We start from the raw sequence: 57,671 nt of genomic DNA on the forward strand, positions 1-57,671 counted from the left end.
GGGTAGCGCGCCTGATGGCGGAGTCCGTGGGCATCAAAATGGATCAGATCGCCGTTTAGTGGCGCGAGCGGGGCTGCAATGTTGAGCGACTCGGCAAGCGCTTGATGAGCCTGCTGATGTCGCGCCTCGCCATGCACTGGCAGCAGGTGACGCGGTTTTACCCAGCGGTAGAGGGTTGTCAGTTCTTCCTGTGCCGGATGACCTGTTGCATGGAGTTCCGGGTGGTTGAATTCATCAAACAGGGTAATACCCATCTGGGTAAAACGTTTTTTCAGCCGTTCAATAGGGCGTTCGTTGCCCGGAATCGCCTTGGCTGAAAAGATGATGTTGTCGCCTGGCTCCAGATCAACAAAGGGATGACGACGCTGAGCAAGACGCTGCAGCGCTGCGCGTGGTTCACCCTGGCTGCCCGTGGCAATGATGATGACTTCATCAGCGGGCAGATAGCCCAGATCATGAGAAGGCACCAGCGGCGGCAATTCGTCAAGATAACCAAGTCCTCTGGCCACCGTCACCATTCGCTCCATGGAGCGACCCATCAGGCTGATTCGCCGCCCACACTGCTGAGCGGCTCGGGCAATGGCCACTATTCGTGCCACATTGCTGGCAAAGCAGGAAATGACGACCCGTCCCTTGCAGTTGGCAATGGTTCTGGCCAGTGCCCGGGCGACATCACCCTCGCTGCCTGAATGTCCCGGCATTGGCGCATTGGTTGAATCACCCACTACCAGGTCAAGTGGTGCCAGGGCGCGAAACTGTCCAGCGTCAGCTGGCTTGCCGACCAATGGCTGAGCATCCAGCTTCCAGTCGCCGGTATGCAGAACGCGATAGTCACCCACTAGCATCATCAGTGCGCAGCTTTCCGGAATGGAGTGCGGTAACGGTAAGTGGCGAACGGTGAAAGGCCCGGATGAAAGGGCTTCGCCAGGCTCCACCACAATGATCTTATCCGGACTCAAGCCATGTTCGGCAAACTTGAGTCGCAAAAGACCTGCGGCCAGGGGGGTGGCGTAGATCGGGCACTGCCAATTGGGCCATAGCCAGACGACCGCACCAATATGATCTTCATGGCCATGAGTGATAAACAGCGCTGCGGGTGTAACGCCAAGAGAGCTCAAGGTATCCAGATTGGGAACCTGAAGAGGGGTGCCAGGCATGTCCTGACGGATCATCATGCCACAATCAACCGCTACCCAGTGGTCTTCATAGCCGTACAGGGTGAAGTTCATTCCCACTTCGCCGCACCCTCCAAGCGGCAGTAACTGCAGCGGGGGGCGACGACGGGGACGAATATGTACGCGGGGTGGATGCATCGTGGGTGAAAAGCCTAAAAAAAGTAAGGACATTACTATACGGGATTGAGGGGGGCGGCCACAATCACTGCGGTGCTGGCGGTCAATTTGCAACCGTGATCAGCGTGCCTGCATCCGGTACACTGTAACTGTCGTTTGTCCTTCTGCAGAGGCAAGCAACCCAGGATGGCGAAATAGATTTATGGTCGTCGCCAGTTTCAGGCCAGTGCTATCACAGAGTCTTTTTATGTCCCGATATTATCGTTTGGTGGTTTCCTGCCCGGATCAGGTAGGGATAGTGGCACGAGTGGCCAATTTCATTGCTCAGCAAGGTGGCTCAATTACCGAGGCGAGCCAGCATTCAGACCTGGAAACCGGGCGCTTTTTCATGCGCTATGAAATTCTGGCTGATTCCTTGGCGATCGGTCCTGATGCTTTCAGTCAGGCGTTTCGGCCCGTGGCCGAAGATTTTCAGATGGAGTGGGCCTTGACCGACACGGCCAAGCGGCCAAAAGTGGTCATCATGGTGTCCAAGGAATCTCACTGTCTGGTGGACCTGCTTTATCGCTGGCAGGCAGGGGAGCTTGCCTGTGATATCGTCGGCGTACTTTCCAACCATGATGATATGCGTTCACTGACAGAGTGGTATGGGATTCCATACCAGCATATTCCGGTAGACCCTGACGACAAACAGCCGGCATTCGATGCCGTTGAAGCACAGATAGAAGCGCTTGAGGCGGACTGTGTCATTCTTGCCAGATATATGCAGATATTGCCGCCCGCATTGTGCCTGCGTTTAAGCGGCCGGGTCATCAATATTCATCATAGTTTTCTACCTTCTTTCGCGGGCGCCAAGCCTTATCATCAGGCCTATCAAAGGGGGGTTAAACTGATAGGTGCTACCTGTCACTATGTGACTGAAGAACTCGATGCAGGTCCGATTATTGAGCAGGATATCCATCGGGTTACTCATTGCCATACGCCAAAGGATCTGGTGCGTTTTGGGCGCGACGTTGAAAAATCAGTGCTCGCACGTGGTGTTCGCTGGCACCTTGAAGACAGAGTCATTATTCACGGCAACAAGACGGTTGTGTTCAATTAGGGTCTGGAATATTCGCTGGGAAATCCCGCTTTTGACCGCTTGAGGTGGTATCTATATGTCTTTTTCCGAAAGTGTCCTGGCGCCTTGGGCGCTACTGCTTTCCGGGCTGCTTTCCCTTGCAGTGCTGGTCTGGGTGTTGATGCTGAAGCCCTGGCAGGCGCTTCTGGACGATACCGCTTTGCAACATCGTTGGCTGGCGGCGACACTCGCCGTTGTGCTTATGTGGCAACTGCGCGCGCAAGCAGTGGACTGGCTGACCCTGCACCTGGTATTTACCGTCTTGATGACGCTGGTGTTCAAGGCGCCGCTGGCATTGCTGAGTAACGTTATGATCAACCTTGCCATGGTACTGATCGGTCGCAACGAGTGGCCGTTGCTGGGGGCAAATGTTCTGGTGACCGGGATAGTGCCAGCCTTGACGACAGGCCTTATCTGGCGATTTGTCGATCGCAAGATGCCTGATAACCTGATGGTCTTCATGTTTGCCTGCGGTTTTTTCGGGACCGCACTGGCAACGCTGGCAGGTGGGTTGACAGCGGTGGGGCTGATTGTACTGGCGGGCACAGATCCCGAGGCGGTCTATCTTGCCCGGGAATACGCGCGTTTTCTGCCACTTTTGATGCCATCAGAAGCATTTATTACCGGTATGCTGCTAAGTGTCCTGCTGGTCTACCACCCACAGTGGGTGGCCACCTTTAATGACCACCGCTACATTGATATGCAGTAAGTAATGCCGCCTGAAGCGGGCAGGCCCGTTATCCCAGTGCCTGTCCGCTGCCTCCACGAATAACACCCACCCCTACGCCTTCTATTTCCAGTGATTGGGAACGCAAGTCAACGTTAATCGGCAGGAAATCCTCGTTTTCAGCCAGCAGTTGAACCCGATGGCCCTCGCGTTTGAACCGCTTCACAGTCACTTCGTCATCCAGACGGGCAACCACAATCTGGCCGTCGCGTACGTGTTCGGTACGGTGGACGGCCAACAGATCGCCTTCCAGAATCCCGACATCCTTCATCGAAAGCCCGCGCACCCGCAGCAGGTAATCTGCCCTGGGTGTAAAGTATTCCGCGGGTAACGGACAATAACGATCAATGTGTTCTGTGGCCAGTATCGGGCTGCCTGCAGCAACCTCGCCGATAATCGGTAACCCGCCGTTGTTGCTGCTGACAGGTACGCTTTCGACTACCTGGGTTTCAGGCACTGGTGGCGTCACTTCAACGCTTTCCTGTGCCGGCAGACGGATACCACGCGAGGTGTTGCGGATAATGCGAATCACTTTCTTGCGTTCCAATGCCCGGAGATGCTCCTCTGCTGCATTCGGGGAACGAAAGCCTAGTGCCTTGGCGATCTCGGCACGCGTGGGTGGGTAACCCAATTCACCCATGGTTTTGACAATAAAGTCATAAACATTCTGTTGGCGCGCAGTCAAAGGACGAGACATGGAGCTCTCCCACCTGAAGGTGTCGGTAATGAATAAGTAACAACGCGTCGTTACCTATTGATGGGCTGATTATTTAGTCGATTTCAAAAACTGGCGTAATGAACCATGTGATTAAGTATACAGTATGTGCCTCTGTCCAGTATAGGTTGAGTATTGAATTTTGTGTAGCTATACCAGAGGCTTGCGTGAGATAGCTGTGTTATTGATCTTCCGTCGGCAACTGTTTCAAGGCTTGAGGGTCAGTTTTGATTCAACAGGCGTTGAGCGACTGCAAGTCATGACGTAATATCGGTTCATGTTTTAAACACCTGTTTTCTGGAGCACTCTCATGGCTCAGCTCGACACAGTGACCCGTATCCTTGACACTGCTGAGGTCCTTTTTGCTGAACGCGGCTTTGCTGAAACATCATTGCGCAACATTACCAGCAAAGCCAAGGTCAACCTGGCCGCGGTCAATTACCATTTCGGCTCCAAAAAAGCCCTGATTCAGTCGGTATTTTCGCGCTATCTGGACCCTTTCAGTGTGCGTTTTCATAGCGCATTGGACGAGCTGGAGGAACGCTATCAGGGAAGCATCATTCCACTGGAAGTGCTGTTGGAAACAATGGCAACAACAGTGCTGTCGGTGCCTGCTGAGCGTAACAGCCTGAAGGTGTTCATGCGCTTACTGGGGTTAGCCTATAGCCAGGCACAGGGGCACCTTCGGCGTTTTATCCAGGAGCAATATGGTGATGTATTCACACGTTTTACCGAGCTTGTGCGCCAGGCCACACCTGAGCTGCCTGATGCTGAGCGTTTCTGGCGCTTGCATTTCATGCTGGGGACAGTGATTTTTACCTTTTCTGGGCTGGATGCGCTTAAAGATATTGCCCAGAAAGACTATCAGGAGCATGTGTCCGTGCGCGATCTGGTTCGTCGCTTGCGCCCCGTGGTGGTCGCGGCAATGAATGCACCATTGCCAACTCCGGTCGCGTCGGAACGCAAGGCGCTCGAGGGCAAGGAGCATAGCAATGCGTACACCCTTGCTGATTGAACTGCCTCCTGACACCGGCAAGTGGATCGATGTCGATATTACTCGGCAGTTGTTAACGTTGTGGCAGGGACGTGTGGAACGGATTTCTATGCAGGTTTCCACTGGCAAGGCGGGGGCCGGCCAGCAAAATGGCAGTGGCCAGACCCCATTGGGTTGGCACTATGTGCGTGCTGCTATTGGCGAGAGTGCGCCGCCTGACGCCGTATTCCAGGGCCGCCGATGGACGGGGGAAGTCTACTCACCAGCCTTGCATGAGCAGTTTCCCGAAAGAGACTGGATCCTGACTCGGATCCTTTGGCTGTGTGGCCTGGAAACAGGGTTTAACCGCGGTGGACAGGTGGATTCACAGCGTCGTTATATCTATATACACGGTACGCCTGCCACTGAACCGATGGGGCAGCCCCTGTCTCATGGTTGTATCCGGCTTGAACGCCAGGACCTGCTGGATGTATTCGCGTTCGCCGTACCCGGAACGCCGGTCTGGATCCACCTCTAGGCGGGCCGTATCAGATGATAGAGAGAGCCATTCAGACGTTTCAGGCTGCTTGATCAGTTGCATGTAGGCAATGATCGACTAGAATTGCCGTTTTTTTCAGGATGCTTGTGTCATGACGCACTCAGTTGGGCCGGTCATGCTTGACCTCGAAGGAATCTCGTTAACGTCGGATGAACGACAGCTGTTGCAGAACGATGCCCTGGGTGGCGTCATCCTGTTTGCACGTAACATTCAAAGTGCTGCTCAGGTGCGAGCCTTGTGCGACACGATTCGTCAGCATCGTCCCGATCTTCTGATTGCGATTGATCAGGAGGGCGGCCGGGTGCAGCGCATCCAGCAGGGAGTTACCCGATTGCCGCCAATGGCATTGCTTGGTCAACACTATCAACAGGACATGGCTGAAGGCCTGGTGCTGGCGCGTGATGCCGGCTGGTTATTGGGTATGGAAATGGCTGCTTGCGGGCTGGATATTACCTTTGCCCCCGTGTTGGACGTTGATGGTGGCGCCTCAAGTGTGATTGGCGATCGTAGCTTTGGCCAGAATCCGCAACAAGTAACCGCGCTTGGCCAGGCGTTGATACAGGGCTTGCATGAGGCCGGGATGGCGGCTGTCGGGAAGCATTTTCCTGGCCATGGTAGCGTGGCAGAGGACTCACATATTGCCCTGCCGATTGACGGGCGCCCATTGAGTGTTATCAGGCAGCATGATCTGGTGCCCTTCACGCAGCTGGCAAGTGTGCTGGATGGTGTCATGCCTGCTCATGTTATCTTCCAAACCTTTGATGAACGGCCTGCCGGCTTCTCACCGGCCTGGTTGGGTATGTTACGTGAATCGCTCAAGTTCAAGGGCTGCATTTTCTCTGATGACCTGAGTATGGTTGGTGCCCAAGTGGCCGGTTCGCCTGCAGAGCGCGCCAATGCCGCCCTAAGGGCAGGTTGCGATATGCTACTGGTCTGTAATGATCGCGCTGCAGCACTTGAAGTACTTGATGCCTGCATCGGGAAAGTAACAAGACGGTCTATGAAATTACGCTATGCCCGAGCACGACCCACGCTTGAATCGCTGAGCGCATTAGGCCGCTGGCGTCGCACCCATGCCAGACTGGAAGCGCTGGCTGGTTCCACCAGGTAAGCGAGAAGTCTAAAAACGCATTCTTACGAGAAGGCCTTTAGCCCATCAGGGCCCATTCAAGTAAACGCCAGAGGAAACATGATGGCTAAGTTAGATAATGAAACACTGGCGTCGCGCGATTCCATGCGCGAGCTGATGAATGATGCCGACTGCCTGATTACCCAGCAGCAGGTAGAGCAAGCCCTGGACCGCATGGCTGAAGAAATTACCCGGGATCTTGGTGACAAGTTGCCGGTTTTCTACTGTGTGATGAACGGTGGCCTGATTACCACCGGCCACTTGTTGACGCGTCTTGGGTTTCCTCTCGAAGTAGACTACATCCATGCCACCCGCTATCGCAGCGAACTCCGCGGTGGGGACCTGTTCTGGCGTGTTTCCCCTGAAGTCCCGATGGCAGGGCGCCATGTGGTGATTATTGACGATATACTTGATGAAGGGGCCACCCTGGCGGCTATCCTTGAATATTGCAAAGACGCCCAGGCGGCAAGTATCACCACGGCGGTGCTGGTTGATAAACAGCATGACCGTAAAGCAGCGCCTGGACTGAAAGCCGATTACTGTGGCCTGGAAGTGGCGGATCGTTTTGTCTTCGGTTTCGGTATGGATTATAAGGGCTACTGGCGTAACGCCCCCGGGATCTTTGCACCCAAAGGTCTTTAACCCCGTCTCCTTCAGGCTATCGCGGTGAGAAGCGTCTCGACAGGCCAGTGTCAGCAATCATGCGGGTGGAAATCTCCTCAACTGAAAAGCGCGTTGTATCGATATAGGGAATATGCATGCTGCGATACAACGACTCGGCCTGTTCAACTTCCTGCATACATTGATCCATGGAGCTATAGCGACTGTTGGGGCGTCGTTCGTTGCGAATGGCCGCGAGGCGACGCGCATCAATGGTCAGCCCGAACAGCTTGTGCCGATGAGGAGCCAGAGATCTGGGTAACTTGAGCACACCGTCTTCATCGTGGTCATCCTCGGTCAGCGGGTAGTTGGCGGCGCGAATACCGAATTGCAGCGCCAGGTATAACGAAGTGGGTGTTTTACCGCAGCGTGATACGCCTACCAGAATAACATCCGCCTTGTCATATTGATGGGTCCGTGCGCCGTCATCGTTATCCAACGCAAAGTGTACCGAGTGAATGCGGTCCATGTAGACGTCATCGCTACCAATGGAATGCGTCCTGCCTACGCTGTACGAGGAATGGGTATTCAGTTCCTGTTCCAACGGTTTCAGGAAGGTCGAGAAGATATCAACCTTGAACCCCGTGGCTTGACGAATGACATCGCGAATGTCCTGGTCAACGATCGTATCGATAATGATAGGTTGCTCGCCGTCATTGACAGCCGTAGCGTCAATAACGGCAACGAGTGCTTGTGCTTTGGCCAGGGTATCTATATATGGCTTGGTCAGCATCTGGATTTCGACATTTTCAAACTGCGCCAGCAGGCTACGGCCCAGACTTTCAGCAGTGATGCCGGTGCCATCGGAAATAAAAAAAGCGGTGCGTGTCATCAGATGGTTGCTCATTCAATACAGGGTTATGGCTTGATTAGCGCTATTGTCACGACTTGGCAGTCATAAAACAATCTTGGCAGGCGCTTATCTGGCTGAGGCAATGGGAGGGGTTCGCGTAGCCACTACAGAAAATGCCCGAATGTCATCGATGTTGTAATTATCCTCCATCCCCTTCGATGTTAGACCAATGGCGAATAGGAGGGGGTGATGCTAGGGTAGCCACGTCTACTTTGGGCGGCCCGCTGGCCGTGCTGATGCTAAATGCGAGGGGGTTGCGTGGAAGAGTACATTCTGTGGTTTGATCACTTGGGCATGAATGATGTTGAGCGGGTAGGTGGTAAGAATGCCTCTCTGGGTGAAATGATCTCGAATCTTGCCGGTGCTGGCGTGACGGTGCCTGGCGGTTTCGCGACCACTGCCCATGCTTACCGGGAATTTCTCTCCCATGAAAATCTTAACGAGCGCATCAATGCTACTCTGGATCGTCTTGACGTTGACGACGTCAAAGCGCTTGCTGAAGCCGGCCGTGATATTCGTCAATGGGTGATTGATACCCCCTTGCCACCCCACTTTGAAGCCGCTTTGCGTGATGCCTACGAGCAGCTGCAACAGCAACACCCCAACCTCAAGGTAGCCGTGCGCAGCTCAGCCACTGCCGAAGATCTGCCAGATGCCTCCTTTGCCGGTCAGCAGGAAACATTTCTCAATATTGAAGGTTTCGACAATATCAAGCGCGCTGTGCATGAAGTGTTTGCTTCCCTGTTCAATGACAGGGCGATTTCCTATCGTGTACACCGCGGCTATGCCCATGAAAACGTGGCGCTTTCCGCCGGTATTCAGAAAATGGTGCGCTCGGAAACCGGCGCTGCCGGCGTCATGTTTACCCTGGATACTGAGTCCGGCTACCGCGATGCGGTATTTGTAACGGCCTCCTGGGGCCTGGGTGAAACGGTTGTACAGGGGGCGGTTAACCCGGATGAGTTCTATGTACACAAGCCAACGCTGGCGGCAGGACGCCCAGCGGTGCTGCGTCGCAATCTGGGCTCCAAGCTGATCAAGATGGTCTATACCGACGATGCCAGTGCGGGTAAATCCGTCGAAACCATCGATGTAGCGCTTAAGGAGCGGGGACGTTTCTGTCTGGACGACACCCAGGTGATGGCGCTGGCCGAACAGGCCGTGACGATTGAAAAGCACTATCAGCGTCCGATGGATATTGAATGGGCACTGGATGGTGATGACGGCAAGCTGTATATCGTGCAGGCCCGCCCTGAAACGGTGGTGTCCCAACAGGAAGGCGGCAAACTTGAACGTTTCCATCTGAAGGAAAAGGGCCGCACCTTGGTGACTGGCCGTGCGATTGGTCAGCGTATTGGCCGCGGGGCGGTAAAAATTGTGTTGAGCCCTGATGATATGGACAAGGTTCACGACGGCGATATTCTGGTCACCGACATGACCGACCCGGACTGGGAGCCGATCATGAAACGGGCGTCGGCGATTGTAACCAATCGCGGCGGTCGTACCTGTCATGCGGCCATTATTGCGCGGGAACTGGGTATCCCGGCGGTCGTTGGTTGCGGTGATGCGACTCAATTACTTCACGAAGGTAGCGATGTCACGGTTTCCTGTGCCGAAGGAGATGCAGGTCATGTCTATGAAGGGCTTCTGGAGTTCGACTATAAGGTGTCAAGTGTCGATGCCATGCCGGAGATTCCTTTCAAGATCATGATGAACGTTGGCAATCCGGATCGTGCCTTCAGTTTCTCAGGACTGCCCAATGCCGGCGTAGGCCTTGCCCGTCTGGAGTTCATCATTAACCGGATGATTGGCGTTCACCCCAAGGCACTTCTTGAATATGCGACGCTGCCCTCGGATCTACAGCAGACAATTGATCTGAGAACGGCAGGCTATGATGATCCGGTCAGTTTTTACGTGGATAAGCTTGTTGAGGGAATATCCACCCTGGCGGCTGCTTTCTATCCGCAGCGGGTGATCGTACGGCTGTCGGATTTCAAATCCAACGAGTATGAGAACCTGATTGGCGGCAAGCTCTATGAGCCGGGCGAAGAAAACCCCATGCTGGGTTTCCGGGGTGCATCACGCTATATCTCCGATGCCTTCCGGCCCTGCTTTGAACTGGAATGCCGGGCGCTGAAACGGGTGCGCGAAGTCATGGGGCTGGATAACGTCGAAATCATGGTGCCTTTTGTACGTACACCCGAGGAAGCCCGCGAGGTGGTAGAGCTGATGGCTGCCAACGGTCTCAGGCGCGGCGAGAACGGCCTCAAGGTCATCATGATGTGTGAGCTGCCTGCTAATGCGCTATTGGCGGATGAGTTTCTGGAACACTTTGATGGTTTCTCGATTGGTTCCAACGACCTGACCCAGCTGACTCTGGGGCTAGACCGTGACTCGGGGATCGTCGCTCACCTGTTTGATGAGCGTAATGCGGCGGTCAAAAAGCTGCTGGCCATGGCGATCCAGGCCTGTAAGGCGCAAGGCAAGTATGTTGGCATCTGCGGCCAAGGCCCATCGGATCATCCGGATCTGGCCAAGTGGTTGATGGAGCAGGGCATAGACTCTGTCTCACTGAATCCGGACGCGGTGCTTGAAACCTGGTTCATGCTGGCGGGTGAAACCCTCAACTAAGCGATGTCCTGGCGTTATGCAACCCCCAAAAGCCCGGCGGTCCGCCGGGCTTTTTATTGGCTGGTATTTGCTGACAAACACATTTGCATGGCGGGATTGCCACAGCGGATTTCGCCAAATGTTCTGGCGTTATTAATTGCGTATAGTACTTTGTAAGGATAGTGCTTTGTAAGGATAGTGCTTTGTAAGGATAGTGCTTTGTTATAACAGGGTGGTTGTCAGGACCACTCATCAAGAGGATGCTCCATGCGCCATTGGAAATACGCTCTACCATTGAGCCTTATGCTGTTGCCGCTGCATGCGAGCGGGTTCAGTTATGAAAGCCCGGCTATATCACCGGAAACCGAAACAGGCTTTGCAGAAAAAACAGGCTGGGAAAATCAGGACTTTGCGGTGGCAGCCGCTAACCCGCTGGCAACCGATGCCGGTTATCAGGTAATTAAAGCCGGAGGAAACGCCATTGACGCAGCGGTGGCCGTGCAGATGGTGCTGACTCTTGTCGAACCCCAGTCCAGTGGTATCGGTGGGGGTGGTTTTTTGATGCATTATGATGGTCAGCATGTGCAGACATTCGACGGTCGTGAAAAGGCACCATCAGACGTTGATGAAAACCTGTTTATAGGTGAAGACGGTGAACCGCTGAGCTTTGCGGATGCGGTTAACAGTGGCCTGTCCGTTGGGGTGCCGGGGCTTGTCAGGATGCTTGAAACTGCACACGCAGAGCATGGCCAACTACCCTGGGAAAGCCTGTTTGCTCCGGCGATCACGCTGGCCGAGGAAGGCTTCACCGTTAGCCAGCGCCTTTATACCAGCCTGGCGGATGATGCCACCCTGCGCGATAACGAACTTGCCAGAGCCTTCTATTATACTGACGCGGGCGATCCTGTCGCGGTGGGTGAAACACTGCGTAATCCGGCGCTGGCTGATATTCTGCGCGAGTTAGCGGGTAACGGCAGTCAGGCGCTTTACACCGGACCGATTGCCGAAGATATTGTCAATCGCGTGGCGGCGCATCCACAGCGCCCGGGCAATATGCGCATGGAAGACCTGGCTAACTACGAGGCTCCAGAGCGGGAAGCGCTGTGTACGCCCTGGCAGCAGTGGGAGGTGTGTGGGTTTCCGCCGCCGTCTTCAGGTCATCTCACCATCATGCAGATACTCGGTATGATGGATCATCAACCCATGGTGGAAGCGCCGCTTGATGACGGGCTGCCATCCAGCCGTTGGCTTCATCAGTTTCTGGAAGCCTCTCGGCTGGCATTCGCTGATCGTGGTCTGTATATCGCTGACCCTGATTTTGTTCAGGCGCCGGGTGGTGACTGGCACACTATGCTTAACAGTGATTATCTGGCAGAGCGGGCCAGCCTGATAGAGGCAGATGCCAGCATGGGGAGCGGCGCTGCTCAGCCGGGTGTACCGGGGAGCATGCAGGTAAGTTTCGCCTCTGCCCCTGCGCAGCCAGAATACGGCACCAGCCATATCAGTATCATTGATCAGGATGGCAACGCGGTGGCCATGACCACTTCGATTGAACAGGCGTTTGGTTCGCGGATTCTGGCGGATGGTGGCACAGGGCTTTCTGGCGGCTATCTGCTGAATAACCAGCTGACCGATTTCTCCTTTGTGCCGGAAGTGGACGGCCAGCCGGTTGCCAACCGGGTTGAGGCGGATAAGAGACCACGTTCCAGCATGAGTCCGACGCTGGTGTTCGACCGTGAGAGTGGTGACTTGCTGGCGAGCCTGGGCTCGCCCGGCGGTGCTGCGATCATTCACTACAACGCCCGGACTCTGGTGGCGCTGCGCGATTGGGGACTTGACGCCCAGGAAGCATTGAATCTGCCTCATGCCGTGACATTGGGGGGTGCGGTCTATCTGGAAGCCGAGGGCTATCCGCAAGAGACCCTGTCGGCTCTGGAAGCGCTTGGCCACGATATCAGTGAGCGGGATCTGACCAGCGGGTTACAGGCGATTATGCGACAGCCGGATGGGAGTCTGTTCGGGGGCGCTGATCCGCGTCGCGAAGGCATTGTAATGGGTGAATAAGCGCTTATTCGCGTAACCAGTTGCGCAGTTTAACCAGCATCAGGCTACCGTCGCTGAGTTCGCGGCGGTCAGTCAGCAATTGGTTAAGCTGCGCCGGGTAGTCGGTAATAATGCCATCTACGCCCATGTCAATAAGCGTCGACATGCGTGCCTGGCTGTTAACCGTCCAGGCATGCACCTCATAGCCGTACGCCCTGGCCAGACGGATCTCATTGCGGGTAATCCGGTTATGGCGCAACCCGAGCGCATCAAATCCGCGACGGTTAAGGGTGCCGGGCATGATCAGCTGGGCCAGCAGAGTGGTGCGCAACTGCGGTGCAGCGGCTGTGATATAGCGCAGCAGTGAAGGAGACATCGCGGCAATGCGCATTTCAGCCAATACATCGGGAAAGCCACAGTCAACATAAGCCTGGATACCATCAGTGGCTTGTGACCAGCAGGTCAGCCGCTGCTGGTTTTCTTCAGCAAGTACCTGCAGGACCCTGTCGGCAAGCTGGCGCTCCTGACCAAACTGCGGTTTGAGCTCGATCATCAGGCTCGCACTGCCTCGCACCATTTCGAGTGTCTCATCAAGACCAGGAATGCGCTCTCCCTGGAAACGCTCATCAAACCAGCGGCCAACGTCAAATTCGCCGAGTTCCGCGCGCGTCAATTCTGTCAGCTTCCGCCTATCCCCCGTCAGCCGCTGCAAGCTGCGGTCATGGTAAAGCACAACTTCCTGGTCAGAAGAGAGCTGCACATCAATTTCTATACTGTTGGCGCCGTCAACCAGGGCCTGACTGACAGCGGAAAGGGTGTTTTCAGGTGCCACCATGGAACTACCACGATGGGCAATGATGTCGACATTGTCGTCCAGCTCAAAACTGGTCAGAATCCACCAGGCCTGTAAAGCGGCAAATACCACCACCCCAAGCTCAACCGCCCAGGCCAAGCGCCCAGGGTGAGAAGCAGGGGGCAGGTCTTCCTGAGGGTCAGGGTGGGCCAGTTGGCCGTAAAGATTGGCGGATAACAAAGCATTGACGGCAATGCCCAGAAAGGTAATTCCCAGAGTCAGCAACACATAGCCGGTCAAGTACGCCAGGGTGGCAGGAATCAGCAAGGCATTATGTTCGGGTAGCCACCAGAGTAGCGGTGTGAACAGGTGATCAAACACCCAGGTGACAAGAACAGGAAGGATAATAATGGCGGCAAGAACGGCCAATACTGCAAAACCGATTGAACGTCGCCAACCATGGGTAAGACGAACGCTTTGCCTGAGTGCCTGCAGCGGGGGCATGCTTTCCAGTGACACCAGAGGCAAGGCCAGCACCCAGCGCAGATAAAGCCAGCTGGCGAGCCATACCCAGATACCCACAACGGGTAAGACCGAGGCAACGAAATACCAAAATACCGGTGGGCGCACCACTTGAAGATAATAGATATCCAGACCCCCCAGCCAGATATCATAAAGCCAGGTTATCGCAAGCATGAAGGGCGCCAGCAGCAGAAGGTGGGCGCCGACCTGAATTGTTGCCAAACCAATCAGCGCCGGTAGACGACGCGTACTCAGCCATAACGCCACCAGGGCAAGCCGATAGTGATTAGCGCGTGGGCGTATGGCGACCTGCAACATGCCGGCCTGCTGCCAGTAAAGCACAATGAAAACGCTTGCCAGTACAGGCAGGGCGACCAGTAAACCGATGGGGCTGAACAGCAGATCAATTAAGGCATTCGTGGTGATTACGCTGTTGTCCAGCTGGGCAAATATCCATTGTAAAACCCAGGCCACGCCAGGCAGGAGCAGTAAGGAAGCCAGTAAGGTAAAAAACAGGTGGAAGGCAATCAGCGGGCGCAAGTGTTCCCGCAGGGTTCTTAGCAATAAACGACCAAGGAGGTTAAGTGGCTGCATGACACCAAGACGGTAGTGTAAAAATTGCCAGCGTGGCATCCATGTTCCGCGCTGGCAAGCAGATCCCGGCTAGCCAGGCAGTTCGAGCTGATGATCAGCCATCAGTATGCCGTTGTTGTCGGCATAGAGCCATTGGCCGGGTGTCATTATGACCCCACCAACGTTGACGCTGATATCGCGTTGTCCTTCACCGCGTTTTTCGCTCTTGCGCGGATGGCTGCCTAGCGCCTGAATACCCAGGTTCAGGCTTGCCAGCACATCCACATCCCTGACGCAGCCATGCATCACGATACCTGCCCAGCCATTGGCAACCGCCTGCTCCGCCAGCATGTCGCCGAGCATGGCACAACGGTATGAGCCGCCGGCATCGACAACCAGTACGGCGCCGTCTCCCGGCTCGGCAACGGCCTGCTTGACCATGGAGTTATCTTCGAAGCACTTGACGGTGCGGATAGGGCCTGCAAAGGCATCAAGGCCACCAAAGTTGGCGAAGATTGGGTCAACAACGGCCACTTCAGGGTAGGCATCGCAGATATCCGGTGTAACAACAGATGAGGGGGACATGGTGAGACTCCTTTTCAGGGATTAGCGACAATGATCAAAAGACAGCGCGCTGGAAGGAATAAAAAACGCCCCGCCTGGAGGTCCAGTGCGAGGCGTTGGGTCATCGACTCAGGTACAGGGCTCTATCCTGAAGACGTGCACCTGCGATGTTGCGAGCATCGGCGATAACGTTGCTGATTGAGCCTTTCTTATAATGCGTGGCTCAAGCTTCCTGCGCAACCGGTATCACGTTCGAGGCAATCTTTTGATATTCCTCGATCTCGTGGAAGTTCATGTAGCGGTAGATTTCGCCGGCCATGGCATCAAACTCGCTCATGTAGCGTTGGTACTCTTCAACCGATGGCAGACGACCCTCCACCGCGGCAACCGCGGCAAGCTCAGCGGACGCCAGGTAGACATTGGCGCCATCGCCAAGACGGTTGGGGAAGTTACGGGTCGAGGTGGAAACGACCGTGCTCTTGGCCGCAACGCGTGCCTGATTGCCCATACATAGTGAACATCCCGGCATTTCCATACGTGCGCCAGCGCGGCCATAGATCCCGTAATAGCCTTCCTCGGTGAGCTGGTGCTGGTCCATCTTGGTCGGCGGTGCCAGCCAAAGGCGTGTCTTCAGGCTGCCGGCAGGCTGCTTTTCAAGCAGTTTGCCTGCCGCACGGAAGTGGCCAATGTTGGTCATGCATGAACCGATGAAGACTTCGTCGATCTGTTCGCCGGTGACATCGGAAAGCAGGCGGGCATCGTCCGGGTCATTTGGCGCGCAGAGAACCGGCTCCTTGATCTCATCAAGATCAATCTCGATCACTTCAGCGTATTCGGCGTCTTGATCGCCACGCATCAGGCTCGGGTTAGCCAGCCATTCCTGCATGCCCTCGATGCGACGGCTGATGGTACGCTCATCGCCATAACCATTGGCCATCATCCACTTGAGCAGGGTGATGTTGGAATTCAGATACTCTGTCACGCTCTCCTCGGACAGGGTAATAGTGCAACCCGCCGCCGAGCGCTCTGCAGAGGCGTCGGAAAGCTCGAACGCCTGCTCAACGGTCAGATCTTCAAGGCCTTCAATTTCCAGTACGCGGCCCGAGAAGGCATTCTTCTTGCCAGACTTCTCTACCGTTAGCAGGCCCTGCTTGATGGCATAGAGCGGAATGGCATGCACGAGGTCACGCAGGGTAACGCCGGGCTGGCGCTTGCCTTTGAAGCGAACCAGAACGGATTCCGGCATGTCCAGTGGCATGACACCGGTAGCAGCCGCAAAGGCTACCAGGCCCGAACCAGCAGGAAAGGAAATGCCCAGCGGGAAACGGGTGTGTGAATCACCACCGGTACCTACGGTATCAGGTAGCAGCATGCGGTTCAGCCAGCTATGAATGATACCGTCACCTGGACGCAGGGAAACGCCGCCACGGTTCATGATGAAATCAGGCAGGGTATGGTGGGTATCAACGTCTACCGGCTTGGGGTAGGCCGCTGTGTGACAGAATGACTGCATGACCAGGTCAGCCTGGAAACCCAGACAGGCCAGATCTTTAAGCTCGTCACGGGTCATCGGGCCAGTAGTGTCCTGTGAGCCGACAGTGGTCATTTTGGGTTCGCAGTACATGCCGGGACGAACGCCCTCCAGACCGCATGCCTTACCCACCATTTTCTGCGCCAGGGTAAACCCTTTGCCAGTATCGGCAGGCTGTTCCGGCAGGCGGAAGACGTCAGACGCTTCCAGACCGAGAGATTCGCGCGCCTTGCCCGTCAGGCCACGACCGATGATCAATGGAATACGACCGCCCGCGCGAACTTCATCAAGAATCAGCTGGGTCTTGAGTTCAAAGGTGGTCAGCACCTCGTCGGTGCCGTGCTTGCAGACCTTGCCTTCATAGGGGTAGACGTCGATCACATCACCCATATTGAGCTTGGAAACATCCATTTCGACCGGAAGGGCGCCGGAATCTTCCATGGTGTTGAAGAAGATGGGGGCAATCTTGCCGCCGAAACAGAAGCCGCCTGCGCGTTTGTTGGGCACATTGGGAATGTCATCACCAAAGAACCACAGCACCGAGTTGGTGGCTGATTTTCGCGAGGAACCCGTGCCCACAACGTCACCCACGTAGGCCACCGGGAAGCCTTTGGCCATGACGTCTTCAATTTGCTGGAGAGGGCCGACCTGACCTTGTTCCTGGGGCTCAATACCGTCACGCTCGTTTTTGAGCATGGCACGGGCGTGCAAGGGTATATCCGGGCGCGACCATGCATCCGGTGCTGGAGAAAGGTCATCGGTATTGGTTTCACCCGGTACCTTGAAGACGGTGAGGGTGATTTTTTCTTCCAGAGCAGGTTTGGACAGGAACCATTCGGCCTCAGCCCAGGACTGAATGACATCCTTGGCGACGGCATTGCCGTTTTTGGCGCGCTCTTCTACATCGTGGAAGGCATCAAACATGAGGAGGGTATGCTTGAGCTGCTCGCCCACTTCTTTTGCCAGCTCTGCGTTATCGAGAAGCTCAACCAACGAAACGATGTTGTAGCCGCCTTGCATGGTGCCGAGCAGCTTGACCGCGTGAATTTTGTCAATCAGGGGAGATGTTGCTTCCCCCTTGGCGATGGCAGTCAGGAAGCCCGCCTTGACGTAAGCGGCTTCATCAACTCCCGGGGGGACGCGATTGGTAATAAGTTCAAGGATGAACTCTTCTTCACCGGCAGGTGGGTTTTTCAACAGTTCAATAAGTGCAGCAACCTGTTCTGCATTCAGCGGCTTGGGTGGGACGCCCTCTGCAGCGCGTTCTTCGACATGTTGGCGGTAAGCTTCAAGCACGTTGGGGCCCTCTCATCTACTTAATGTTAGCTGCCGATCCGGTTATTCAAAGACATGGACCAACTCGACAGCATCACTTATACGCTTGACAAACAGCGTCTGGTTGGATGTGTCATATTCTACTGTAAACTGTCGACAATGTTAAGATGATGCCGTTTAAGCCCTCTAGAACTTTGGCAGTTAGAACTTTGGCAGCTAGTACTTTGGCAGCAGCCTCAAAAAAGCCCGCTTTGGCCTTAGTCAAGGATGTCAGCGAGTGTGATTCCACAGACGGCGCGTTACCATATGGCTTGATAGTATTGCCAGTTATTGAGAGTTCATAGGTAACAGCGAATAATTGTTGTACAATATTTATAAAAGGTTTGAGCACAAACGCTATGTCGAATCCTCCTGCTGCACTCAAGAAAGCGTCCCATCACTTGCAAGCTGATGATCTCCTTCCGGAGAGTCTTCTGGACTTTCTGGGTTGCCCGACACCGCTTGGCTGGCTGGAATGGGCGTACGCCAATCCGGATATCCTGCTGGTTGATCATGCTCAGTGTGAAAAGAAGGCGGCATCGACAGCCATGAGCCTGCTTTATCGTTACGTTGAACAGCCCCTTTTGCTCAGCAAGATGTCGCAACTTGCCCGTGAGGAACTTCTGCACTTTGAACAGGTGGTAACACTGATGCAGCGCCGTGGAGTTGGTTACCGCCACCTGACAGCTTCCCGTTATGCTGATGGACTGCGTCAGCTCATGCGCAGCAGCGATCCGGAGCGCCTGATAGATCTGCTGATAATCGGCGCCTTGATTGAAGCACGTAGCTGTGAGCGTTTTGCGCGTTTGATACCTTATCTCGATGAAGAACTGGCAAAATTTTACCGTACACTGGTAAAGTCGGAAGGCCGTCACTTCGAAGATTATCTTCTGTTGGCGCGCCAGCAGACAGAAGCCCCCATTGACGATCGCATTGCCCTGTTTGTTGCGCGTGAACAGGCGCTTATCACATCGCCTGATACGGCGTTTCGTTTCCACAGCGGTGTTCCAAGCTGAACCGCTGGCTGCCCACCAGGATGTGTACCATGCTCAATGCTCATGAAACTGATCAACTGGTGCTTTTGGGGCATTTCTCGCTAACCCAGGGCGATGATGTCATCACCCATTTCAGTTACGACAAGGTAAAAGCACTACTGGTCTATCTTCTGCTTCATCCTCAACCGATTAACCGAGCTGCGCTGGCAGAACTGTTATGGCCTGATCAAGGCTTGTCTTCAGGGCGCACCAACCTGCGTCATGCCTTGCACTGTCTGCGTCAGTCGCTGGGTGAGAATGCAGATAAGGTGTTGACTGTTTCAAGGCAGACTATTGCCTTTCAATTACCTTCCCATTGGGGAGTTGATCTGCACGAATTGCAGCGCTTGCTGGAAGGGTCGCAGGATCTTGACACCCTGGAAGAAGTGATGAACTGCTATCAGGGTGATCTGGTTGAAGAGCTGCAGCTGTCAAATTGCGGCGAATTTCAACGTTGGTTGGTACAGGTACGAAACGAGTGGCGTCAGCGGGTTATCCGTTTTGCCGAGCAGGTGTTGGAAAGCCCTTCCAGCGTGCCTGATGAACTGCTGGAGGCATTGGTCAGCCGGTTTTCAGGCTATGGGCCTTTTCATGAGCGCCTGGTCAAGCAGTTAGCGGAAAAGGATCAGATGGCTGCCGCACATGAACATTACAACAGCTACTTGCAGCTGCTGGCCTTGTCTGGACAGCAGCCTGAACCCAGCTTTTTACAGCTTGCCAGCTACTGGTCCGATGTTCCTCAGGACCCGCGCAGTCTTTCACCCCAGGGCGCCTACAGCCGCGTGCTTGCTGCTGATAGCAAACCACTCAAGGAAGATGAGATTGAACTGCGTCAGTTGTCTGTAATGGCAATTCGCCTGCGCCTGCAGGGTGACTGGCAGGACAGGGAAGCGACGCGGAGCTGCTTGTCGTTGCAGCTTGAGCTGCTTCGCTGGTTGGAACGTCAATGCCATCATCTGGGCGGTTTCTGGCTGCCTGGCGCAACCGGGGGGCTGGGGCTTGCCTGTTTCGGCACCCACGGCCCGGCACATCAGTTGGCTGAACTTGTTGCCCTCTATGAGCATTGCCGGCAGGCACTGCCGCTGGAATGTCAGCGGCACTGGTGTGGGCAGGGAGATCCCCCTTGCTTTGAACTGGCCGCCGGCCTGCACAGTGGGCGTGTGGTTTACTTGCCAGAACGTCAGCTGGCGGATCCGTTAGGGCAGGTCACCCAGACGTCGCTTGAATTGATGAGTGCATCGGAAGGCAGTGAATTGGTGATCTCCCAGGAAGCCAGTCAACATATGCCGCCAGCGTTGGATCTGCAGCCTCGTCTGGTATCGCGCCTTGTGGCAAGTGACGGTCGCGTACGGCTTCGTGCCCTGGTGCTAGGACGCAATGAAGGTGGCAGGGACGCCATGCCGCCAAGCCTGGTGGGGCGTGAAACATCGCTCAAAACCTTGCGGGATGCGTTGGCAAGGGCAGGCATCGGCCTGCGCCAGAGTGTGCTGGTACGTGGTCCGTCAGGCATGGGCAAGTCAGCCCTGATGGTTGGTTTTCGCCAGCTAGAACTCAGCCGTGATGCGGCAATTTGCTGGCAACCCACCACGCGACTATCGGTACTGGAACCCTACGGCGTGGCACGTCATCTGGTCGCCTGGTATCTGGAGTCATCCCCGGATATGGAGGCCCTGGCACAGTTACAGGCGCGTCTGGGCATGAAGGCCCTGACCGATAGCCAGCAAACGTTACTTGAAGAAGCCTTGGGTGTTCGCGATGTCCAGGAAGTTTCGCAGTTGATCCACAATGGCGAAGCACTTGAGCTGGTCGTCAACCTGCTGCATGCCGTTATTGAGTATCAGGCCGCTGAACGCACCCTGATAGTGATGCTGGATGATCTGCAATGGCTGGATGAACCGTCGTTCAAAGTGCTTTCCGGCCTGCAAGCGCGTTTGCCGATCAATACAGCGTTCATGCTGGTTGCCAGCCATCATGGTCGAGAAACCCTGCCTGTCAAACTCCATTGGGATCAACAGATTACGCTCGGCCGGCTGGATCAGCAGCAGTCCTCGCGCTTGCTCTCACAGCTCTCACGGCGGTATCGCATCCACCTGAGCCCGCGCTTGCGTGCCCAGATCCTTGAACGGTGCGACGGTGTGCCTTTATATATGCAGGAAATCTGTAGACGACTGGATATGGATCGTCGTGAAGGGCGCTCGGTGCAATTTGATGATTTGCCAAAGGGCCTGCTGGGTCTACTGGCCAGTCGGATTGATCAACTGGAGCAGGATCGCCATGTCGCCCACATTGCGGCGGTGCTGGGTAAGCGTTTCCGGCTGGATTTCCTGGCTGAATGCTGTGAGCTTGATCAGGCCGACTTGCAGCTGGCACTGTCGCACATGCGTCAACTGGAAATTATCGAGCCGGTGGAACATGAGGGCCAGGAATATGAATACCAGTTCAGTCACCAGCTACTTCAGGAGGCGGCCTACCTTTCCTGCCCACGGGATGTGCGTGTCAAACTACACCAGCACGTAGTAAGCCTGATTGAAGAACGCTTCCCTATGTGGATAAGCCGTCACCCCGGCGATTTTGCCACGCATCTTCGGCGTAGCGGTCATTACGCCAGAGGGGCACGTTACTTTGAGCTGGCGGCTCGTGAGGCGCTCAAGGTCAGTGCTAACCGAACGGCGTTGCGCATGGCCGATTTCGGCTTGGCTAGCCTGCGTCATGTCAATCATCAGGCTGAGCGCGAAATAAGCCTGCTGACGGTAAGAGGACAGGCTGCCTTTGCGCTGGAAGGGCATGGTTCACCGACTGCGCATGAAAGCTTTCTTCGGGCTCGTGAACTGTTAATAAGTGAAGAAGGCGAGGCGTCTGATGAGCCTGAAGATCTTGAACAGATTTTTCTGGTGAAATGGGGTCTCTGGGTGGGGCGCAGTCAGCGCTACGCTCATGCTGATGCGTTTGCACTGGCTTCAACACTGGCCGACCTGGCCGCCAGGTTAGACGACCCCCGCTATCAACGTCTGGCGGACTATGCCCGTGCCCACTGTGAATATTGGGCGGGTAAGATTCAACAGGCCTACGATCACCTGGATGAAATTGACCCACTAAATTCTCCAATGATGATAGAGTGGCTGCCGTTCTCTGACCATCCGCAGGTGACAGCAGCCTGTTTTCAGGGGTGGGCGCTATGTCTACGCGGTGATTATCAGCGCGCAGAGCGACAAGTGTCGGCTGCCATTCGTCTGGCTGAGCAGATTGGTCACCCCGGAACACTGGCCATGGCTCTGTTGTTCGCGGCTGCCCTGTATCGTCAATTGGGGCACGTACATCTGGCGGCGCGCCATGCGGAACGTGCTGAGGCCATGACGGGGACGCCGGATCTACAGCTGTGGCAAATCTCTGCGCAAGGTGTGCTCGGTTGGCAGCAGGCACTGTCAGGCGACACGGAAGGTGTCCTCAGGCTGCGGGATAGTCTTGACCAGATGACTGAACTCAACGGTCGTGACCATTACCAGCGTCCTGTATTATGGTATTCAGATGCATGTATTGCGGTGGGTGAGTTGGCGGCCGCTGAAGACTATCTTGATCAGTGTCTGGTGATTGCGCGTGAACGCAACACCCTGTTTTTGCCTGAATTAGCGGTTCAGCTTGCACGGGTACGCGACATGATGGGGTATTCCCGGAATGACGTCCGGCAGTTGCTGGAGCTGGCGATAGAGCAGGCGCAGGAGCATGGTAACCGGCATCAGGAATTGGCCGCCTGGGCACTATGGTTAACGCGCATTGAACCAGGGGACACAGCAGCAAGGGAAGCGTTTCGTTGCCTGCTGGCAGCAGTGAACCATACGGATGCACCGGTGTTGGTGCGCTGGGTCAGTCTGCTGGATCATCGGATGGCGCCGGAAAGCCTGGAAGGTTGAAAGTGAGCGACGTCATTACCTCTGCAAGGTACTGAGTGTCTGGCCCTCCAGCCACGCCAGGTTTTCCAGTGCCTGTTGGCGGTTGGTGCCACACAAAGTTCGCTCAAACGTAAACTGATAACAAACTTCCGGTCTCCGGCTGTCGCCAAACAGCCGACACAGGTTATCCTGGTCAAGTTGCTCACAGCGGACGCCCGCGGGCTTACCCTGCGGCATCCCGGGTATCGGGCTGCTGATGGATGGCGCAATGCAACAAGCACCGCAGCCGGGGCGGCAGTTGTCATTATCCTCGCCACAGAGAGCGTGGGTATCCTTCACATCCGTTTGGTCAGTCATAATAAGCGTGGCGGTTCGGGCGTTGGTTTTATCAGCGCCAGCCTTACTGAGATCTTTGCTACCAGGATTCGCTTCAAGCGGTAATATCATGGGTTCCAGTCGCCGATCAGGTCACTATTAACGTTGAGTTTTAAGAAGTGAGTTTTGTTGATGAATGCTCCGGAATTGCTGTCTCCAGCAGGTACTTTCAAGAACATGCGTTACGCCTTTGCCTATGGTGCTGATGCGGTTTACGCGGGGCAGCCACGTTACTCCTTGAGAGTGCGCAATAATGATTTCAAGATTGATAACCTGCATAAGGGCATTGCCTATGCCCATGAGCGCGGTAGACAGTTTTATGTAGCGTCCAATATAGCGCCCCATAACAGCAAGCTGAAAACCTATTTGCGGGACATGCAGCCGGTGATAGAAGCGGGCCCGGATGCGTTGATCATGTCAGACCCGGGTTTGATCATGATGATTCGTGAGCAATGGCCTGAACAGGTCATTCATCTATCGGTACAGTCTAACGTGGTTAACTGGGCGGCGGCCAGGTTCTGGCAGCAACAGGGCATCAGCCGCATTATACTGTCACGTGAGTTGTCATTGGCCGAAATCGGCGAGATCCGCGCTGAATGTCCTGACCTGGAAATTGAAACGTTCGTGCACGGTGCCCTGTGCATAGCCTATTCAGGGCGTTGTCTCCTGTCAGGGTATTTTAATCATCGTGATCCCAATCAGGGTACCTGTACCAACGCCTGCCGTTGGAAATATAACACGGTGGCAGCGGCTCAGGATGACACTGGCGATCTGGTGCCGGCCAATTCTGCGCGCGCCCATTCGGCGGGGGTGTGGTCGCCCGAGGATAACGCTCTTATTGCGGCCGCCAGTGGCAGTGCTGATTCCACGGCGACGTCAGGCGGCGTTGAGGGACAGGACGAGCTTTCGGCGCTGATTGAAGATCGTACTCGTCCTGGGGAATTGATGCCGATATTTGAAGATGAACATGGCACCTATATCATGAATTCCAAGGATCTACGTGCAGTGCAGCATGTGCCTGAGCTGGCGCGCATGGGAGTGGCATCATTAAAGATTGAAGGCCGTACCAAGTCACACTATTACGTGGCACGAACGGCACAGGTCTACCGGCGCGCCATTGACGATGCGGTGGCCGGTCGTCCTTTTGATATGCGTTTGATGGATGAACTGGATAATCTGGCCAATCGCGGCTATACCGAAGGTTTTTATCGCCGCCACGTGCATGATGAATATCAGAATTACCAGCAGGGTCACTCAATCGGTGTGCACCAGCAGTTTGTAGGCGAAGTAACGGCATATTACCCCGAGCGGGGCGTGGTTGAGATTGAGGTCAAGAACCGTTTCGAGATCGGTGACGGAATGGAATTAATGCTACCAGGTGGCAACCGACGCTTCACACTTGAACATATTGAAAACAGACGCGGCGCATCTGTTGACGCGGCACCCGGGTCAGGCCATGTGGTTCGTATTCCGATCCCCGGCGATGCCATTGCGCCAGAACGTATTGAGTTTGCCTTGCTGATGAGGGATCTACCCGGGCAGTGAACCGAAATGTAACGCTCATTCTTCTCCTTTGATCAACACGGACACTTTCCATGGCTACTATCCGACATAGCGAAATCATAGCCGCTCCTCCTGAAAAGGTCTTCAGCGTGTTGTGCCAGGTAGAAGATTTCGCTGATTATTCTGATCTTATCAAGCGCATTGAACCCTTGGGCGGTGAGCGTTACCGTTGGCATGTCAGGGCTTTGAAAATGGACTGGACGTTTGATGTTGAAGTGACTGAATCCCGCGCGCCGGAAGTATTGGCCTGGGAATCGGTGGATGGGGTCAAAAATTATGGACGCTATCATTTACGTGCTGTACCACAAGGGACTGAAGTGTCGCTGACCCTGACCTATGAAATCCGCAACCGCTTGATGGAAAGAGCGGTCAACAAAGCGGCGACGCCTCTCGTGAATAAGGTAAGTCGCCAGATACTCGACCGGGTTGAAGCCAAGTTGAATGAGTAAACGTATTCGGCTGCCCTACCTCTGGTGGCTTTTTATTGCTGGGGGCGTTTTATTAGCTTACGCGTGGTTATGGTACTCGCCTGATCTGATAGCGTTCAAGGACTGGGCCATGCAGATGTCCCATCATCCTGTGGTAATCATAGCGGTGATCGTCATCATGGCAGTCACTCTGTCTATTGGTTTGCCAGGCAGCATTGGTGTCTGGATGATTGCTCCCTTTTACGCACCAGCGGTTGCTACCCTTCTTTTGACGGTAGGGAGTGTCGCAGGGGCTTATGGCGCCTACCGATTATCTGCCAGCATTGGCGAGCGATGGAAACCCGGGCCACTCACATTGAAAGTCATGGGTACGTTTGAAAAGCGCGGTGATCTGATGACCCAGTGTGCTTTACGCTTACTGCCCGGTTTTCCTCATTCTGTTATTAACTTTGCTGCCGGGCTGAGCCGGTTGCCCATAAAAACCTATCTGATAGCCGCTACCCTGGGGCTATCAGCCAAATGGTTGGTATATAGCAGCGCCATTTACGGAGCGCTTGAAGCCATTGAAGAAGAAAATCCACTACAGTTAGACGTCATCATGCCGCTGATCATTCTGGCTGTCTTGTTATTAATGGGCGCCTGGTTTCGGCGCCGCTACGACACAACAAGAAAGTGTTGATGCTGTCAGTATACGTTGCCACTGACATTTGATTGATCAGCTTTTTTTGTGCATTGAAGCATCAAGATGATCAACAACTTCCGCCCAGTCGGCATCCTCGTCGACGGCTTCACGAAGAAATTCTGCCTGTCCTTCGTTCCAGCAAGGCGCATCAGCAAGTGGCATTTCATCAGCCAGGGGAGAGTGACGTTCGATAAAGCGTTCGATTGACGCAGCATCGTTAGCCAGACCGAGTTGTTCAAACAGTTCACTGAAATGATGCACTGGTTTTTCCATGGCGGCTCTCCAAATCTGTTGGCAGGTTGTGTTGTCAAAGGTCAATATTCGCCCGTTGCTTTGTTAATCTATCCGTTTGCAGGGACAGCAATCAAGGCTTTTTAATCGCATAGCATCACAGGTCGCGCTGCAGCGCGGTTAGCAATGCAACGTCAACAGCCCCTAGCGTTCGCCAACCAGAGAGGTCACAAAAAGGGTTCGGCGCTGCTCGTTGGAAATGGGTTGCCCCAAGAGGTGAACCAGTTTGGTATACGCCGCCTCTGATGTCATATCAGCGCCAGACAGTACGCCCGCTTCAAATACGCCGTGACCAGCGGCATAGGCGCCAAGATGAATACTACCTGCTGGGCACTGGCTGGTAGCTGCCAATAATTTCCCTTGTCCACTGGCGCTGGCCAGTACCTCCAGTATGGCGGGGTTTTCCCCCAGGTTGCCGGATCCCCAAAGCTGTAATAGTGCACCTTTTACACGGGCATCGCCCAACCAGCTTTCAAGTTGCCAGGCTGCCATGCCGGGCCAGCAGGTAATGCGGACAACGTCTCCATTGGCCAGTGGGGCGTAATCAGGCAATTCAAAGCGGGGTGCGCCTTGTTGTTGATAGGCTAGCCCACGCGTTGTGTAATAAACAAAGTCATCGCCTACCCGTGAGCCGAGAAGCGGATAGTTGGGCGTGATAAACGCATCATCGGCTTCTGTGTGTCGTTTGGTACTGCGCACACCGCGTAGCAAGCGGCCAGCAAAGAAGATGGCGACTTCCTGCAGATCTGCCTGGAGCGCGAAGCGTAAAGACCCAACGATATTTCCCTGTCCGTCGCTGTTGGCAACGTCCAGGGGTTGCATGGCGCCTGTCAGAATAACCGGTCGATCCAGCCCTTGCAGTTGATAGGCAAGACTTGAAGCCGTCCAGCTCAGGGTGTCCGTGCCATGCAGAACGACAAAACCTGCATAGCGGTTGAGATTGTTATGAATATCGGCTGCAAGCTGTTGCCAATTCATTGGCGTGGCGGCACTTGAATCAATCGGCGTGGAGTAGCTGAGCACATCATACGCCGGCAATTGCTGGCGTTCCTTGATGGGTAATGTAGCAAGCGCCTTTTCAACTTTTTCATCGATGCCACCACTTCTGGCCAGGCCCGTGGATGAGGCTTGCATACCGATGGTTCCACCCGTATAGATGATCAGCACCCGTTCCAGATCGGGAGCGTTGGCAGTCAGTGAAAGCGTACTCATGGTGTCACTCCAGTGCTGTTCGCAAGGCAAGGATAATTCAGAGGGCTGCTCTGTAACCAGGAGGCTTCAGTAACGATGAACCACTAATTGCCCGCCGTCATCACTCAGGCGCCGGTTGCGCCCGGCAAACAGGGCAAAGCAGGAGCACAGGGCGATCACCGCTATCAGAAACCAGCCGATAAAGGTCGTACTGGCACCTGATTGTAACTGCCAGCCAACGATAAAAGGTCCCAGGGATGCCAGGGTGTAGCCACCCCCTTGCACTAGACCGGATAGCTGCCCCGCCAGGCGCGAGTTGGCGGTTCTCAAGACCAGCAGGCTCAGGGCAAGGCTGAAACTGCCACCCTGTCCAATGCCGAGAAGTGCTGCGCCTGGCCATTTCCAGTTGAGCGGGCCAATCAACAGGATCCACAACCCGCTAGCGGTGACCACCTGGACAATGATCAGGGCAGGTCGTTGATCACGTCCGAGTCGAGCTAACCAAGGCGCTGAAAGCGCAGCAAAGAGCTGGCACATGATCGAAATCGCCATTGTCCATCCGGCCGCTGCTTCACTATAGCCACGATCGACAAGCAGGGAAGGAAGCCAGCCAAACACCACATAGGCCATTGATGATTGCAATCCCATGAACAGCATGATCTGCCAGGTAAGCCCCTTATTGAGCATTTTCGACAAACCGCTGGCGTGAAGTGGTGTGACGTCAGTGGTCTTTGGATGGGGAAAGGCAAAATGCCAGATAAGGAGGGCGAAAACAGCCAGCAGCGACCAGCTCATCAAGCTGGCTTGCCAGCTGCCTAGCCAGGTGGTCAAGGGGACGCTCAAGCCAGCGCCAATGGCACCCCCCATGCACAACGCCATCGTATACAGGCCGGTGACCAGGTCAGCGCTGCCAGGTAATTCGCGTTTGACCAGGGCGGGCAGCAAGGTGCCGCCAAGGCCAATTGCTGATCCTGCCATTGCCGATCCTATAAACAGCGCCCCGCCAAAGGGCAGGCCCCGCCAGATGAGCCCAATAGTGAGAACGAGCAGCGCAATACTCAAGGCACGTTCGCTGCCCACTGCCCTGGCAAGCAAGGGTGCCAAGGGAGCTGACAGCCCGAGAAACAGCACGGGGAGCGTTGTGAGTAAACCAGCAGCCGTCGGCGAAAGTCCCGCCGTCTCCTGTAACCGGGTTAATAATGGCGCTACCGATGAGAGTGCCGGGCGTAGATTAAGTCCCACGACAACCATCAGAATGAGAAAAATAACGGGGTGCCTTTGCGTCATTGATAGGCTTATGTCATGTGGGGGCGTAAATCGCCGCGGACGGCATCCAGCAGTGTGAGGAACTGAGTGTCCTGGGACGACTCAAGGGCGTCAACTCTGGCGGAGGTATGCATTCCCTTGTTGATATCCAGATAGTCGTAGATTTCCAGGGTGATTTTTCTAGCAGGTTTATCACCCACGGGTATGATGCCATCTTCAAGTGTAAAGGTTTCCAGCAGGGTAGCGCGGATGCGTGTCTGCTGTCCTTCACTCAGCATTCGGCGAACAAATAGCCAGCCTTCGCACACCAGTGACGGCTGTTCTGGCGTGGTGCGTAAAAACAAGGTTCGGTAGCAGGCACCTTCCTTGGCGGCTTTTTCTGCCATGCTGCGGTAGGCCTTAACAACCTGAGAGGCTGATACTCGGGCGTCTTCAAGGCGTTGCACGATTCCTAGATGTTCACGACTCAGCTGTTCCTGGCGTTGAAAGGTCAGCCAGCGGCGGTATTCTTCCATTAATTGCGATGACGCCATCGAGCGACTCCTGAATGAATTGAATGGCTTGTAAATAGAAAATGGCAATGTCCTCATCTTTCCATGCGGCGACACGGATGAGACAGTGCCCAGCGAATTGTGACAGTTAAGTTGACCGCCGGCTAACGGGCATAGCCCTTGTTCTGCAGTGTCTGGGCGATTTCGTCGGCTACATCATTCCAGGCCTGGCCCAGAGCTCTGACGAGTGCCGGGTAACCGTCATCAACCAAGGCAGCGCTTTGCGTAAAACTGCCTAGGTGCAGCAGTTGGTTATCGGCATTGCGCAACTGCCATTGGCCACTGGCAACAGCATAACCGTCATAGCGGCCCTGGAATTCATCAATGTCCAGGCTTAGCGTCAAGACTTCCCTGGAGGGGTTGCTGGCACGTGTTATGCGTGTAGCGGGTAAGGACAGCGCCAGTGCGCTCCTGAGGTTCCGCGCCAGCTGGCGATCCAGCGTGTCTCCCCATTGATGGTCACGGGCTTCGCGCATTTCTATATCATCCAGCTGGAGTACTATGCCATCGACGTCCAGAAAATGGGCCAGCTGAGGCACGTCTACCTGAATATCAACGACCGGTGTTGCCGGTATGCCGGCCGCAGGCACGGATGGGAGTAGGTAGCGTGCAGCAGGTGTAACGCTACTGGCACAGGCCGTAAGCAAAGGAGCCAACAGTAGCATCACCATGAACAAATCAAGTCGCCTTGCCATATCAAGTCTCTCTGTTTATTGGGGTGCCCGTGGAACAGGATCAGTGGCGTCCAGGTTGTCAAACAGCAGGGCGCGAGGGTTTTCATTCAGCGTACGCGTCAACGGTTGCAGGTCTCGCACCAGCCGATCAATTCGCTGGGTGGTAGAGATCAAGTCTTCATAGGCAGGTGATGATGGCGAGATACCTTGCAGCGTGTTACGCAGTTCTTCCAGCGTGGCATTGATATTGCTGCCCATCGCCAGTGTTTCTGGGTCATTCAGCACTTGTTCTATGGCGTTGGATACGTCACGGGTTTCACTGATCAATAGCTGCGTCTCATTCAACACCGCTTCTGATGCCTGCAGGTTGCGATCCAGTCCGGCCAGCAATGGCTCCACTTCAAGCCCGTTCAGTTTGTCGAGTAATGCCGTTATCTGTGCCTGGATCTGGGCAAACTCGCCAGCCACGCTGGGAAACACGCGGCGCTCGGAAAATGTTTCCTGAGTATAGCTACCTGCCAGATCGCGCTGGAAGTTCAAGTCAACAAAAAGGGCGCCAGTGAGGAGGTTGCCGCTTTTCAGTGAAGCGCGCAAACCCATCGAGAACATTCGTTCGAAACGTTCTCCCCACTCGTCAAGGTCGATGTTGCTTCCTTCAATGCCCAACCGTTGAGGCTCGATTCTGATCAATACCGGGATAGCAAAGCTGGTGCGTGTCTCTGGCTGCGATGCCGTAAAATTCCAGGGAACGGCGGTGACGGTCCCCACCCTGACTCCGCGGAATTCAACAGGCGCCGATTTTTTTAGACCGCGAACGGTATCATCAATCAGGAGCACATATTCCAGGTAATGGCGAAAAGTCCCTTGGCGAGCACTGTCTTCATCGGCAAAAAGATTAAACCGGGCATCAGAATCAACTTCTTGACCCATGGGCATATCTTCTGGCACACCAAAGGTCACACCGCCGCCGAGCAAGGCTTCCAGTGATTCCAGATTCAGTCGTACACCGTCAGCATCCAGCTGAAAATCGACACCGCTTGACGTCCAGAAACGGGTTCCCGTTGTTACCAGACTGGAATAAGGGTCTTCGATAAAAATGGTGTGATGCATGGTCCGCTCTTCCGGGTTGAACGCTACTTCATCAACACGACCGACCGTATACCCTTGATAGGAGACCGGGTCACCGGGTCGCAGTGAGTTGCCCAATTGGCTGACCAGCTTAAGCGACAGGCCTGAAATGCCGGCAGGCGCGACGGGGGGGACATCGCTGACACTGAATTCATCCTTAAACTCGCTTGAGTTACCAGGCTCCAGCTGGATGTAGGCACCTGACAGCACGGTACCCAGGCCGCTGATACCCTCTCTGCCTATACGCGGTTTTACAACCCAGAAACGGCTTCCTTCGTTGAGCATTTCCTGGGCTTCCTGATTGATTCGGGCAGAGATGACCGCATGTGATAAGTCCTCCGATAACTGGACACTTTCGACACGACCTACCTCAACGCTTCGGCTTCTGATCAGGGTGCTGCCTGCTTCAATACCGTCGGCGTTGTCCATGGCCAGCGTGACCAGGGTGCCGCGGCTGCTGTAGTTGTCATAGACCAGCCAGATCCCGATTGCAATGGCGATCAGGGGAATAATCCATATAGGGGAAAGCCTTGCCTGGGGAGAAGCTTTGGCATGATGTAACGCTTCTTCCTCGTGTGGTTCTTTGCGTGTTTCATTATCCATCAACAGGTTCCTGGTTGACGTAAGTGCGGTGACGCCTGCGTGGTAAAGGAGTATCCCAGATCAGGCGCGGGTCGAACATCATGGCGGCCAGCATTGTCAGAACGACGACACTACCGAAGGCCAGTGCGGCCGGGCCTGGCGTGATTGACATCAATGAACCCGCGCGAATCAATGCGACCAGTATGGCAACGACAAAGACGTCTATCATTGACCAGCGGCCAATAAACTCGGTTATACGATAAATGACGGCGCGATTGTGGGCATTCAGCTCACTACTATGGCTGGCCACCAGACACAACCAGACCAGGGCAACCAGTTTGCCAACAGGGACGATCACGCTCGCAATAAAAATCACCAGCGCAATTGGCCATGAACCCATCTGAATCAGCTCAACGACCCCTCCGATGATAGTTGAAGGAGACTCATTGCCCAGACTGGTGGTCGTCATGATGGGATAAAGGTTAGCAGGAATATACATGACCATGGCCGCTGCAAGAAGTGCCCAGGTGCGCTGCAAGCTATGCGGATAGCGAGAATGCAGACGTTCATGACAGCGCTTGCAACGAGGCTTATCGACCTTTTTATCCGGACGGTTAATCAATCCGCAGGTGGCGCATCCTATCACGCCCTGACCAGCCGCCGTTCTACCGGTCTGCGTGCCTTTGGGTGCAGGAGGCTCACCATCTTCAAGGGAATACCACATCCAATCAGCATCAACGGACTGGATGGTAAACAGTAGCAGTACGGCAAATGCACAGAATGCCCAGAAAGAAGCGCCAAGGGATATCTGGGCAATGCCGGCAATCTTTATCAGACTGACCAGTGCACCGACGATAAAAACGTCTGCCATTAGCCAGGGCGTCAGATGCGTCAAGGATCTTGCCACGTCTTTGCTGAAGGGTAAATGACGACCAATCAGCAGACTGATCTGCAGCCATATCAATCCGGAAAGATAGAGCGCCGGCAGAATGACAATGCTCATGATAACGGCAATAGCGACAATAGGCTGGTGAAACCCGATCAGGCTGGTGGCTGTCTGGGTAAGTTCAATTTCATTGCCGATACCACTGACGCTAAAGCGTACAAACGGGAATGACACGGCAAGAACAAGGGCTACAAGCGCCGAAATGGCCAGAGCCATACTGCGTTGTGCCGGGTAACGATGGCGTTTGACCAGCGTATGTTTACAACGTGGGCAACAGGCTTTTTCACCTGACTCCAGGGGGGGGAGGGCAGATACCCAATCGCACTCATGGCACGCTCTTAACCGCCTGCGTTGTGTTCTGGTTTCAGGCGGTGAGAGGTCGGCATAGGACGCCGAGGCGGCAAGCTTTCGAAAACGTGCCTTGGCCAGTTCAGGGCGCGTCATCATTGAACGTTGCTGTATTTTCATATACCGGCCTTGTCAATAAGCTGATAGTGAGCCTTGATGTCCCGATATAAGCGCAGGCGACGAATTACTTGACTATTTTAAAGGTCTACCCAAGGCTGCTGTCGTTATTGTGCATATCGGGAATGAATAAAGGAAATGTAATGTTAATGCCTGTGCTTGCCGTACTCCTCGGACTTGTCCTTCTCATCTGGAGCGCGGAAAAATTTATTGATGGTGCTGCTGCTACGTCGCGCTGGTTGGGCCTTTCACCGCTGTTGATCGGGATGTTGGTGATCGGTTTTGGAACATCAGCACCTGAAATGATGGTGTCAGTGTTGGCCGCTATCCAAGGTAGTCCGGGTCTGGCAGTCGGTAATGCGTATGGATCCAATATAGCCAACATCGGGCTGGTACTGGGTGCTGTTGCTTTGTTGGCGCCTTTGGCCGTTGATTCTGGTGTGGTACGTCGAGAAATGCCGGTATTGCTTGCGGTGACCCTCTTGACGGGGTGGATGCTGCTGGATGGATGGGTATCCCGTTGGGAAGCGGTGCTATTGCTCGCCGTTCTGGTGTTGCTGATAACCATCAGTATCATTTACTCCCGTAGCAGCCAGGATGATGCGTTTGTTGACGAAGTCTCGGCGACATTGGAAAACCAGCCCATGTCTCGCGGTAACGCACTGATGTGGACGCTGGTTGGTCTGACCCTGTTGATTATCAGTTCACGTCTGTTGGTATGGGGGGCCGTTGATATTGCCGTGGCGTTTGGGGTCAGCGAGCTGATTATTGGACTGACGGTTGTTGCAATCGGCACCTCGCTTCCTGAGCTGGCTTCTTCAATCAGCGCGTTACGTCGCAAAGAGCATGAAATGGTGCTGGGTAATGTGGTGGGATCGAACCTGTTCAATACGCTGGGCGTCGTGGGCCTCGCGGGTATTATCGTGCCGATTGAGACGGGCAGCGAGGTCCTGACCCGTGATTGGTTGGTCATGTTGGTAATGACAGTGATGATGATGCTATTTGCTTTTTCCTGGCGAGGGCGCACGCGTCTTATCAATCGTTGGGAAGGCGGCTTTCTGCTTCTGGTATTTGTTGCTTACACCTTGTATATGATTTCAGTGGTTGTCGCTAGCTGACCCTGATCGAAAAACTGCTAGCGGCGAACCACTAGCAGTCTCATAACGCGTCATTTCAGGTCGTGATATCAGGGAAGTGCCGGAATCTCGAACTCTGGCATCTCACCTGTGAGGGTGTGCAAGAAGGCAGTGATATCGTCAACAGTCTCTTGTTCGAACTCACGACCCAGCATCTCCTCGCCCATGATAGCAACAGCTTCTTCAAGCGTTTCGGTCGCGCCGTTGTTCATGTAGGGATAGGTAACCGCGACATTGCGTAAAGTGGGAGTCCTGAAGCGGTATTTGTCGCTCTCTTCACCTGTTACCAGATAGCGTCCCAAGTCCTCAGAGCCAGGCACCTGAATGGCGTGGAACTGACTGTCTGTCAGAGCAGGACCGCGGTGGCATGCGACGCAGCCATTGTCTACAAAGGCAACCATGCCATCTTTGGCCTGTTGGCTGATGGCGTTTTCATCACCACTGAGATAAAGGTCAAACGGAGAGTTTGGTGTGTTCAGCGTACGTTCGAAAGCTGCCATGGAATACGCCAGGTTCTCGCCACTGATCGGATCATCATCGTCAGGAAAGGCTTCGGCAAACTTTTCACGATAAATTTCAAATTCAGTCAGCCGTTCCAGAGCGACATCCAGGTCCATGGCCATTTCAACATCCGCTTCTATCGGGCCTAGCGCCTGTCCTTCAAGATCTGGTTCCCGCCCATCCCAGAATTGAGAACCCAAAAAAGCGCTATTGAGAACAGTAGGTGTATTGCGTTCGCCCACCTGTCCGTCATGCCCAGTTGCTCTCGGAATCCTGTCAGCCCATCCCAGAGCCGGGTTATGGCAGGTGGCACAGCTGATAACACCGCTGGATGAAATGCGCGGTTCAAAAAACAGCATGTTGCCCAGCTCAATCTTCGCCGGCGTCATTGAATTATCTGCCGGTATGGGTGGCAGATGGGGTAAGGGTTCAAAGCGGTCCTTATAGCTTTGCAGATCTTCGGCCATTACCATGCCACCAGGAATCATGGCGGCCGCCGCAATCATTACTGGTAGTGTCTTTTTCATGTGATTTCCCCCTTGCATCAATCACTCTCAGGTGAGAGCTCTATAACTGGCTAAGCCCAAGCCAGCGTTACTTATAGTAAGTCTTAGTTGTGATTGAAATTCAACCTAGCAAAACACTCAGAAAATCCAAATATTGAGCTAGGTCAGTATTTGCCTGTATTTTTATAGTAGATTCAGTAAGAGAGTGAATATTCTTTTATTAGTAATATTTTATTTATTGTTAAATCCTTCGACGGATTCTCATGACCCTAGGGCTCTTATGAAACGTTATCGCTACCCGGCCGTCGCGGCATCTGAAATTACCCCTCAACATGTTTTTGAAAATCGTCGGCGTTTTCTTCGTCAAGGCGCGACCTTCGGGGCGGCTTTGAGCCTTGCACCCGGTATGCTGCTATCTGCACGGGCTAGTGCGTGGCAGCAAACGTTTGCTGATAAGATTCAGCAAGGTGTCAATGAAAAGGACTTCGCTGCAGGCGAGTCCATCACTTCAGTAAAGGATGCAACCACGTATAACAATTTCTACGAGTTCGGTGTGCGTAAGAGTGATCCTGAAGTGTATGCCCACAAGCTGAAAACAGACCCATGGCGCGTCAGTATAGAAGGTCAGTTTGAAAATACGGCCGAAGTGAATTTTGAAGATATACTAAGCCGCTATACGCTTGAAGAGCGAATTTATCGCCTGCGTTGTGTTGAAGCATGGTCAATGGTCATCCCCTGGGTGGGCTTTCCTTTAGCTGATCTGCTCAAGCATCACGGCTTGACATCACGTGCAAAGTATATTGAGTTTGAGTCTATTCTTGACCCCGAGAACCTACGCGGACAGCGTAGTTCAATTATCGAGTGGCCCTACCGAGAGGCGTTGAGAATCGATGAAGCTATGCATCCCTTGACCATATTAGCGGTAGGTATGTACGGAGAAAGAATGCCCAATCAGAACGGTGCTCCTATGCGACTGGTAGTGCCGTGGAAGTACGGCTTCAAGAGCATCAAGTCAGTAGTGGCCATCCGCGCTCTGGAGGATAAACCCACAACGTCCTGGGTAGCTCAGAATCCAGAAGAGTACGGCTTCTACGCTAATGTGAATCCTGACGTCGACCATCCCCGTTGGTCACAAGCCCGCGAAAGGCGAATCGGAGAAGGGGGGCGGAGAGAAACCTTGATGTTTAATGGTTACGCGGATGAAGTAGCTCAGCTTTACGCCGATATGGATCTCCAAAAAGATTACTGAGGCCGTCCTCATACAAACGGGGTTACTTTTTTTGATGATGACTGCTGCATTCAGGGTTCTACTATTTCGTTGTTTTGTTCTGTGTACGGGTGTGACGCCGGGTCTAATTCTGATCTGGCTATGGCTTCAAGGCAGCCTGGGTGCCAACCCCGCAGAGGCAGTCTTGCATTTCACCGGTAGAACAGGATTGATTTTATTACTCATCACCATAGCGTTCAGCCCTGCTTTCAGGCTGACCGGTTGGCGCGGAATAATGATTGCGCGACGGCAGATGGGTTTATGGGCTTTTTTCTGGCTGCTAGCCCATATGCTGACCTGGTTCGGCTGGGATCAATACTGGGATTGGCAATGGATCTGGCATGATATCTGGGCGCTTCACTATGTTCGCTACGGTGTGATGGCGTTACTGTTGCTGGTGCCTTTGGCTTTGACGTCACCCCAATGGGTGCCGCAAAAAATGGGGTGGTCAGCGTGGCATTGGTTGCATCGTCTCATTTATGTGTCTGCAGGATTGGGGGTCTATCATGTGTGGGAGCTGACCCGTGCTGATTATACGATGCCTCTGATCTTTGCTTTGGTGCTGGCCGGGCTGGTTGTTTTTAGGTCGATTGACGCCTTGGTTCATCGTCAGTAGTCACCAAGGATATATGGATCAAAGTGTCTGTTTGGCCTTTGTTCCCAAAACGTCTGTAAAAAGGTTGACCGAGGGAAAAACATTGGTATGATACGCATCCATTGAAGGCCACGTAGCGGCATTCAAGCTCTTTAAAAATTTGATCAGGTAATTCATGTGGGCGCTTGCCGATGAGGGTGATAAATCACCAACTATCAAGGCAAGCGGTCATGGCAATGTAAATTGAAATGAATTCGTTTGACCCTTGAGCCAAGTTTGATGCGCTTCTGTTGCCCCAGGGTGACAGGTAAGCATCACAATGATTTTAAACTGAAGAGTTTGATCATGGCTCAGATTGAACGCTGGCGGCAGGCCTAACACATGCAAGTCGAGCGGTAACAGATCCAGCTTGCTGGATGCTGACGAGCGGCGGACGGGTGAGTAACGCATAGGAATTTACCCGATAGTGGGGGATAACCTGGGGAAACTCAGGCTAATACCGCATACGTCCTACGGGAGAAAGGGGGCCTTGGCTCCCGCTATCGGATGAGCCTATGCCGGATTAGCTGGTTGGTGAGGTAATGGCTCACCAAGGCGACGATCCGTAGCTGGTCTGAGAGGATGATCAGCCACATCGGGACTGAGACACGGCCCGAACTCCTACGGGAGGCAGCAGTGGGGAATATTGGACAATGGGGGCAACCCTGATCCAGCCATGCCGCGTGTGTGAAGAAGGCCCTCGGGTTGTAAAGCACTTTCAGCGAGGAAGAACGCCTGGCGGTTAATACCCGCCAGGAAAGACATCACTCGCAGAAGAAGCACCGGCTAACTCCGTGCCAGCAGCCGCGGTAATACGGAGGGTGCAAGCGTTAATCGGAATTACTGGGCGTAAAGCGCGCGTAGGTGGCTTGATAAGCCGGTTGTGAAAGCCCCGGGCTCAACCTGGGAACGGCATCCGGAACTGTCAGGCTAGAGTGCAGGAGAGGAAGGTAGAATTCCCGGTGTAGCGGTGAAATGCGTAGAGATCGGGAGGAATACCAGTGGCGAAGGCGGCCTTCTGGACTGACACTGACACTGAGGTGCGAAAGCGTGGGTAGCAAACAGGATTAGATACCCTGGTAGTCCACGCCGTAAACGATGTCGACCAGCCGTTGGGTGCCTAGCGCACTTTGTGGCGAAGTTAACGCGATAAGTCGACCGCCTGGGGAGTACGGCCGCAAGGTTAAAACTCAAATGAATTGACGGGGGCCCGCACAAGCGGTGGAGCATGTGGTTTAATTCGATGCAACGCGAAGAACCTTACCTACTCTTGACATCCTGCGAACTTGGTAGAGATACCTTGGTGCCTTCGGGAGCGCAGAGACAGGTGCTGCATGGCTGTCGTCAGCTCGTGTTGTGAAATGTTGGGTTAAGTCCCGTAACGAGCGCAACCCTTGTCCTTATTTGCCAGCACGTAATGGTGGGAACTCTAAGGAGACTGCCGGTGACAAACCGGAGGAAGGTGGGGACGACGTCAAGTCATCATGGCCCTTACGAGTAGGGCTACACACGTGCTACAATGGCCGGTACAAAGGGTTGCGAACTCGCGAGAGTCAGCGAATCCCTTAAAGCCGGTCTCAGTCCGGATCGGAGTCTGCAACTCGACTCCGTGAAGTCGGAATCGCTAGTAATCGTGCATCAGAATGGCACGGTGAATACGTTCCCGGGCCTTGTACACACCGCCCGTCACACCATGGGAGTGGACTGCACCAGAAGTGGTTAGCCTAACGCAAGAGGGCGATCACCACGGTGTGGTTCATGACTGGGGTGAAGTCGTAACAAGGTAGCCGTAGGGGAACCTGCGGCTGGATCACCTCCTTAAACGATGCATCATCCTCGCGGTAAGCGCTCACAATGAATTACCTGATCAGATAATAGAGCAAACGGTAGAAGCTTGACCCCCTCTTGGGTCTGTAGCTCAGTTGGTTAGAGCGCACCCCTGATAAGGGTGAGGTCGGCAGTTCAAGTCTGCCCAGACCCACCAAATTCCTGCGATACTGCGTTAAAATGCTCCTCGTATAGCAGGCTATACGTCGTCGCATTTTGCCTTGTCTCACAGAAATTTATGGCAAGAGGAGGGCTTAGCAAAAGCTTAGCAAAAACATTGGGGCCATAGCTCAGCTGGGAGAGCGCCTGCCTTGCACGCAGGAGGTCAGCGGTTCGATCCCGCTTGGCTCCACCATTACGTCCGATGCTGGGCTGACCATGTTGGGTCAGCGGTTCGAGCGAAACGTCGCACCGCCCGCTTGGCTCCACCATTACGTCCGATGCTGGATTGACCATGTTGGGTCAGCGGTTCGAGCGAAACGTCGCACCGCCCGCTTGGTTCCACCATTACCTGCCATGCTAGCAACCGTTTGTTGTTGTTTTGTGACCATTGATAAGTCAGTTCGCCCGCGGGCGTTGCCTTATCACTGTTCATCGAACAGTCGCTCTTTAACAAGATATAGCAATGCTGATAATCCTTCTGAAGGTCAGCGATTCACAACGCACCGCGTGGTGAGTCCCTGCCCGACGAAGGTGTACGTAATAGTGTTATGTGATACGTCTCAAGCGTATCCGGCACTCGTTATCATTGTGCGACCAGACTCCTTCGGGTTATAGGGTCAAGCAATGAAGCGCACACGGTGGATGCCTAGGCAGCCAGAGGCGATGAAAGACGTGGAAGCCTGCGATAAGGCTCGGCGAGGTGGCAAACAACCTGTGACCCGGGCATTTCTGAATGGGGAAACCCACTCACCAACAGGTGAGTATCTTGCGCTGAACACATAGGCGCAAGAGGCGAACCAGGGGAACTGAAACATCTAAGTACCCTGAGGAAAAGAAATCAACCGAGATTCCCCCAGTAGCGGCGAGCGAACGGGGAGCAGCCCTTAAGCATGTGACTGATTAGACGAAGGCGCTGGGAAGCGCGGCCATAGCGGGTGATAGCCCCATAGTCGAAAATCTGATCATGTGAAATCGAGTAGGTCGGGGCACGAGAAACCTTGACTGAAGACGGGGGGACCATCCTCCAAGGCTAAATACTCCTGGCTGACCGATAGTGAACCAGTACCGTGAGGGAAAGGCGAAAAGAACCCCGGAGAGGGGAGTGAAATAGACCCTGAAACCGTGTGCGTACAAGCAGTCGGAGCGGACATGTTCCGTGACGGCGTACCTTTTGTATAATGGGTCAGCGACTTATATTCCGTGGCAAGGTTAACCGATTAGGGGAGCCGTAGCGAAAGCGAGTCTTAACTGGGCGAAGCAGTCGCGGGATATAGACCCGAAACCGAGCGATCTATCCATGAGCAGGGTGAAGATTGAGTAACATCAATTGGAGGCCCGAACCAGGATCTGTTGAAAAAGATTTGGATGACTTGTGGATCGGAGTGAAAGGCTAATCAAGCTCGGAGATAGCTGGTTCTCCTCGAAAGCTATTTAGGTAGCGCCTCAGGCAGCACCACCGGGGGTAGAGCACTGTTTCGGCTAGGGGGTCATCCCGACTTACCAACCCGAGGCAAACTCCGAATACCGGTGAGTGACGCGTGGGAGACACACAGCGGGTGCTAACGTCCGTTGTGAAAAGGGAAACAACCCAGACCGTCAGCTAAGGTCCCGAAATCCTGATTAAGTGGGAAACGATGTGGGAAGGCTCAGACAGCTAGGAGGTTGGCTTAGAAGCAGCCATCCTTTAAAGAAAGCGTAATAGCTCACTAGTCGAGTCGGCCTGCGCGGAAGATGTAACGGGGCTAAATCAGGTACCGAAGCTACGGGTTCACACTTAGGTGTGAGCGGTAGAGGAGCGTCGTGTACGCCAATGAAGGTGAGTTGAGAAGCTTGCTGGAGGTATCACGAGTGCGAATGCTGACATGAGTAACGATAAAGGGTGTGAAAAACACCCTCGCCGGAAGACCAAGGGTTTCTGTTCGACGCTAATCGGAGCAGAGTGAGTCGGCCCCTAAGGCGAGGCCGAAAGGCGTAGTCGATGGGAAACGGGTCAATATTCCCGTACCGGACATGATTGCGATGGGGGGACGGAGAAGGCTAGGTGAGCCAGGCGTTGGTTGTCCTGGTGAAAGCATGTAGGCCGAGCGCTCAGGTAAATCCGGGTGCTCAACGCCGAGATGCGAAACGAACTGACCACGGTCAGGAAGTCATCGATGCCACGCTTCCAGGAAAAGCCTCTAAGCTTCAGATCATGTGCGACCGTACCCCAAACCGACACAGGTGGTCAGGGTGAGAATCCCCAGGCGCTTGAGAGAACTCGGGTGAAGGAACTAGGCAAAATGGTGCCGTAACTTCGGGAGAAGGCACGCCGGCCTAGGGTGACAGGACTTGCTCCTCGAGCCCGAACCGGTCGAAGATACCAGGTGGCTGCAACTGTTTAGTAAAAACACAGCACTCTGCCAAGTCGCAAGACGACGTATAGGGTGTGACGCCTGCCCGGTGCCGGAAGGTTAAGTGATGGTGTTATCCTCGGAGAAGCTCCTGATCGAAGCCCCGGTAAACGGCGGCCGTAACTATAACGGTCCTAAGGTAGCGAAATTCCTTGTCGGGTAAGTTCCGACCTGCACGAATGGCGTAATGATGGCCACGCTGTCTCCACCCGAGACTCAGTGAAATTGAAATCGCCGTGAAGATGCGGTGTACCCGCGGCTAGACGGAAAGACCCCGTGAACCTTTACTATAGCTTCACACTGGACGCTGATGTTGCCTGTGTAGGATAGCTGGGAGGCTTGGAACCCCGGACGCCAGTTCGGGGGGAGCCAACCTTGAAATACCAGCCTGGCATCATGGGCGTTCTCACTCAGGTCCGTTATCCGGATCGAGGACAGTGTGTGGTGGGTAGTTTGACTGGGGCGGTCTCCTCCCAAAGCGTAACGGAGGAGCACGAAGGTACCCTCAGCACGGTCGGACATCGTGCAATGAGTGCAAGAGCATAAGGGTGCTTGACTGCGAGACAGACACGTCGAGCAGGTGCGAAAGCAGGTTCTAGTGATCCGGTGGTTCTGTATGGAAGGGCCATCGCTCAACGGATAAAAGGTACTCCGGGGATAACAGGCTGATACCGCCCAAGAGTTCACATCGACGGCGGTGTTTGGCACCTCGATGTCGGCTCATCACATCCTGGGGCTGAAGTCGGTCCCAAGGGTATGGCTGTTCGCCATTTAAAGTGGTACGCGAGCTGGGTTTAGAACGTCGTGAGACAGTTCGGTCCCTATCTGCCGTGGGCGTAGGATGTTTGAGAAGGGCTGCTCCTAGTACGAGAGGACCGGAGTGGACGCACCTCTGGTGTTCCGGTTGTCACGCCAGTGGCATTGCCGGGTAGCTAAGTGCGGACGGGATAACCGCTGAAAGCATCTAAGCGGGAAGCCCCCTTCAAGATGAGACATCCCTGAGGCCTAGAGCCTCCTGAAGGGCCCAGCGAGACCAGCTGGTTGATAGGCACGGTGTGGAAGCGCTGCAAGGCGTTGAGCTAACGTGTACTAATGGCCCGTGAGGCTTGACCCTATAACACCCAAGGGGTCTGGTCGCAGTGATAACGACGCGCGAAAGCGCAGAGCTTGCAACAGCAGAACTTGCAACAGCAAGAAAGCGAAACGCAAGAAAGCCGGATACGAAGAGACGATCACAGACATTACGCAGTGGCCCAGAACGCCGCTGAATCAGCCTGCTATATCACCTGTTACGCCTGACGACCATAGCGAGTGGGAACCACCTGATCCCTTGCCGAACTCAGCAGTGAAACCGCTTAGCGCCGATGGTAGTGTGGGGCCTCCCCATGCGAGAGTAGGTCATCGTCAGGCACTTATCAAGAAACGCCCCGTGCACACTGTGCACGGGGCGTTTTGCTGTGTACTCTTCAAAAAACCTTGCCCTTCGGCAGGCGACGTTGCTTTGCTGCTCACGATTCACGATTCACGATTCACGATTCACGATTCACGATTCACGATTCACGATTCACGATTCACGATTCACGATTCACGATTCACGATTCACGATTCACGATTCGCTAAAACAGTCCATTTTCCAGGCCTGCCGCCATGTAGGTACCCAGTTCTTCAACCTGACCACAAAACGTATGGTCCCATTGGCCACGAAGAATCAGTGGTGGCTGCACCCAACGCCAGCGCAGCCCGGTTACGATGGACTCGATGCCTCGCTGAGTCCCTGTGCCGTCGAGTCCTGCACGCACGTACAGCGCACAAGGTAATCCTTGCTTTTGTTCAAGCACCTCGTAATAACATCGATCAAAGAGATCCTTGGTCAATCCAGCCATGTAACCCAGGTTTTCGGTCGTGCCAATGATAATACCATCGGCATTCAGGATATCGTTCGGCACTTTCTCGAGAGGAGGTTGACATACACAGTCAATACCCTCGATATCATGGTGCCGGGCGCCGGCTTCCAAAGCGTCTGACAAGCGCTGAGTATTGGGTGAAGGAGCATGTACAACCGCCAGCAATGTTTTCACGATAATGGCTCCGTAGGTTGGGTCGGGTATAACCGTTGACATTGCCACTGGTTTCTACAAACCTAAAAACAAGGCAACGACTCTGGTATGTTTTATTTTTCATACAGGTCGTCGTTGCAGTTACCTTTATAGACTGTCAACCCTCAAAAATCAGTCCGCTCAGGAGGACTGATCTTGCCCAGTAATAGTAGACACCTCAAGAATGTTATACGCTACGATGAGGTGAACTATGGCAAGATCGACGACATCAATGAAGAAAAAATCTTATACCCGTTATTCAGATGCCTATCGGCAAGAAGCGTTAGCGCTTGCTGATCGCATAGGCGTCGCTGCAGCGGCTCGTGAACTGGGCATACATGCGAGTCAGCTTTATCAGTGGCGTTCTAAAGTTCAGCAACAACAAGATACGTCGGAGCGAGAGCGGTCACTGGCAGAAGAAAACGCTCGCCTGAAGCGACAGTTAGCCGAAGCCAATGAGGAGCTGGCCATCACAAAAAAGGCCGCGGTGTACTTTGCGAAGAGCCTGAAGTGAAGTACGCCTTTATCCATCGTCATCGTCAGGCTTTCAGCGTTCAACGTATGTGCCATGTTGTTGGGATCGCTCGAAGCGGCTACTACGCTTGGCGGCAGCGCGAGGGGGCCTCTTCTCCAAAACGCAGCCAGCAAGCCATTATCGATCAGCGCGTGGCCAAGGCTTATCACCAACGTAAGGGACGCTCAGGCGCGCCGAGATTAACGCTAGACCTGCGAGATGATGGAATGCCAATCAATCGTAAGACGGTGGCTGCCAGCTTACAGCGCCAAGGCTTACGGGCTAAAGCAGCCCGCAAGTTCAAGGCCACCACGAACTCTCGGCATTCGCTGCCAGTGGCGCCAAATCTACTAGAGCAAAACTTCATGGCATCAGCTCCCAATCAAAAGTGGGTGGGTGACATCACATATTTAGCGACGGGCGAGGGCTGGCTTTACCTGGCCGTGCTCATTGATCTTTACTCTCGTAAAGTGGTTGGTTGGGCAATGAGCGAACGTATGACGGCCGACCTCGTTTGTGATGCCCTGCAGATGGCGTTATGGAAACGCAAAATGCCCAAAGGCGTGATTGTCCACTCTGATCGAGGCAGTCAGTACTGTTCCATGCTTTATCAATCACTGCTGATGCGGCATGAGCTCAAGTGCAGCATGAGCGCTAAAGGCAACTGTTATGATAATGCTTGTGCAGAAAGCTTCTTCCACAGTCTTAAGGTGGAAGCAATTCACGGAGAGCAGTTTAAAACACGAGACGTGATGAGAAGACAGGTGTTTGAATACATCGAACTGGACTACAACAAGCAACGGCGGCACAGTGCTATTGGGATGATCAGCCCAGAGGCATTTGAAGCCCGAATGATCGCTTAAACCAGTGTCCACTTTTGCTGGGTAAGATCAGACAGTATGGCATTTGCACTTTCGGATTTGCAGCTCAGCAGTGCTGCATTTAGCTATCATGGAGATATTCCTCCGAAACATTCAGGAGAGGCTGATGATGTGTCTCCCCAACTTGAATGGCAAGGTGTACCTGAAGGCACACAAAGTTTTGCAGTAATATGCCATGATCCTGATGCGCCCCTTGTTCAGCACGGCCAATATGGATTTGTGCATTGGGTGCTCTATAACCTGCCAGCAAGCGTGACGTCATTGGAAGAAAATACCCGGCAGGGAACCAGGGGAAAAAATGACTTTGGTAACTTGGGGTATGGTGGCCCCATGCCACCGGAAAAGCATGGTAAGCACCACTATTATTTCTGGGTACTGGCCCTGGATTGTCAGACTTCATTGCCGGAAGGTTTGGCATTGCCAGAATTACTCGAAGCCATTGAGCCTAACCTGTTGGGAATGAATCGATTGATTGGTACCTATCAACGCGGCTGATCAACGCGACTGAGAACTACTTAAAGGCCTGATAAAGGATACTCATCTGCCTTGTCAGCAATGTAGATATAAAACGGCGTAAAGCATTTGATATATAAAAACTATTGATTGTCAGTGTCATTCCCTGACTGACTGCCCGCTGCATCTATGTATGTTAGCGGGTTTTTGTTATTTAAAGCGCTTAATCAAGGATATTAAGAACAATATTCCACTAGAAAGAAGATTTAAGAAATGGGATTAAATGATAATGATTACAATTTGCGTAAGTTAATGCGTCACAATACTGTACAAACCATAGCGTAATTGTTGAGTAATTTAGTCAGGGGCTTCACAAATTATTTATACAGGACTAAAATGGTACCCAATTAAACCGCCAGGCAGTCTGCAAATACCAATCGGGCAATGTGCCTGGTGATGGCAGATAGCAAGGAGACAAGATGCTCAAGCTTTCACGGCTAACTGACTATGCAGCGGTAGTGATGGCGCAGATCGCCAGGCAACCCAGCAAACCGCATGCAGCAGCAGAGCTTGCAGAGGCAGTGCAGTTGCCGCATCCAACGGTCAGCAAGACATTAAAGATGTTGGTCAAAGGCGGTTTGCTTGTCTCACAGCGCGGCGCCCAGGGTGGCTATCAGCTGGCCCGTTCAGCCTCTTCAATAACTGCTGCAGATATCATTACGGCAATGGAAGGTCCGGTTGCAGTCACAACTTGCAGTGAGGCAGAAGGTGAATGTGAACTGGCGAGCACCTGCGGCGTAGCTGATAACTGGCAACGCGTTTCCATGGCAATCCGTACCTTGTTGGAAAGCGTAACCTTGGCACATCTGGCCGCCACCACCCCGATCAAACTGCCTGTGCAACTGCCAATTCAAAGTATCAGCGTTGAAGCGGTTTCAGCTTGACGTAAGATGTATCCCAAATGATGACGGCGAGCTGATCTCGCCATCCAACTGCCCCGGAGGGTAACACCATGGCAACTGAAGAAATGGAACAGTTGGTAACTCGCGAATACAAAGAAGGCTTTGTAACCGACATTGAAAGCGACACGCTACCACCTGGTCTGAATGAAGACACCATTGCCTTTATTTCGAAGAAGAAGGGTGAGCCTGAGTGGATGCTTGAGTGGCGTCTTGACGCCTACCGGCAATGGCTCAAGATGAAAGAGCCTTCCTGGGCGCACCTGAATTATCCGCCGATTGACTACCAGGCTATCTCCTACTTCAGCGCCCCCAAGCGCCCTGAAGACATGTTGCAGAGCATGGATGAAGTCGATCCTAAACTCCTGGAAACCTACGAGAAGCTCGGCATTCCGCTGCACGAGCGTGCCGCTCTTGCCGGAGTCGCGGTAGACGCCGTGTTTGACTCCGTGTCAGTGACCACCACCTTCAAGGAAACGCTGCTTGAAGCGGGTGTTATCTTCTGTTCAATTTCAGAGGCGATTCACGACTACCCGGAACTCATCAAGCAATATCTGGGCACTGTCATTCCCAAGAATGACAACTATTTTGCGGCACTTAACTCAGCTGTCTTTACCGATGGCTCTTTTGTGTTCGTGCCCAAGGGCGTCAAGTGCCCGATGGAGCTCTCAACCTATTTCCGCATCAATGAAGCCAACACCGGCCAGTTCGAGCGGACCCTGATTATCTGCGAAGACCAGGCAGAGGTCTCCTATCTCGAGGGTTGCACCGCTCCGATGCGTGATGAGAACCAGCTGCACGCCGCAGTGGTTGAACTGGTGGCCCTTGATGACGCCTATATCAAGTATTCCACCGTGCAGAACTGGTATCCCGGCGACGAAAACGGTGTGGGTGGTATCTACAACTTTGTCACCAAGCGCGGTGATTGCCGAGGTGACCGGTCTCGCATCAGCTGGACCCAGGTAGAGACCGGCTCAGCGATTACCTGGAAGTACCCTTCCTGCATGCTGCGTGGTAAGGACAGCGTAGGTGAGTTTTACTCCGTGGCTGTCACCAATGGTCGCCAGCAGGCAGATACCGGTACCAAGATGGTCCATATCGGTGAAGGTTCACGCTCCTACATTGTGGCCAAGGGCATTTCTGCCGGTCGCAGTGATCAGTCCTATCGTGGTCTGGTGAAAATTGGTCCGAGAGCCAAAGGGGCGCGCAACTTTACCCAGTGTGATTCACTGTTGATTGGTGATACCTGTGGCGCACACACCTTCCCGTATCAGGAAATCAACAACAGCACAGCGACAATCGAGCATGAGGCAACCACGTCCAAGATTGGTGAAGATCAGCTCTTTTATTGCCAGAGCCGTGGTATTTCCGAAGAGGACGCGGTCAGTATGATTGTCAATGGCTTCTGTAAGGATGTCTTCCAGGAACTGCCAATGGAGTTCGCAGTAGAAGCCGAAGCGCTGCTGGGCGTAACGCTTGAGGGCGCAGTTGGTTAATTCGGCTGCAGCCGTATTTTTAAGGTTACTTTATTAAGCGCGACGATCTGTGAGCGCCATCACCATTTATCTGAAAAGGTTTTACCATGCTTGAAGTCAATGATTTGCACGTCACCGTAGAAGGCAATGAAATCCTCAAAGGCTTGACCCTTACGATCAAAAAAGGCGAAGTCCACGCCATCATGGGCCCCAATGGTGCCGGCAAGTCTACCTTGTCTGCCGTTATTGCTGGCAAAGATGGCTACGAAGTAACCCAGGGGACGATTACCTTTGAAGGCAATGACGTGCTGGAAATGGATATTGAAGAGCGGGCCCAGGCTGGACTGCTGCTGGGCTTTCAGTACCCGGTTGAAATTCCGGGAGTCAAGAATATCTACCTGCTGAAGTCAGCGCTCAATGCACAACGTGCAGCGCGTGGTGAAGAGGAAATGCCCGCGCCAGATTTCCTGAAGCTGGTCAGGGAAAAGCTGGGATACATGAAAATGGACCCGAGTTTTCTCCAGCGCGCCGTCAATGAGGGCTTTTCAGGCGGTGAGAAGAAACGCAATGAAATTCTCCAGATGCTGGTTCTGCAGCCCAAGCTTGCGATGTTGGACGAGATTGATTCCGGCCTGGATATCGATGCCATGAAGGTAGTGGCAGATGGTGTTAACAGCCTGCGTGCTGAAGAGCGCGCCATCCTGATTGTGACGCACTACCAGCGCCTGCTCGATTACATCACACCTGACAAGGTGCACGTGCTGGTCGACGGACGGATTGTCAAAACAGGCGATGCCGAACTTGCCAAAGAGCTGGAAGCAAATGGCTATGAAGGTATCGAGGAGGGGTCTGCAGCATGAGCGATACGCACACTTTCCTGGAAACATTGCACCAGCATCGCCAATCCATGGGGCCTGAACCCACCTGGATAGCGGCGCGTCGTCAAGCGGGCGCCGCCCGCTTTGAAGCCATGGGGTTTCCCACTCGTCGTGATGAAGAGTGGAAATACACAGACGTGCGCGGTATTGCTCAAGGTAATTTTGCGCTGGCTGAAAGCGCGGAATTTTCCCAGGCAACCGCTGCTACCCTGACGCTTCCGCTGGAAGCTTATCGGTTAACCTTTGTGGATGGCGTCTTTTCTGCGTCCTTGTCAGATCTGGAACATTTGCCAGAAGGCTTGCAGGTTCTGCCGCTTTCCAAGGCGTTGGAAACCAACCACGAAGCAGTCGGTGGCCCACTGGGTCGTCTGACAGGTGTGGATTTTTCCGCCTTTGCTGCACTGAATACGGCCTTTATGGAAGAAGGTGCGGTGATTCGTATTGCCGCTGGCTGCGTGGTTGAAAAGCCGATCATTGTTCAGTTTCTGTCTCGCGCCAATGACCAGCCGACCATGTGCCACCCACGTGTGCTGGTAGAGGCGGCAGGCCGTAGTGAGGCGACCCTGATCGAGCATTATATCGGTGAAAAGGACGCGCAAAACTTCACCAACGTCGTCGGTGAATTCATGCTCGACCGTGGTGCCATCCTTCAGCATTACAAACTGCAGGAAGCACCCCTGGGCGACTACCACGTTGCCAGTATGCACGTCGAGCAGAATCGTGATAGCCGTTATACCTCTTACAGCCTGAACCTGGGCGGAGCGCTGGTACGTAATGATCTGATCAGTGATCTTAATGGCCAGGGAGCAGAAACCAATTTCCTCGGTCTGTTCTTTGGTCAGAATCGCCAACACGTTGATAACCATACCAAGGTCAACCATAATGCGCCGCTGACATTCTCCAATGAGAACTACAAGGGTATTCTGGACGACCGTGCGCATGGTGTATTCAATGGCAAGGTGTTTGTGAAGCGGGACAGCCAGAAGATTGAAGGCTATCAGAGCAACCAGAACCTGTTGCTATCAGATCGTGCCCGCATTGACGCCAAGCCGGAGCTGGAAATCTATGCCGACGATGTCAAGTGCTCCCATGGTACGACCACAGGCCAACTCGATGAAGAGGCCGTGTTTGCCCTGCGAACCCGAGGAATTGATGAAGCAACGGCGCGTGCCCTGCTGACCTTGGCATTTGCTGGCGAAGTGCTGGAAGAGGTCAAGCTTGATGTAGTATCAGAGCGGGTCGAGTTGGCGGTTGCTGGCAAGCTGCCGGAACGCTTCAATCTGACCGGGCTAGTAGAGGCCGCCTCTGCGTTGAACGAGCTGGATTAAGGCGTCAGGGTCAAGTGCTCGGGTTAGCCTTTATGACCGGCGATAGTTCCAGCCTGCTGTTCTATCGCCGCGTCGATACCTGTTTTTTCATTGGTGCCTAAGGAGTTTGTAATGTCTCATACCGCTGTTGTCACGCCACAATCGGCACATCAGGCACCTTATAATGTTGCCAAATTACGTGAAGATTTCCCGATCCTGAAGCGTGAGGTACATGGCAAACCGCTGGTCTATCTTGATAATGCCGCGACCAGCCAGACACCGATTGAAGTGATTAACGTCTTTGCTGACTACTATGGACGTTATAACGCCAATATTCATCGTGGCCTGCATACGCTTGCTGACGAAGCAACCGAAGCTTTTGAAGGCGCTCGTGAAAAGGTCAGGGCCTTTATCAATGCGCCGTCATCTCGTGAAGTGATCTTTACCCGAGGAGCGACAGAAGCCTTCAATCTGGTGGCCAACAGCTGGGGAAGAACCCATTTGTCGGCGGGGGATGAAGTACTTATCTCCATGCTTGAGCACCATGCCAATATTGTGCCATGGCAATTGCTGGCCCAGCAGTTGGGTTTTACCATCAAGGTGATTCCCGTGCATGCGGATGGCGCATTGGACATGAACGCCTACCGTGCGCTTCTTACTGAGCGTACCAGGTTAGTGTGCGTCAACCACGTCTCCAATGCGTTCGGTACCATCAACCCGGTAAAGGAGATGGCAAGTCTGGCGCATCAAGCGGGTTCATTGATTATTGTCGACGGCGCTCAGGCAGCCCCTCACCAGCGTGTGGATGTGCAGGATATCGACGCTGACTTCTATGTCTTTTCAGGGCACAAGGTTTATGGCCCGACGGGTGTTGGCGTTCTGTATGGCAAGCAGTCACTGCTTGAGGCAATGCCTCCGTGGCAGGGCGGCGGTGAGATGATTGATACGGTCTCATTTGAGCATGGCACCACTTTTGCGGCACTGCCCCACAAGTTTGAGGCAGGCACGCCGGCTATTGCCGAAGTCATTGCTCTGGGTAAGGCACTTGACTGGACAGAAAACGTCGGATTGGATGCGATTGGCAAATGGGAACAGCAATTGCTGACCTATTCCACGCAACAGCTTCAAACGATTGATGGCCTGCGTATCCTGGGAACCGCAGAGCACAAGGCAGCGGTGGTGTCCTTTGTGGTTGAGGGGGCCCATGCCCAGGATATTGGCCTGCTGATTGACCAGCTGGGTGTGGCGGTTCGCACGGGTCATCACTGCGCGCAACCGCTTCTGCATCATTTCGGTGTTGAAGCGACATGCCGAGCCTCGTTTGCGGCGTATAATACGCGGGATGAGATTGATATTTTTGTTACGTCGCTCAGGCGTGTTATTGATATGGTGCGCTAGATACCATCAAGGAGCGTTATGGACATCGAAAAGGTTGCTCGGTTAGAAAGAGGCCAGATGATTCCGTTGCAACGGGATGTTGAAGCCATTGCCATTCCCTTTGGCAAGACTGATACCCTGCCTGAGGATAGCGTTGTCAGTATCATGCAGGCGAAAGGCAGTTCGGTCAGCGTTGGCTACGAAGGTCGCCTGTACTTGATTGAAGGCAGCAACCTTGACGCTCTTGGACTGGCATCAATGCCACGTCCAACGCTTCATGAAGACGCAAGTGACGATGAAATTGAGGCCTTTGTCTGGGAGCAGCTGCGTACCTGTTACGACCCTGAGATACCTGTCAACATTGTCGATCTTGGTCTTGTTTATGGCTGCCGAATTGAACGTCTGATCAGCGGTGAACGTCTGGTGACCATTCGCATGACGCTGACAGCGCCGGGATGCGGTATGGGGGATGTGATTGCCGCAGATGCACGTAACAAGATTCTGGGTGCACCACAGATAAGCAACGTTCACACGGAAATTGTCTTCAGCCCTCCGTGGAGTCGAGACATGATGAGCGAAGAGGCTAAACTTGAGCTGGGTATGTTCTGACCATCAATCGACGGGCAGCATTATTTTATTACTAACGGCGTTTGGCTGATGCGTCTGGATATCATCGCAGGTTTCAAATGGTCGTTAATGACGCTGGGAGCGGCACTTTTGCTGGTGCTGCTCTTTTTTGTGGGCAGCAATCTATGGATACTGGCACGGACTTATCCGGTGATTGAATCGTCTATGGCCCAATGTGGCCCAAAGCAAGTCGGTATAGTCTTTGGTACCTCGCATTGGACACGTGGTGGTTCACAAAACCCGCATTTCTATTCACGCATGAGTACGGCTGCGGGGCTGGTGCATACCGGTCGCGTCGAGCACCTTTTAATATCCGGCGATAATCGTACGCAATCCTACAACGAACCTCGCGCCATGTGGCAGGTGCTGACGCGCTTTGGTGTGTCGCCTGCGCAACTGACACTTGACTACGCCGGCTTCAGTACCTTCGACACCCTGGTGCGCGCCAAGCAGGTGTTTGAACTTGACAAGGCTGTACTGGTGACCCAGCAGTGGCATCTTCCCAGAGCCCTGTATATTGGTCAGGCCTTGGGGATGCAGGTGACCGGTTGTGTTGCAAGCAATCATACCGTCGACGGTGAATGGCGACTACGTATCAGGGAATGGGTAGCCCGTGTTGCCACCTTGGGGGACCTTTACATATGGAAGCGTCAGGCCTACTTTCTTGGTCCTGCCGAGCCCATAGAATTTCCAGTCAATGTTGACGATGCGACATCAACAGGGGACAACGCGGACATTGGATCTGATAACACCCCCTGAACAGTCTTTGCAGCAGTAAGCTGGCCTAAACAGACCCGCTGCGTCGAGGCTTACGCTTCTGTAACTGATAAAGCTCACGAATCAGTTGGCGACAGCCCTTCATGCATTCTTCAACCACTGGCTCTACAGGATCAGGCAAAGGATGTGTGAAAAGAGTGGAAAGCGCCTGCATTAATACACGTTCCTGTTCGAGGAGCTCATTAATCAACACCTGACTATCGTTGCCAACAAAACTTTTCAGGCGGCTCCAGAGCCACAGAAAATCATCGCGTTCCACATCGGCGTCACGTGGCAGCATTTTCAGGTGAGTGCGTGCCAGCTGTTGCAATTGCCCCATCTGCTGCAGGCGCTGTTCGTAATACGGTTTCAGGGTGTCGCGCAGCGATGGACGCAGGCGTTCTATATTATCCTGAAAGTAATCAATGCTGTCTGCCAGCGCTTCAAGAACGCTGTCCATCGCCACTTGGCGATTATCAAGAAACATGAGCGTCTACCTCCTTCGGTGACGCAGATTGTCGCCGCGGCAGCCGTGTTTTGCCACCCCTGCAACGGATTAATTTCGGTTACAAGTTTCAGCCTTTTGGCTTGGGCGGTGCCTTACGCGGCGTCACCGCATTTTTTTCGATATGTTCAATAATCAATCCTGCTATATCTTTGCCTGTTGCCGTCTCAATTCCCTGCAGCCCCGGAGAGGAGTTCACCTCCATAATTACCGGGCCGTGATTTGAACGCAACAGATCAACCCCCGCGACGCGCAAGCCCATCGCCTTAGCAGCACGAATCGCGGTTGAGCGCTCTTCCGGTGTGATGCGGATAACGCTGGCACTCCCTCCACGATGGAGGTTGGAACGGAACTCACCGTCAGCGGCCTGGCGCTTCATCGAAGCGACCACCTTGTCACCAATCACCAAACAGCGAATGTCAGCGCCTTTGGCTTCCTTGATGTATTCCTGCACCATGATATTGGCTTTCATGCCCATAAAGGCCTGAATGACTGATTCAGCGGCCTGGTTGGTTTCAGCCAGAACGACACCGATACCCTGGGTGCCTTCCAGCAGCTTGATGACCAGCGGCGCACTCTTGACCATGGTAATCAGGTCTGGAATATCATCCGGTGAGTGGGCAAACCCGGTGATAGGGAGCCCCAGCCCCTTTCGGGAGAGCAACTGCAGCGAGCGCAGCTTGTCGCGAGAACGGGTAATGGCGACCGAATCATTGAGCACATAGGTATTCATCATTTCAAACTGACGCAGCACCGCGCAGCCGTAAAAAGTGACTGATGAGCCTATGCGGGGGATGACCGCATCAAAGGATTCAATTTCGGCACCCTTGTAATGGATGGAAGGGTGATGAGAGGCAATACTCATATAACAGCGAAGAGTATCAACAACGCGCGCCGAATGGCCTCTCGCCTCGGCGGCTTCAACAAGGCGGCGGGTAGAATAGAGATTACGATTGCGCGACAGCAAGGCAATATGCATTGAGTGCTCCCTTACGGGTCTGTTAGGAGTGGTTCGTTGGCGTTCAGGGTTCGCCGTGAAGAAATTCCGCACCTGGGGCGATCAGCAAGCGGCGCATGGCCCGCCGACCCAACAGCATGGGATGACGCATATCGCTGCGATCAGTCAGGGTAAGTTCAACCGGGAAGTTGAGATCACCCAGCTGGAGGGGAGTCCGCACCACGTAACGCCATTCACTGTGCCCGTTGGAGCTGGTAACACGGCGACGATCGTGGAGGTGTGCCTGGATCCGGTGTGGGGGAGAATCGGGCCCTCCGCTGTGAGTGATAAAGCTTACCCAAAGTTGGCCCTGTTCGTCCTCCGATGTTTCAATCTGCTCGGCATGTAGCGCTGACGTTCGGGCACCGGTATCTGCCTTACAGCAAAGGTGCAGATCAAAATCAGGTAAGACGACCATCTCGCGTCGGCCAATCACCGCTTTCGCCTGGTAAGGTAATTCCTTCATCACGCCTCCTCAGTCTTGCGCACTGGCCGTGTGCGGTGCTAAAGCAGCCAAACGTTGTTGCACGGCTGACCCTCCGGGTGCCTCCTTGAGGAACATTATGACGGGTAAGCGCAAGCGGGGAATCAACGCTAGATCACGAATGACAGCGCCGAAATCCGTTCGCGGGTCCTCGGCCAGACGATCAAGAAAAAGTGGAAGCCGTTGACCGTCTTCCAGATGCCGCCATCCACGCCCCGCAATGGCTGCCAGTATATCAGGCCCGCTGGCCGCTGTATCTTCCAGCAACTCTGTATACCACTGGGATGTTGGTTCGCCAGGAGTGCCGCCGACAGCGCGTATACAGGCGCACAGTGACTCGATATCAGCGGCCTGGGCAGCAAGCTCGCCGCGTGCGATCAAGGCCCTGACAAGTCCTTCATCCAGACTGAGATGTTCGAGGCAATAAGCAAGCGCATGCAAGAGTTCAACCGGCATGTCCAGAAGGCCGTCGGCCAGTTGCTGCGCCTGGCTGGCGTCCATGCGCACCGTAAAATCGGCAAGTCCCTGAAGTCCTAACGCCTGCCAGTCAACGGTCATCTGCTTGCTGAAATAGGCTTCAACCAGTTCCAGATGCTGACTGGCTGGCCGCGACAGTTGCTGCGTCGCCTGGGCATTTAGCATGGCTTGAAAATGGGTTGAAGGCGTGAACACCAATGGATTGTCCTGCATCAGGTGTTCAATCTCATCATGCTTGCCGCCGTCAAGGCCTTGCGCATTGCGACCCAGGGTTTCCAGCAGGCGCTGCAAAAAAGCATCGCGCTGGCCAGGCGACAGATAGCCCTGTTCATCCAGCGGCAGTGCCAGAAACCAGATAGCAGGCTCTGGCATATCACCCAACTGGAAAACAATACTCAAGCGAGCCTGGGCTTGCCAGGGTTCGGGCCAGGGCGCTTCGAGGTTTTCCAGCGCGATCAGGGCGTCTCTGGGGCAGGTAGTCACTCTACGCCCCATGTGGAACAGCAAGACATCTGCCCCACTGCGATCAAAAAAGTCATTGAGTGTTGTAATCGGTTGCATGGCATCCTTCCGTATCTCAGGCGAGCACTTTACCGTGCCATACGCCGCGTGTCAGCTAGCCGCTTGAAAAGTAGGCAAAGCGCTTCAGGCAGATGTGGTCAAAAATTAAACACTCTATGCAGACGCCCATGTTGGCAGGCGTTTCGCCATCCTTCCATAGGTTGTCCACAGCCTCTTGCAGGTTTTCTGTGTATTCTCGGTGGGTGAAAGCCGCACCCAGACCCGCTCGGGGAGTGGTACAAGAGCGAGCACACTGAGACAATAGACCCTGGCATGACAAGATGTCATCGTAGTGACAACAAGAGGTAGGAAAATGACGGTCCATCAACAGCTTTCACAGGCTCTAGGCGACCTGGAAGAAGCCCTGAGGGCATCACAGCTGTGGCAGGTTACAACTCCAGATCCCGCGGCAATGCTCAGTCAGCAGCCGTTTTGCGTTGATACAATGTCATTGCCGCAGTGGCTACGCTTTGTATTTATTCAGCGTCTGCAGGCATTGGCTTATGCCGGTGGTGACATGCCTGCAAAATGTGAGGTGGCCCCGGCGGTGGCGGTCTATCTGCAGCAGGAAAACATTGGTCACCATGAGCAGCAGCGCGTTATCAAGGCGGTTGAGCGTGTGGATGACCTGGTGACCCACAACTGAAGGCACAGGCATGAAACGAAAAAGCCCGCCGTGGCATAGCCATGGCGGGCTTTTCTATGGGTGTGGCTTAGAAACGGTAGCTCAGGCCACCCATGACCACCAGCGGGTCAATGTTAACGGTGCCTGCATCATCGCCAGCTACCGTGGCATCGGTATCGATATCGATGTACCAGGCCGCTGCGTTAAGTGCCCAGTTATCATCAATCAGCAGATCGATGCCGACCTGGCCGGCCGCGCCCCAGGAATCGTCAAGATCCAGGCTAACGCCTGTGATATCAACCGACTCATCATCAAAGGTGGTGTAGTTGATGCCGGCACCCACATAGGGCTGCACACGCGCCTCAGTGCCGCCGAGCGGATAGTATTGAAGGGTCAGGGTTGGCGGCAAGTGTTCAGTAGAAGCCGTATTACCCCCGGTCAGCGCTATGTCATGCTCGAAAGGCAGTGCGGCCAGTAGTTCAACGCCAAGTTTGTCGTGGAACCGATACCCGAGGGTGAACGCAAACTGGGTTTCATCATCGACATCAACAGCCAGTTCGCCAAGGGCTGTGTCCAGCGTGCCGTTGTCGTTTTTAGGGTCGACGTTGGCGGCACCGAAACGAGTGAAGAAATCACCCTGACCATAAGCCATGGCCTGGGTACTGGCAGTGACGGCAACGGCCGCAAGGCCAGCAGCAAAAAGGGTTGGTAGTGTAAACTTGCGCATGGGAACTAACTCCTGGTGTGACTCGATTGATTATCATTGGATAACTGCATGTTCATTAGCATCAGTCTAACGGCACGTGAAGGGCGAGTTATTGATCCAGCGCAATTCTCTTGCGTTTTTAATAATATTAAAAAAAAGCCACCCTGGTGGGTGGCTTGTTTCAACATATATGCAGGCCAGGCCTGTCAATGAGACCAGTCTTATTCGTCATCGAGCGCCAGCAGTGAGGCATTACCCCCCAGCGCCGCCGTGTTGTTGGTGATGGTTTTTTCCGTCGCAAAACGGGTCAGGTAGTGCGGGCCACCTGCCTTGGGGCCTGTGCCGGAAAGCCCCTGGCCGCCGAAGGGCTGAACCCCGACAACGGCACCAATGATATTGCGGTTGATATAGACGTTGCCGACGCGCATGCGGCGGGCAATATCCGCTGCAAAGGATTCATTGCGGCTGTGAACCCCAAAGGTCAACCCATAGCCTCGAGCATTGATTTCATCAATGACCTTGTCCAGCT

Annotated in this window: 48 protein-coding genes, 2 tRNA genes and 3 rRNA genes (2 of these 53 cut by a window edge); 31 read left to right on the forward strand and 22 right to left on the reverse strand. The window is 54.0% G+C overall.

The window, feature by feature from the left end:
* Window positions 1–1,229, reverse strand: partial view of a ribonuclease J gene (locus LL947_RS05925; protein WP_404417909.1) — the 5' portion only. The gene continues 373 nt to the left of window position 1, outside the view; 1,229 of the gene's 1,602 nt are visible here — the first part of the coding sequence; the start codon lies at window positions 1,227–1,229; its stop codon lies off the left edge, out of view.
* A 310-nt stretch (window positions 1,230–1,539) separates the two neighbouring features.
* Between LL947_RS05925 and purU the strand changes: the two genes are divergently transcribed.
* Window positions 1,540–2,394 carry a formyltetrahydrofolate deformylase gene (purU, locus tag LL947_RS05930; RefSeq protein ID WP_404417378.1) on the forward strand — a complete coding sequence of 285 codons (855 nt, stop codon included), beginning with the start codon at window positions 1,540–1,542 and terminating at the stop codon, window positions 2,392–2,394.
* A gap of 55 nt (window positions 2,395–2,449) precedes the next feature.
* Complete coding sequence (locus LL947_RS05935; protein WP_290821408.1) at window positions 2,450–3,121, forward strand: energy-coupling factor ABC transporter permease; 672 nt, start codon at window positions 2,450–2,452, stop codon at window positions 3,119–3,121.
* A gap of 28 nt (window positions 3,122–3,149) precedes the next feature.
* Here LL947_RS05935 and lexA read toward each other — a convergent pair whose 3' ends face one another.
* The gene (gene lexA / locus LL947_RS05940; protein WP_499834225.1) at window positions 3,150–3,836 is read right to left on the reverse strand and encodes a transcriptional repressor LexA; all 687 of its coding nucleotides are present in this window, start codon (window positions 3,834–3,836) and stop codon (window positions 3,150–3,152) included.
* 328 nt (window positions 3,837–4,164) lie between these two features.
* Here lexA and LL947_RS05945 point away from each other — a divergent pair, with 328 nt between their 5' ends.
* The 4 genes from LL947_RS05945 (at window position 4,165) to LL947_RS05960 (ending at window position 7,157) form a co-directional block, all read left to right on the forward strand.
* Complete coding sequence (locus LL947_RS05945; RefSeq protein ID WP_404417383.1) at window positions 4,165–4,869, forward strand: TetR/AcrR family transcriptional regulator; 705 nt, start codon at window positions 4,165–4,167, stop codon at window positions 4,867–4,869.
* Window positions 4,847–5,365, forward strand: a complete 519-nt coding sequence (locus LL947_RS05950) for a L,D-transpeptidase family protein (protein WP_499834226.1) — start codon at window positions 4,847–4,849, stop codon at window positions 5,363–5,365. Before LL947_RS05945 ends, LL947_RS05950 begins: the two co-directional genes overlap by 23 nt.
* Window positions 5,366–5,477: 112 nt before the next feature.
* Complete coding sequence (nagZ, locus tag LL947_RS05955) at window positions 5,478–6,497, forward strand: beta-N-acetylhexosaminidase (protein ID WP_499834227.1); 1,020 nt, start codon at window positions 5,478–5,480, stop codon at window positions 6,495–6,497.
* 81 nt (window positions 6,498–6,578) lie between these two features.
* A complete protein-coding gene (locus LL947_RS05960; RefSeq protein ID WP_290821418.1) occupies window positions 6,579–7,157 on the forward strand; it encodes a hypoxanthine-guanine phosphoribosyltransferase in 579 nt (192 codons plus the stop codon).
* Window positions 7,158–7,173: 16 nt separating this feature from the next.
* Here the strand turns inward: LL947_RS05960 and ppsR are convergent, their stop codons facing one another.
* Window positions 7,174–8,007, reverse strand: coding sequence for a posphoenolpyruvate synthetase regulatory kinase/phosphorylase PpsR (gene ppsR / locus LL947_RS05965; RefSeq protein WP_404417393.1), 834 nt, complete (start codon window positions 8,005–8,007; stop codon window positions 7,174–7,176).
* Between the two features lie 279 nt (window positions 8,008–8,286).
* Between ppsR and ppsA the strand changes: the two genes are divergently transcribed.
* Window positions 8,287–10,659, forward strand: coding sequence for a phosphoenolpyruvate synthase (gene ppsA / locus LL947_RS05970; protein ID WP_499834228.1), 2,373 nt, complete (start codon window positions 8,287–8,289; stop codon window positions 10,657–10,659).
* A gap of 246 nt (window positions 10,660–10,905) precedes the next feature.
* Entirely contained in the window at window positions 10,906–12,702 is a 1,797-nt protein-coding gene (ggt, locus tag LL947_RS05975; protein WP_499834229.1) for a gamma-glutamyltransferase, read from the forward strand.
* A gap of 4 nt (window positions 12,703–12,706) precedes the next feature.
* On the opposite strand, the gene LL947_RS05980 is transcribed toward ggt, so the two are convergent.
* The 3 genes from LL947_RS05980 to acnB form a co-directional block, all read right to left on the reverse strand.
* Window positions 12,707–14,629 (reverse strand): glycerophosphodiester phosphodiesterase family protein, encoded by a 1,923-nt coding sequence (locus tag LL947_RS05980; RefSeq protein WP_499834230.1) that lies wholly within the window; start codon window positions 14,627–14,629, stop codon window positions 12,707–12,709.
* 30 nt (window positions 14,630–14,659) lie between these two features.
* On the reverse strand, window positions 14,660–15,154 hold the full coding sequence (rraA, locus tag LL947_RS05985; protein WP_404417405.1) for a ribonuclease E activity regulator RraA: 495 nt from the start codon (window positions 15,152–15,154) through the stop codon (window positions 14,660–14,662).
* Window positions 15,155–15,356: 202 nt separating this feature from the next.
* Window positions 15,357–17,960, reverse strand: coding sequence for a bifunctional aconitate hydratase 2/2-methylisocitrate dehydratase (acnB, locus tag LL947_RS05990; protein ID WP_290823150.1), 2,604 nt, complete (start codon window positions 17,958–17,960; stop codon window positions 15,357–15,359).
* A gap of 377 nt (window positions 17,961–18,337) precedes the next feature.
* On the opposite strand from acnB, the gene LL947_RS05995 reads away from it, so the two are divergent.
* Both LL947_RS05995 and LL947_RS06000 read left to right on the forward strand, forming a co-directional pair.
* Window positions 18,338–18,994, forward strand: a complete 657-nt coding sequence (locus LL947_RS05995; protein ID WP_290823149.1) for a MiaE family protein — start codon at window positions 18,338–18,340, stop codon at window positions 18,992–18,994.
* Between the two features lie 29 nt (window positions 18,995–19,023).
* Complete coding sequence (locus LL947_RS06000) at window positions 19,024–22,920, forward strand: ATP-binding protein (RefSeq protein ID WP_404417412.1); 3,897 nt, start codon at window positions 19,024–19,026, stop codon at window positions 22,918–22,920.
* 15 nt (window positions 22,921–22,935) lie between these two features.
* On the opposite strand, the gene LL947_RS06005 is transcribed toward LL947_RS06000, so the two are convergent.
* Window positions 22,936–23,256: a YkgJ family cysteine cluster protein gene (locus LL947_RS06005; protein ID WP_499834381.1), complete on the reverse strand. Its 321-nt coding sequence runs from the start codon at window positions 23,254–23,256 to the stop codon at window positions 22,936–22,938.
* 150 nt (window positions 23,257–23,406) lie between these two features.
* Here LL947_RS06005 and trhP point away from each other — a divergent pair, with 150 nt between their 5' ends.
* Genes trhP through LL947_RS06020 form a run of 3 tightly spaced genes read left to right on the forward strand, consistent with a single transcriptional unit; the run spans window position 23,407 to window position 25,944 of the window.
* The gene (trhP, locus tag LL947_RS06010) at window positions 23,407–24,819 is read left to right on the forward strand and encodes a prephenate-dependent tRNA uridine(34) hydroxylase TrhP (RefSeq protein WP_499834231.1); all 1,413 of its coding nucleotides are present in this window, start codon (window positions 23,407–23,409) and stop codon (window positions 24,817–24,819) included.
* 50 nt (window positions 24,820–24,869) lie between these two features.
* On the forward strand, window positions 24,870–25,286 hold the full coding sequence (locus LL947_RS06015) for an SRPBCC family protein (RefSeq protein ID WP_499834232.1): 417 nt from the start codon (window positions 24,870–24,872) through the stop codon (window positions 25,284–25,286).
* Window positions 25,279–25,944: a TVP38/TMEM64 family protein gene (locus tag LL947_RS06020; RefSeq protein ID WP_290823145.1), complete on the forward strand. Its 666-nt coding sequence runs from the start codon at window positions 25,279–25,281 to the stop codon at window positions 25,942–25,944. The genes LL947_RS06015 and LL947_RS06020 overlap by 8 nt, the downstream gene beginning before the upstream one ends.
* Window positions 25,945–25,980: 36 nt before the next feature.
* Here LL947_RS06020 and LL947_RS06025 read toward each other — a convergent pair whose 3' ends face one another.
* The 7 genes from LL947_RS06025 to LL947_RS06055 all read right to left on the reverse strand — a co-directional run bounded on the left by LL947_RS06025 (window position 25,981) and on the right by LL947_RS06055 (window position 33,023).
* Window positions 25,981–26,220: a DUF2789 domain-containing protein gene (locus LL947_RS06025; protein WP_290823144.1), complete on the reverse strand. Its 240-nt coding sequence runs from the start codon at window positions 26,218–26,220 to the stop codon at window positions 25,981–25,983.
* A gap of 162 nt (window positions 26,221–26,382) precedes the next feature.
* A complete protein-coding gene (locus LL947_RS06030; RefSeq protein ID WP_499834233.1) occupies window positions 26,383–27,450 on the reverse strand; it encodes an asparaginase in 1,068 nt (355 codons plus the stop codon).
* A 66-nt stretch (window positions 27,451–27,516) separates the two neighbouring features.
* Complete coding sequence (locus LL947_RS06035; protein ID WP_499834234.1) at window positions 27,517–28,716, reverse strand: MFS transporter; 1,200 nt, start codon at window positions 28,714–28,716, stop codon at window positions 27,517–27,519.
* A gap of 8 nt (window positions 28,717–28,724) precedes the next feature.
* A complete protein-coding gene (locus LL947_RS06040; RefSeq protein ID WP_290823141.1) occupies window positions 28,725–29,228 on the reverse strand; it encodes a hypothetical protein in 504 nt (167 codons plus the stop codon).
* Between the two features lie 122 nt (window positions 29,229–29,350).
* A complete protein-coding gene (locus LL947_RS06045; protein ID WP_499834235.1) occupies window positions 29,351–29,941 on the reverse strand; it encodes a PqiC family protein in 591 nt (196 codons plus the stop codon).
* 15 nt (window positions 29,942–29,956) lie between these two features.
* Window positions 29,957–31,651: an intermembrane transport protein PqiB gene (gene pqiB / locus LL947_RS06050; RefSeq protein ID WP_499834236.1), complete on the reverse strand. Its 1,695-nt coding sequence runs from the start codon at window positions 31,649–31,651 to the stop codon at window positions 29,957–29,959.
* Window positions 31,644–33,023: a PqiA/YebS family transporter subunit gene (locus tag LL947_RS06055; RefSeq protein WP_290823138.1), complete on the reverse strand. Its 1,380-nt coding sequence runs from the start codon at window positions 33,021–33,023 to the stop codon at window positions 31,644–31,646. Before LL947_RS06055 ends, pqiB begins: the two co-directional genes overlap by 8 nt.
* A 161-nt stretch (window positions 33,024–33,184) precedes the next feature.
* On the opposite strand from LL947_RS06055, the gene LL947_RS06060 reads away from it, so the two are divergent.
* Window positions 33,185–34,159 carry a calcium/sodium antiporter gene (locus tag LL947_RS06060; RefSeq protein WP_290823137.1) on the forward strand — a complete coding sequence of 325 codons (975 nt, stop codon included), beginning with the start codon at window positions 33,185–33,187 and terminating at the stop codon, window positions 34,157–34,159.
* Between the two features lie 68 nt (window positions 34,160–34,227).
* On the opposite strand, the gene LL947_RS06065 is transcribed toward LL947_RS06060, so the two are convergent.
* The gene (locus LL947_RS06065) at window positions 34,228–35,205 is read right to left on the reverse strand and encodes a cytochrome-c peroxidase (RefSeq protein ID WP_404417436.1); all 978 of its coding nucleotides are present in this window, start codon (window positions 35,203–35,205) and stop codon (window positions 34,228–34,230) included.
* 259 nt (window positions 35,206–35,464) lie between these two features.
* Between LL947_RS06065 and msrP the strand changes: the two genes are divergently transcribed.
* From msrP to rrf, 7 genes are all read left to right on the forward strand, one after another.
* Window positions 35,465–36,433 carry a protein-methionine-sulfoxide reductase catalytic subunit MsrP gene (msrP, locus tag LL947_RS06070; protein ID WP_290823135.1) on the forward strand — a complete coding sequence of 323 codons (969 nt, stop codon included), beginning with the start codon at window positions 35,465–35,467 and terminating at the stop codon, window positions 36,431–36,433.
* A 34-nt stretch (window positions 36,434–36,467) separates the two neighbouring features.
* Window positions 36,468–37,067, forward strand: a complete 600-nt coding sequence (locus tag LL947_RS06075; RefSeq protein WP_404417440.1) for a protein-methionine-sulfoxide reductase heme-binding subunit MsrQ — start codon at window positions 36,468–36,470, stop codon at window positions 37,065–37,067.
* A gap of 306 nt (window positions 37,068–37,373) precedes the next feature.
* Window positions 37,374–38,906, forward strand: a 16S ribosomal RNA gene (locus tag LL947_RS06080).
* Between the two features lie 86 nt (window positions 38,907–38,992).
* Window positions 38,993–39,069 (forward strand) — tRNA-Ile (locus LL947_RS06085).
* Window positions 39,070–39,191: 122 nt separating this feature from the next.
* Window positions 39,192–39,267 (forward strand) — tRNA-Ala (locus LL947_RS06090).
* Between the two features lie 422 nt (window positions 39,268–39,689).
* Window positions 39,690–42,578, forward strand: a 23S ribosomal RNA gene (locus tag LL947_RS06095).
* Between the two features lie 180 nt (window positions 42,579–42,758).
* Window positions 42,759–42,874: ribosomal RNA gene (gene rrf, locus LL947_RS06100) — 5S ribosomal RNA — on the forward strand.
* The 16S, 23S and 5S rRNA genes sit together here with 2 tRNA genes alongside, the layout of an rRNA operon.
* A 206-nt stretch (window positions 42,875–43,080) precedes the next feature.
* Here the strand turns inward: rrf and LL947_RS06105 are convergent.
* The gene (locus LL947_RS06105) at window positions 43,081–43,542 is read right to left on the reverse strand and encodes a flavodoxin family protein (protein ID WP_499834237.1); all 462 of its coding nucleotides are present in this window, start codon (window positions 43,540–43,542) and stop codon (window positions 43,081–43,083) included.
* A 229-nt stretch (window positions 43,543–43,771) separates the two neighbouring features.
* Here LL947_RS06105 and LL947_RS06110 point away from each other — a divergent pair.
* The 9 genes from LL947_RS06110 (at window position 43,772) to LL947_RS06150 (ending at window position 52,790) form a co-directional block, all read left to right on the forward strand.
* A protein-coding gene (locus LL947_RS06110; RefSeq protein WP_499832987.1) for an IS3 family transposase occupies window positions 43,772–44,937 on the forward strand; the annotation gives its coding sequence in 2 pieces (ribosomal slippage) (window positions 43,772–44,033 and window positions 44,033–44,937; 1,167 coding nt in all).
* A gap of 36 nt (window positions 44,938–44,973) precedes the next feature.
* Entirely contained in the window at window positions 44,974–45,450 is a 477-nt protein-coding gene (locus LL947_RS06115) for a YbhB/YbcL family Raf kinase inhibitor-like protein (protein ID WP_404417445.1), read from the forward strand.
* A 437-nt stretch (window positions 45,451–45,887) separates the two neighbouring features.
* The gene (locus tag LL947_RS06120) at window positions 45,888–46,352 is read left to right on the forward strand and encodes an SUF system Fe-S cluster assembly regulator (protein WP_290821163.1); all 465 of its coding nucleotides are present in this window, start codon (window positions 45,888–45,890) and stop codon (window positions 46,350–46,352) included.
* Between the two features lie 68 nt (window positions 46,353–46,420).
* Entirely contained in the window at window positions 46,421–47,863 is a 1,443-nt protein-coding gene (gene sufB, locus LL947_RS06125; RefSeq protein WP_290821164.1) for a Fe-S cluster assembly protein SufB, read from the forward strand.
* A gap of 86 nt (window positions 47,864–47,949) precedes the next feature.
* Window positions 47,950–48,702: a Fe-S cluster assembly ATPase SufC gene (sufC, locus tag LL947_RS06130; RefSeq protein WP_290821165.1), complete on the forward strand. Its 753-nt coding sequence runs from the start codon at window positions 47,950–47,952 to the stop codon at window positions 48,700–48,702.
* Window positions 48,699–50,048 (forward strand): Fe-S cluster assembly protein SufD, encoded by a 1,350-nt coding sequence (sufD, locus tag LL947_RS06135; RefSeq protein ID WP_499834238.1) that lies wholly within the window; start codon window positions 48,699–48,701, stop codon window positions 50,046–50,048. Before sufC ends, sufD begins: the two co-directional genes overlap by 4 nt.
* A gap of 111 nt (window positions 50,049–50,159) precedes the next feature.
* A complete protein-coding gene (locus tag LL947_RS06140) occupies window positions 50,160–51,425 on the forward strand; it encodes a cysteine desulfurase (RefSeq protein ID WP_499834239.1) in 1,266 nt (421 codons plus the stop codon).
* An 18-nt stretch (window positions 51,426–51,443) separates the two neighbouring features.
* On the forward strand, window positions 51,444–52,013 hold the full coding sequence (gene sufT, locus LL947_RS06145; protein ID WP_290821168.1) for a putative Fe-S cluster assembly protein SufT: 570 nt from the start codon (window positions 51,444–51,446) through the stop codon (window positions 52,011–52,013).
* 48 nt (window positions 52,014–52,061) lie between these two features.
* Window positions 52,062–52,790 carry a SanA/YdcF family protein gene (locus LL947_RS06150; RefSeq protein WP_499834240.1) on the forward strand — a complete coding sequence of 243 codons (729 nt, stop codon included), beginning with the start codon at window positions 52,062–52,064 and terminating at the stop codon, window positions 52,788–52,790.
* Window positions 52,791–52,815: 25 nt separating this feature from the next.
* Here LL947_RS06150 and LL947_RS06155 read toward each other — a convergent pair whose 3' ends face one another.
* From LL947_RS06155 to LL947_RS06170, 4 genes are all read right to left on the reverse strand, one after another.
* Window positions 52,816–53,274 (reverse strand): hypothetical protein, encoded by a 459-nt coding sequence (locus LL947_RS06155; protein WP_290821170.1) that lies wholly within the window; start codon window positions 53,272–53,274, stop codon window positions 52,816–52,818.
* A gap of 88 nt (window positions 53,275–53,362) precedes the next feature.
* Entirely contained in the window at window positions 53,363–54,271 is a 909-nt protein-coding gene (gene rimK / locus LL947_RS06160) for a 30S ribosomal protein S6--L-glutamate ligase (RefSeq protein WP_290821171.1), read from the reverse strand.
* A 43-nt stretch (window positions 54,272–54,314) separates the two neighbouring features.
* Window positions 54,315–54,755: an ATP-dependent zinc protease family protein gene (locus LL947_RS06165; RefSeq protein ID WP_499834241.1), complete on the reverse strand. Its 441-nt coding sequence runs from the start codon at window positions 54,753–54,755 to the stop codon at window positions 54,315–54,317.
* A 9-nt stretch (window positions 54,756–54,764) separates the two neighbouring features.
* Window positions 54,765–55,811, reverse strand: coding sequence for a DUF3549 family protein (locus LL947_RS06170; protein ID WP_499834242.1), 1,047 nt, complete (start codon window positions 55,809–55,811; stop codon window positions 54,765–54,767).
* Between the two features lie 313 nt (window positions 55,812–56,124).
* Between LL947_RS06170 and LL947_RS06175 the strand changes: the two genes are divergently transcribed.
* Entirely contained in the window at window positions 56,125–56,457 is a 333-nt protein-coding gene (locus LL947_RS06175) for a YqcC family protein (protein ID WP_499834243.1), read from the forward strand.
* A 67-nt stretch (window positions 56,458–56,524) separates the two neighbouring features.
* On the opposite strand, the gene LL947_RS06180 is transcribed toward LL947_RS06175, so the two are convergent.
* On the reverse strand, window positions 56,525–57,163 hold the full coding sequence (locus LL947_RS06180; protein WP_499834244.1) for an OmpW/AlkL family protein: 639 nt from the start codon (window positions 57,161–57,163) through the stop codon (window positions 56,525–56,527).
* A gap of 200 nt (window positions 57,164–57,363) precedes the next feature.
* Window positions 57,364–57,671 carry the final stretch of a bifunctional proline dehydrogenase/L-glutamate gamma-semialdehyde dehydrogenase PutA gene (putA, locus tag LL947_RS06185; RefSeq protein WP_499834245.1) on the reverse strand. It continues 2,884 nt past the right edge of the window, so only the last 308 of its 3,192 coding nucleotides appear in the window; its start codon lies off the right edge, out of view; the stop codon is at window positions 57,364–57,366.

It is taken from the genome of Halomonas sp. BLK-85 (assembly GCF_044792155.1).
In the GTDB taxonomy this organism is placed as follows: domain Bacteria; phylum Pseudomonadota; class Gammaproteobacteria; order Pseudomonadales; family Halomonadaceae; genus Vreelandella.

Coding starts and splice junctions, on each gene's coding strand:
- purU (WP_404417378.1), top strand. CDS start 1,540: ATGTCCCGATATTATCGTTTGGTGGTTTCCTGCCCGGATCAGGTAGGG.
- LL947_RS05935 (WP_290821408.1), top strand. CDS start 2,450: ATGTCTTTTTCCGAAAGTGTCCTGGCGCCTTGGGCGCTACTGCTTTCC.
- lexA (WP_499834225.1), bottom strand. CDS start 3,836: ATGTCTCGTCCTTTGACTGCGCGCCAACAGAATGTTTATGACTTTATT.
- LL947_RS05945 (WP_404417383.1), top strand. CDS start 4,165: ATGGCTCAGCTCGACACAGTGACCCGTATCCTTGACACTGCTGAGGTC.
- LL947_RS05950 (WP_499834226.1), top strand. CDS start 4,847: ATGCGTACACCCTTGCTGATTGAACTGCCTCCTGACACCGGCAAGTGG.
- nagZ (WP_499834227.1), top strand. CDS start 5,478: ATGACGCACTCAGTTGGGCCGGTCATGCTTGACCTCGAAGGAATCTCG.
- LL947_RS05960 (WP_290821418.1), top strand. CDS start 6,579: ATGGCTAAGTTAGATAATGAAACACTGGCGTCGCGCGATTCCATGCGC.
- ppsR (WP_404417393.1), bottom strand. CDS start 8,007: ATGACACGCACCGCTTTTTTTATTTCCGATGGCACCGGCATCACTGCT.
- ggt (WP_499834229.1), top strand. CDS start 10,906: ATGCGCCATTGGAAATACGCTCTACCATTGAGCCTTATGCTGTTGCCG.
- LL947_RS05980 (WP_499834230.1), bottom strand. CDS start 14,629: ATGCCACGCTGGCAATTTTTACACTACCGTCTTGGTGTCATGCAGCCA.
- rraA (WP_404417405.1), bottom strand. CDS start 15,154: ATGTCCCCCTCATCTGTTGTTACACCGGATATCTGCGATGCCTACCCT.
- LL947_RS05995 (WP_290823149.1), top strand. CDS start 18,338: ATGTCGAATCCTCCTGCTGCACTCAAGAAAGCGTCCCATCACTTGCAA.
- LL947_RS06000 (WP_404417412.1), top strand. CDS start 19,024: ATGCTCAATGCTCATGAAACTGATCAACTGGTGCTTTTGGGGCATTTC.
- LL947_RS06005 (WP_499834381.1), bottom strand. CDS start 23,256: ATGACTGACCAAACGGATGTGAAGGATACCCACGCTCTCTGTGGCGAG.
- trhP (WP_499834231.1), top strand. CDS start 23,407: ATGAATGCTCCGGAATTGCTGTCTCCAGCAGGTACTTTCAAGAACATG.
- LL947_RS06015 (WP_499834232.1), top strand. CDS start 24,870: ATGGCTACTATCCGACATAGCGAAATCATAGCCGCTCCTCCTGAAAAG.
- LL947_RS06020 (WP_290823145.1), top strand. CDS start 25,279: ATGAGTAAACGTATTCGGCTGCCCTACCTCTGGTGGCTTTTTATTGCT.
- LL947_RS06025 (WP_290823144.1), bottom strand. CDS start 26,220: ATGGAAAAACCAGTGCATCATTTCAGTGAACTGTTTGAACAACTCGGT.
- LL947_RS06030 (WP_499834233.1), bottom strand. CDS start 27,450: ATGAGTACGCTTTCACTGACTGCCAACGCTCCCGATCTGGAACGGGTG.
- LL947_RS06035 (WP_499834234.1), bottom strand. CDS start 28,716: ATGACGCAAAGGCACCCCGTTATTTTTCTCATTCTGATGGTTGTCGTG.
- LL947_RS06040 (WP_290823141.1), bottom strand. CDS start 29,228: ATGGCGTCATCGCAATTAATGGAAGAATACCGCCGCTGGCTGACCTTT.
- LL947_RS06045 (WP_499834235.1), bottom strand. CDS start 29,941: ATGGCAAGGCGACTTGATTTGTTCATGGTGATGCTACTGTTGGCTCCT.
- pqiB (WP_499834236.1), bottom strand. CDS start 31,651: ATGGATAATGAAACACGCAAAGAACCACACGAGGAAGAAGCGTTACAT.
- LL947_RS06055 (WP_290823138.1), bottom strand. CDS start 33,023: ATGATGACGCGCCCTGAACTGGCCAAGGCACGTTTTCGAAAGCTTGCC.
- LL947_RS06060 (WP_290823137.1), top strand. CDS start 33,185: ATGTTAATGCCTGTGCTTGCCGTACTCCTCGGACTTGTCCTTCTCATC.
- LL947_RS06065 (WP_404417436.1), bottom strand. CDS start 35,205: ATGAAAAAGACACTACCAGTAATGATTGCGGCGGCCGCCATGATTCCT.
- msrP (WP_290823135.1), top strand. CDS start 35,465: ATGAAACGTTATCGCTACCCGGCCGTCGCGGCATCTGAAATTACCCCT.
- LL947_RS06075 (WP_404417440.1), top strand. CDS start 36,468: ATGATGACTGCTGCATTCAGGGTTCTACTATTTCGTTGTTTTGTTCTG.
- LL947_RS06115 (WP_404417445.1), top strand. CDS start 44,974: ATGGCATTTGCACTTTCGGATTTGCAGCTCAGCAGTGCTGCATTTAGC.
- LL947_RS06120 (WP_290821163.1), top strand. CDS start 45,888: ATGCTCAAGCTTTCACGGCTAACTGACTATGCAGCGGTAGTGATGGCG.
- sufB (WP_290821164.1), top strand. CDS start 46,421: ATGGCAACTGAAGAAATGGAACAGTTGGTAACTCGCGAATACAAAGAA.
- sufC (WP_290821165.1), top strand. CDS start 47,950: ATGCTTGAAGTCAATGATTTGCACGTCACCGTAGAAGGCAATGAAATC.
- sufD (WP_499834238.1), top strand. CDS start 48,699: ATGAGCGATACGCACACTTTCCTGGAAACATTGCACCAGCATCGCCAA.
- LL947_RS06140 (WP_499834239.1), top strand. CDS start 50,160: ATGTCTCATACCGCTGTTGTCACGCCACAATCGGCACATCAGGCACCT.
- sufT (WP_290821168.1), top strand. CDS start 51,444: ATGGACATCGAAAAGGTTGCTCGGTTAGAAAGAGGCCAGATGATTCCG.
- LL947_RS06150 (WP_499834240.1), top strand. CDS start 52,062: ATGCGTCTGGATATCATCGCAGGTTTCAAATGGTCGTTAATGACGCTG.
- LL947_RS06155 (WP_290821170.1), bottom strand. CDS start 53,274: ATGTTTCTTGATAATCGCCAAGTGGCGATGGACAGCGTTCTTGAAGCG.
- rimK (WP_290821171.1), bottom strand. CDS start 54,271: ATGCATATTGCCTTGCTGTCGCGCAATCGTAATCTCTATTCTACCCGC.
- LL947_RS06165 (WP_499834241.1), bottom strand. CDS start 54,755: ATGAAGGAATTACCTTACCAGGCGAAAGCGGTGATTGGCCGACGCGAG.
- LL947_RS06170 (WP_499834242.1), bottom strand. CDS start 55,811: ATGCAACCGATTACAACACTCAATGACTTTTTTGATCGCAGTGGGGCA.
- LL947_RS06175 (WP_499834243.1), top strand. CDS start 56,125: ATGACGGTCCATCAACAGCTTTCACAGGCTCTAGGCGACCTGGAAGAA.
- LL947_RS06180 (WP_499834244.1), bottom strand. CDS start 57,163: ATGCGCAAGTTTACACTACCAACCCTTTTTGCTGCTGGCCTTGCGGCC.